Raw genomic sequence first — 57,671 nt, 5'->3', positions numbered from 1 at the left:
GATTATGGATATTGCCAAAACGATTCATAAAGATAAATCCTTTCATCCCATCAATCACTGTTTCATTAAATCCATGTTCCTTCTGGTCATCCAATTCCATCTGGAGTGCATCATAAACCGCATCCATCATCGGAATCGTGCGTATACCAGCTTCTGTCTTTGGAAGAGATACAGCAAATGAACATATCGGATGTTCTTTGAACTCTCTACTGTAATAAACCACGCTATGATTGATACTGATCGTCCTTTTTTCAAAATCAATGTCTTCCCATCGGATACCGATTGCTTCTCCTATTCGACAACCTGTTCCAAGCAGGAACTTAAAAAATGATGCCCAGTGGTAAAATGTAGGACTTTCATCAATATAGCGTATAAAGGCTCTCTGTTGTTCCACTGTCAAAGCGTGTCTCACACCATGATTTTTCCCCGGTTGCTTTTTAATCTGTGCCATTACTCCATCACTTGGATTAACACGAATGATGTTATCACGCACAGCAAGCTGAAATGTCGGGTGTAAAACAGTATGAATTGTTTCTAGCGTATTTATCTGCATTTCCTTCTCTTTCAACAAATGCTGATAGAACTGCAATACATCAGAATACTTCACAGCGGCAATTTTCTTCTTGCCAAATCCACCTCGTATAAAGCGATCATACATATATTTATAGTTCCGCATTGTTGTTTCCCTCAACTCTGCCTTTGTCGATATATATCTGTCAAAAACAAAATTGATTGTAGATGTTCCGGCTGCATACGCATCCAACCCATCAAGCTGATCTTTCATCAGTTTAACTTCTCTCTCCCGCAATTCCATGATGTCCTTAGAATAGATGCTCCGGCGCTTTCCTTCCGGATCAACATAAGTATATACATACTTACCATCGCAACTGCGTTGAGTTTCGCCTTTTCTTAATACTCTCCCTTTGTTATCCTTTCTTGATTTCGCCATCTCGTCTCCTCTCTCAAGGAAAGAGATTTTGTACTAGCTACTCAGCCGGTTTATCCATTGCATACTGCATATCAATCCCTCTTTGTAGCACCTGTGTTATGGTCATGTCATGTTTGGACGCATATCCTTTCAGTCTTGCAGCTTCTTCCTCCGTCAGTTTTAATCCGATAAGAGTTTTTTTAGGATTATCCGACTTCGGTCTACCTGTTCTAGCCACAATATACACCTCCATCCATTTCATAATCATTATACTTTCTGTTTAACCAAAAGTCAAGTGAATTTTGGTTAAACCAAAATCTTTTTCCTTGTCTGCAAAATTTATTTCACCCGAAATGACTCAAGATATTTGTCAAACACATCAAGGTCTACTAACACCATTCTGTCTATCTTCAGAATTGCTCCCGCATCTTTGGCAAGAGTCTGAAATTTATTCATACCCATGCTGTACATTTCTGCCCCTTCCTTATATCTGACCAGTCTTTTCTTATTTATTGTCTTTGGCTTCCTCTGCATTACTCAAATCCTCCTTAAATTTAACACGCATTTTATCTGCCAATGACAACCCACAATTCTCTTGCTGGCTCTCATAGGCAGATAAAAATGCAATACAGGTGACAGATCATTACTCTGCCCACATCGGTCTTGCACCGTCATTCAAATTGACCGGACTGCAAATTTCCTTACAATCCGGAAGTATCATTATCACGGATATGCTTCATCGCCCTGTGTTACTGCCACACATTTTGTCAGATCTTCTCGCTCCATACCTTTGCTTCAATGTAATGTTTCAACATTTCCTCACATTCACTCCTATCAAAGAGCAGGTACATCTTGGCGAATCTACCTAGTGGCTCCACATATCCTCACGTCCTGTATGCAAAAAATATTCAGTTGTCAAGGTACAGAGTGCATACGCAGCAATCAGCGAATGGAAAGGGACAATGCTAACCGCCTGTTATGCAACTTCAAAAGCCAATATCTTTGTGATCAGCTTTGTTTCTAATCTGCGACGCAGAGTTTCATCAATGCAGTAGTGTACCTGTCCACTTTCGTCATACAGCTTTCTTGTAGACAATTTGATTATGTATCCCTCATAGTGTTTTAACACTGTATTGATGGCACTTACATCGCCCTCTGATGCTGCCTTTATAATATGGAAAGGCAACAAATTTTCTTTGTTTCTGGTTTTAGATATCTTTTTCATCTGCTATTCCTTCCATAATCTTTCTCAAAATTTCCAGTGAGCGTGTTCTGTGTTCATGAATGGTACTGCGAACCAGATTCATTTCTCTTGCAATATCTGCATCGCTCATCTCCATGAAATAGGAAAGTAAAATAACATTCCTTTTTCTTTCCGTAAGTTCTTTTAATGCTTCCGCAATCAAAGTATTTTTTACTTCAATATCATAGCCATGCACTTCAAAATGATGATTTTCTGTTCCGTACTCATCCATAGTAAATAATTTGCTCAACTCCTTTTCTGACAGTTCAGAGAATGTGACTTCGTGTTTTCTGCGATAGTCCATGTGCTTGTAATAATTGACAGCTTCACCTTTTAATGCCATCTGGCACAAACGGTCAAACTGATGCCTGACAGTCATTTCATTCTTAGAAGAAGGTTGCCCCATACGAGTTCACCTCCTCCCGTTCCGAATGACAAGGCATTTGCCTTTTTTCCCTTCCGGTGTATCTCCCAAATGAAACCGGGGAGATGTTCGGGTGGATTGAAAAATTTTTATAGAAATTTTTCTGCATGCAAAAAACGTCCTCGCAGGCACACACCCACAGGACGCTGTTCATATCTGATATTAAATTTTCTCCACACTCTACGAGTGCGTATAATGCACTTTCAACTGTAGCATCTGCCGCATTACTTAAAATGCGACCTATTTACCTGCCCTTTCACGCACTAGACAGGACACTATTTTCCAAATACAAAAATATCCTTTCAACGGTTCAGAATACATAACTCTCCCAAACACATTCAAAGGATAAAAAGCATGTGAAAAAACCTTTGAACATTGCGTTTTTTTATATGCAATATCCAAAGTTTCTTATTTCATCAAAGTGTACTATATCCCTCTGTTTTAGTGCTTTATTAGTTCATTTCTTTTTCAAATTGTGAACTATACACTATATACGGAGGTGCATGATATGGCTAAATCTAAGAAAATTGATAAAGACATGGGTTTTCGCCTGAAGAAAGCCAGATTAGACCAAAAGCTGACTTATGATGAGTTATCCGAAAAATCCGGTGTCTCATCAAGATATATCAAAGAGATTGAAAATCATGGAAATGTTCCAAGTCTTGAAAAACTCGGACAACTCATTCGTGCTTTACATATCTCTGCTGATCCGTTTTTTTATCCGGCAGCTCCAACCGATAATCTGGATTATCAAAGGCTGCTGGTTTATCTTTCAGAATGTACGGACGATCAGATCACCACTATTCTTGCACTTGTGGAAGCCTATCTTCGTACATATAAAACCCATGAGACAGAATAGCAGAAAGATTTTGATATTAACTTGATTGTTTCTGAATTATTCTGGAGAAGAACAGGGTGGAAGTTCCATGATTGGACGCTCCACCCTGCTTACTTATTTCATTATTGTATTCAGTAACTCTTTCACCTTAACACTCTCTTTAACAATCCCCAATCCGGCAAGTATCTGTACTGCATCTACGATACCCTGATAATAGGCTCTCTGTTGCTCCTGAAAGTGCGCATGATCTACAATATCCATATAGTTTTCTAAAAAATTTCTCTGCTCTGCCGAAAGCTCAGATAAGAGTTTTTCATATTCCCGGTTTGCTTTTTTCAGCTCCTTATCTGCTTTCTTTGTTTCCTCTGTCTGTATGGAATACTCCCGTTCGTCTGCTTCACTGCGAAGCTCCTCAAAAACATCAGATAGCTTTTCAAATACTTCATTCATTTTTGTATCCACCTTTCTCTAAATAAGTATTGCATTTTACAGGCAGTATTATCAATCCTTAAATTTCTTACAACAATATTTTTTTCACACTTCATCTTTAGAAGTATATTATCAAGATTATTCCGTAAAATCAATCATGTGGCACTTCATCTTTAGAAAGTTGGTGATAATATGAAAATTTACTGGAATAAAGAAAGCAATTCCAAAAATCTGATAGGTCATAGAGTAAAGGAATTGCGAACCGAAAGGCAGCTATCGCAAAAAGCACTGGCAGAACAGCTCCAGCTTGCCGGATATGAATTTAGCGATTTGACCGTATTACGAATAGAACAAGGGACACGCTTTGTACCGGATTATGAAGTGGTTGCCCTTGCTGAATTTTTTCATGTATCTTGTGAATATCTTTTAGGTGTCAGAAATGAAAAATAAGCAGTGATCTGTATTTGTTCTTTACAGACCGCTGCTTAAATTTTTGTTGAAACGATAGCCTACACCCCATACCGTCTGTATGTAAACAGGCTTGCTCGGGTTATCCTCTATCTTTTCTCGTATGTTGCGTATATGGCTCATGACGATGTTGTAATCGCCGGAATAGGATTCCTTCCAGACAATATCATAAATCTGCTCCTTGCTGAACACTCTGCCTGGATTGTTGGCTAACAGATAAAGGATTTCAAACTCTGTAAATGTCAAATCTATTTCCTGTTTCTGTTTTCTTACCGAACGATTTATATCATCTATTTCCAATCCATTAAAACTCAAATTCGTTTTTGTATTTTCAATTACTTGAAATGCTCTTACTCCCATACTGACACAGGATATTATATGATTCAGAATTTCTTCCTCACTATCTTCAAATGTCAGAACTAGCATTTTCCCATACACATCACCTGCCTTATTACTTTTATCTACTGCTAAAGCTCTGGTCAATACAAAAGAATGATTTCCATATCCAGCCAAGCAGTACGTTATCTGCTGTTTGGTTTTTCTTATTTATCCTATATACTATAACGAAAATTATTTTTCCGGTTGTTCCAAACTGCTTCCTGATGTTTTCAGATTAAAAGCTTCTCTATCCTTAATTCTGTATTCTTGATATTAGATGTAAGTACTCTATTGTTTGGATTCACATAATAAGATTTTATATTAATCATTGTTTCCCTCCTATTTTGAAATATTTTGTTTTTTACAGTAAAACAAATCCTGCATTAACTTATTTCCTAAAATCATAAATTTTTTTTCTGAATATTATCCTTTTATGCCAATCCCCTGTCAGTCAGAATTGCCTATGCTTCCTCGTTATGAGTCCAAGCATTCTCTTTTTTACAATATTTATGAAATACTCTTCCTTTTATATTCCGTTGCCATAATCTGCATAATAGATTCCAAATTATTTTCTGTTGCTTGATAATTTGTATCACTATACTTTTGAAACGATTCACTTATCGACATTTCATTTACTATTTTTTTATCCTTTTCATTTCCTATTTCATTCGGATAACCCTCCAGCCAATAAAGTGTGCTTCCGTCCGGATATATTATCATTCCAGCGCTTTTTACCGGCGGCGATAAAGCTTGTATTTCTTTCTGAGATTCAGAACTGCAAAATTCTTCAATTTTACTCAGCACGCTCTTCTTCAAAGCTGGATCACTCTCCATTTTTGATAATGTTTCCGGGGAAATTATGACATGATTTGTACCTCTCATATCATATTCATCAAGCAACTGCTGACAACTTACTATGCTACCCACATTTAATGTTACATTATAGCTATTACCAATTTCTCTTGCTAATTCTCCACCTGTGATTTTTTCAAACACTTCCCTAAAGTCATTTCCTGTATTTCTTACCACATTAACATTTTCCTGCATTGTAATACTACTTAATATTCCAAGTGCCTGTATATCCATGATTTTTTCAACCTTTCTGCAATTCCTCTGTCAGTCTGAATTGCCTATGCACTTCTGCCTGTCATAGCAGAATATATACCAACTTCTTTTATGTATCGCATATAAGTATCCATTAAACCATTTTTCAGACAATCCTCTAATGTATTTTGCATTTCACTTAAAAAACTGCTCTTATCATAGATTTCTCCCTGCCTTGCATTGGCTTCCTGCACACGCTTTGCCATCGTCATTGCAACAATTCCTCCTGCCGGACTATCAATCTTTCCCTGCTGCTTTAAATGTGCCGACAATGCCAACATTTCTACATAAGAAGCATTTGATGGATCTACCTCATCAGGATCAATCTTGATTTCCTTTTCCGAACCATCTGTTCCTTTTACCTTTGCAACCATATGATTACCGCCAGCCTCTTCATCATAATAAATCCCTATAGATTCTCCTGTTTGGACATGAATGGTTGATAATATTGCACCGCCTCCCTGCAATTCAAAGGTCTTGTTACATGCCGCTATATTATCAACATTTACATTTTTTTCTATCTCCTCTGCAAAATTCTTTCCTGCTGTATTCCTTTCCATCCGTCTTGTTTCATATCCTACTGTATAACCTGTTGTGCCAATTCCACCAATAGCCATTTTAATATTCCTCCTGTCAAGCTATTTTCTATCTTCTACAATTCCTCTGTCAGTCAGAATTGCCTATGCTTTCTCGTTATGAGTCCAAACATTCTCTTTTTACATTATTTATAAATACTTTTCTTTTTATATTCCATTGCCATAACTCCTTGTACTTCTATTTTTTTAATCATCTCCTGCATATCGTTTTGCAATAAGGATTTTATATCGCTCGCATTCATTATCCTTACTTTTTCAGTATTCTTTGACCTCTCCGAAATCGCCTTCTCTCCACCTACATCTGGCTCTAATGTGGCAACTATCTCACCATTATCATCAAAAACCAGTGTACATTTTTTTACAGGCGGATTAAGTGTCCGCATCGTTAGTTTGAATTTATCGCTGCTATAATCTGCAAGCATATCATAAACTTTTTGTCTTAATGCTGTATCTGTATTCATTTTATATAGCACATCACTTGGAATATAACACTCAAAATAGCCATTTGCAGCTCCCACATCAATATGAAATTTATTATATATATCTTCTTTTACACAGTTTATCTGCTATTCTCTAAGAGTTCCGTAAAAATCCTTTTCTACATTTATATCACCTTCAATAGTATTCACATTTTGTTTTTGCACAATTGCTGTTATATTACTCAGCATTCCAAGTGCCTGTATATCCATACTTTTAAACCTCCTCGTTTAAAGCTTTTGACTTTCTATCACGCTCTTACTAAATGTACTTATTGTGTCCTCGTAGGCTGACACACCCATCGGCTGAAAAGCTGATATATTTGTTCTATCCTGTCCACTTTGCACACTCTCAATAAGAAAGCCTTGTAATCTCTGCTGACTAACCAACTGACTGTTTAAATAATTTGCCCATGCTAGTTCTTTTTGTGCTCTCGCCTTTTCCTGTGCCTCCTTTATTTGTTCTGCTATAATTTCTTCAAATTCTTCATGGCGTTTCTCCCACCATGATTCTTCATCATCTGATAAGTCATCCGAGTTACTGTCACTTTTTACGGGTATACCTTCACCATAGCATTCTTCCGGCGAAGCACCAATGACTTGAAAACCAATCATTTTCGATCCCATTATGCCATTTGTGGAATACATCTTTCTTACCATATTCATGACAGTATTTTCCCATTCTGGATCACTTTTCATCTTTTCAAATGCTTCATCTGTAATAATCAGTGAACCTCCAACACATGTGGAACGATACCATCCGCTCACAGGCATCTGAGACATTTCATTCATAACCCATTGCTTATATTCGTCCATTGTCATTTCCTCTTTGGTCTTATTGGAAATAGAACTATCATATGTAAAGCCACTATAATTTGGTGGCTGCGAAATAACCATATCCCCCGCCCATGCAGAGGTAGTTGATGTTGTGCTCTGTCTTTCCTCTGCCTTTTGTACTTCACTTGCAAAATTGCCTTCCCCTGTTGTTTTCATACTGCTGTTCATATAAGCGTAGGCAGTTGCGCCAATACCATTTACACCACTAATACTCATTTTCTGTTCTCCTTTCTTGTAACAATATTGTTACACTAAACTCATTTTTCTTTACCTTAATATCTAAATCTCCCATGTACTTCTCTACTTCTCTCTTTACATTGGATAATCCTATTCCATGTAAGGAAATATCTTTTTCTTTATCGGAAACTGGAAGATTTGTATTGCTATCAAACTTGATTTCCCCGTCAAAAGAATTTCTTACTTCTATCAGAAAAAATTTTCTTTTTTGTTTTCCAGACAGCGTAATATATCTTTCCCCCGTATTCATTTTTTCACAGGCTTCAAGTGCATTTTGCAACAAATTGTTGACGATAATTCCAATATCATACGCATCATATCTGTCTGATACCGGATAAGAGAACTCTGATTGAAATTGTACTCCCTGTTTGCTTGCTGCTTTCTGCTTATCATTTACAATCACATCCGTAACAGCATTGCCTGTCTGAATAGTTATCTCAAACACATTCATACTCTCATCCATTTTTGACAGATATTGTTGCATATCCTCATAATTGCCACTCTCCATAAGTCCCTTGATATTCGTCAAATGATTTCTCATTTCATGCTTCATCTGCCGTATTCCGTTATAAAACTGCTCTACTTCCTCCATTCGCTCCTGTATTGAATGAACCTGTTGTTCTTCAATAAAATGCTTTTTCTTTTCTTCCTGAAGTTTTTCCATCTCCTGATAGGACACTATTGTGATTAAAATTCCTGCATAGAATAAAATTGCAATTACTGGCACTATTCCCAGAAATATTGGATATTGTTCATAAAGTTGAAAAATCAAATCATCTTTCACCACTATCCAAAGCCGGACAATAATATTTCCAAATAAAATTGCTACTATCGGTGTCAAAATCAGATAGCACAATTCCCTTATTTGCAGTTCTATCTTTTGTTTTCCTAATCGATGTCCAACAACAAAAAGCATAATTAAAAACAAGAAGATTCTAAATGCGGCAATAAAAATGTAATTCAATGATGCATTACGAAAAATATCCTCTACTAATGTTTTTTCCTGCACCCAATATCTGCTTGTAAAGAAATCTATACTTTCCACAATCAGCATACTTAAATTTCTAATGCAGAAAAATATAATCCCCATAAAAAATGTAAAATTTCTATTCATGCCTAAATAGCCAGAAGATGCCGTCAATAAAATTATTACAATCATCAAACCTAACCACCCATAAGCAGGAACAAAGTTTCCAATAAGGGATATGGCTATATAACTTCCAAAAACTATTAGTATCTTTTTTAATTTACTTCCCTGTCGTTCTTTCTTTTCTGTCATAAATGGATAGAAAAAAGCTGTCAGACAGACTGCATATAAAAAAGTTTCAATTCCGCCTATTATATTTTGGAACAACACAAACTCTGTTTCACTCATCCGCTGTCCTCCTACTGCATATACCGGAGATATGCTTTTACAAAGTCCGGATATTTATATTTTGAAATCAGCAGCTTATCTCCATTGACAAGCGTTACTTCTGTCTTGTTGTACTCATCTATGCAGGCAAGATTGACTAAATATCCCTTATGAATACGGAAAAACTGTCCCTGCAATTCTTCTTCCAAATCTCCGAGCTTTGCATAATATTCCAGTTCTTCCTCATTCATATGAATTACAACTTTGTGGCTCTGGCTTTCCAGATAGTAAATATGATCTAACGGTATAGCCTTGCTCGTATTGGCATATTGGATAACCAGCGTTTTCTTCTGCTGCTCCGCTTCTGATATAATCTGTTCGGCTGCCCGCCGGAAAACTTGGGCAAATCTCTGTTCATCAATAGGCTTTAACAGGTATTGAAATGCTCCTACATCAAAAGCATCATAGACATATTTTTCATAGCCTGTAACAAATATAATAATTGGCTGCTTTGTAAGCTCCGTTGCCCTGATCTGTTTTGCCATGCTCATACCGTCCATACCGGACGCAACGCTTTTCATTTCAATATCCAGAAACAGCAAATCATGCTCCTTTTGATCTGACAGGTATTCATCAGTGGAAGCATACTCTGTGATTTCACATTCTATGTTCTGTTTCCTGACAAGTGATGAAAGATAGGTTCGTATGTTCTTTTCATCATCACATATTGCAATTCTTATCATGTTCCACCTCTTTTTTCTTTTCGATTATTATATCGGAAATTATATAAAAATTTCTGAAGCCGATAGCGCAAATGGACAGTTTAATAGCGCAAGTGGACAAAAAATAGCTAAAGTAATTCTATCAGCCCAAGATATGTGTTCCAATCAGATTGCCTAAGCAATCGGAACACCGACACACCCTTTTGGAGTGTCGAAAACACACATAGCAAGCACTGCCCATGTCATGACACATAGGCTGAAATTTACTTTTCATGCCGCAGGCATAACCCGTAAATTTCCATAGGGAAGTATCCCTAACCCTCTTATATTTTTTGAGCCACTTTTCACAGCAAAATCATTGACCTTCTTCTGCAATTTTGCTACAATTTTTCTTGGATAATTCTATCCAAAAATCGAATACACATTGAAACAAACTGTTGTAAAACATCGAACATTTTACAGCAGTTTTTTTGTACCCAAAAAAAGAAGGAGTTAGAGAAATGGCAAACAGAAAACGCACCAATCCTGTGCAATTTTATCTCGATGATGACGAACAGTATATCCTGGACGAGAAGTTCCGATTATCGGGAATGAAAAGCAAGTCCGCTTTCTTGCGAAAGCTCATTTTGTATGGCTATGTCTATGACGTAGATTACAGTTATTTAAGAAATTATAATACGGAGCTTGGACGTATCAGCTCAAATCTGAATCAGATTGCCAAGCGAATAAACAGCACCGGGAATATTTATCAGGAAGATATGGACGAAGTAAAGGAGTTGATGAATGAGGTATGGCGTACACAAAAATCCATGCTATCAAAGCAACCGTTGATAAAGCGATAGACTACATCTGCAACCCCGAAAAGACCGATGAAAAAATGTTCGTTTCCTCTTATGCCTGTTCTCCGGAAACCGCAGCTTATGACTTCAAATATACTCTCGACCACTGCCGGGAAAACAGTCCCAACAAAGCCTATCATCTGATACAGGCTTTTGCTCCGGGAGAGGTTGGTTTTGAAGAAGCACACCGCATTGGAAAGGAACTTGCAGATAAACTTTTAGAGGGGAAATATTCGTATATTGTAACCACCCATATTGATAAAGGACACGTTCATAATCACATCATTTTTTGCGCTGCTGACAACATCGAACATAACAAATATCACGACTGCAAACAGTCCTATTATCACATCCGGAAACTGAGTGATGAGCTGTGCAGGGAGCACAATCTTTCCGTCATCATTCCGGGTGATCAGCGTGGCAGAAAATACAAAGAATGGCAGTCTGATCAGAATGGTTCTGCATGGAAAACGCAGATCAGAAAGGACATCAATTTCTGTATCAAGTCGGCTTCCACTTATGAAGAATTTCTGCTTCTGATGAGAGCCAAAGGGTATGAAATCAAGGGGGAAACTTTTGAAGAAGGAGCTGCCAAATACATCTCATTCCGCCCTCTAGATAAAGAGCGTTTTGTGCGTGGCAGTGCGAAGTCTTTGGGTAAGGAATACACAAAGGAACGTATCAGGGAACGCATTGAAAGGAAACGGGAACGAAAGGCAGTGATTCCCAAAAGGGACTACTCTGCCCGCAGGCTCATTGACACCTCTGACGAAAAATTCAAAAGCAGTCCGGGACTGCAAAGGTGGGCTGCCATCGAGAATTTAAAGATTGCCGCACAGAGCTATAATGAGGTTGGTTCCCTTGCAGAACTGGAACACAAAATTGCAGTGAAAACCGAAGCCGGAAAGTCTGCAAAGCAGAGCGTGGTGGAACTGGAACACCGCATCAAAGACCTTGCGGAAATCATCAAATACGCACAGCAGTACAAAGACAACCGCTCCTATCATATCGGCTACAAAAAAGCCAAGAACCCTGACGCATATTTCCGCAGATACGAAAGCCAGATTATTCTTTATGGCGGCGCCAGACGTATGCTTGAACAGGCGGACATAAGCTTAAAGGGATTGAATGTCGATAAACTAAAAGCTGAGTATCAGAAACTGATGAAGCAGAAAAGCGAGCTGACTTCCACCTATAAAAATTGTGAAAAGGAAGTGCGTGAGCTGAAACGGAAACAGGAAAATCTCAATCAGTATCTCGGACGGACACAGCCCGATCCGGCACAGGAACAGCAGGAAAAAAGTAAAAATCAGACTTTATAATAATACAAGGCAGATATCCAACACAGGACATCTGCCTTGATATTATTCATCTGAATCATCAAGTCTTTGTTCAATATTAAATCGTTCACGCTCTATCTCTTTCTTCAATTCTTCTTCTGTTGGCATATATAACTTATATTTTGAAGCATATAAATGATCATTCTCATTTAATACGGAATACTTAACCATTGTTTCATTTTTCTCCGAGCAAAGAACAATTCCAATCGTAGGATTATCTCCTTCCGTTTTAATGTTTTCCTCAAAGTATTTTACATAAAAATCAATTTGACCGATGTCCTGATATGTGAGCTTATGTGTTTTCAAGTCAATCAAAACAAAACACTTTAGAATATAATTATAGAACACCAAGTCGATGTAGTAATGATCCCCATCTATAGTAATTCTTTTTTGTCTTGCTACAAAACAAAAGCCTTTTCCCAATTCAAGTAAAAAATTCTGCAAATTATCAATCAATCCCTGCTCCAGTTCATGCTCCAGGTATGTCTTATTTTCCTCTAAACCCAAAAACTCTAAAATATACGGATCTTTTAATAAATGCTTTGGTTCTGTATTAGGCTCCAGTGATTGGATTTCTCCCCTTACTTCTGCTTTTTTACCTTCGCTAGTGGCTAATATTCTCTCATAATAAAATGAATTTATCTGACGTTCTAACTGTCGTACACTCCATCCACATTCTACACATTCATTTTGATAATACTCTCTTTTTTCTTGTTCCTTTATACGCATAAGCAATCTGTAATGCGACCAACTCAATTCGGAACACACTGTGTTCCATTTTGGATAGACCTCATAAAACTGTCGCATATTACGCAAATTTCTTTCATCAAATCCTTGCCCAAATTCTTCACTTAACCTTACCGAAACATACTTTATCAGTTGTTTTCCATAAATAGAACCATCACCACTCATTGCTTCATGTAACTGTTTTCCTATCGTCCAATAAGCGGATACCATAGCAAAGTTAACCGTTGTAGCTACTTTCTCTCGTGCTTCTAATATTGCATTTCTTATATTTTCAAATTCTGGGAATTTATCTATATCATTTGTGATAATTTCGTTATTCTTTTTCATTGCTACCTCCCAAATAATACATTTCAAAAAACGGAACACACTGTGTTCCATTTTTAACATCGGAATATATGCATTAGAATTATACCCTACAAAACCATTTTTCTCAATCAATTTTATATGCCATATTTTTTGAGAAAATAAAAAAGCAGGCAGCCAGCAATACAGCCAACTGCCTATCTTTCCTACATATCTTCTGCCGCTTCCAGAGAAATTTCTGCAAATTCCTCATCGGTGATGCTCTGGAGCTTACCTAACACCTGCTCTCCAAGCTCCTCCATATCGCTGTCCTTTATGTGCGGCATTACCTGTCTGATCTGCCCAATCATATCCGTCCTGTCCTGTGTCTCAAACACACACATGAAATTGATTTCTTCTACTGTGAATTTACTCATCTTCTTACATCTCCCTCTGTGATTTTTTCTCGGTTTCCTTTTCCGGTGAAGTACGTTCCGCCTTATCCCTCTGCTCTATGACTGCCTTTTTCTCTGCCAACTTCTCTTTTATGGAAATTCTGCCTTTGATCTGCTCCTGTTCCTTTTTCTCCGCTCCATTGTTTAAGACATTATCAATCATGTTGTAATTTTGTTCTTCAAGCTCCTCCACCTTTGCAAGCGGCTTGTATTCTGCCAGCTTGTCAAGCAGCTCCTTCGCCCTTCTCGCAGTCTGAACCGCTTCGCTGTCATCAATCTCCACACCCTCTCCGAAAATGTCCGTTATACCCTCTCTGACGCCTTCAGAAATGACCGCATTGAGAAAGTCATTCAGATACCCGGTATTTCCGTTTCTGATGTCCTCAGTGATGTTAGCAACCTGTGCTTCCCTGTCCTCAACCGTATCCTGATACTGATAGGTATCATAATCGTAGGAAAACTGGTCTATCTGAGAAGCAAGGATAGCCGCCTGCCACTTCTCCAGTGAACCACGCACCTCAATGTCCGGTAACTTGTCAATCAGCTCCGCTATGACCTCGATTGCTTTCGGCTCGTCTGTTATGTCCGGTACATAATCCAAAACCTCCAGATCAATGACCTTGCCGGAGAGAATATCCATTTCCACGTCCTCATAACGCTCGGTTCCCTCGGTGTGTATGTTAATGCCGATACTCGGAATCCCATTCATGCGCTCCGGCGGTATGCTTTTCCACACAGCGATTGCTTCCTCCACGCTTGCGATATTCTCATGGAACTCTCCCAGACTGTGAAATTCGCCGCACTCTGCAACCGTTAAGGTAATGGTTTTCTCCGGTATGGCTTCCACAGCAGACGCTTTCTGCATTGCCTGTTTCTCTGCAAGATAGCTTTCCACTTCCGGAAGATAAGTTGCAAGTGTTCCGGTCTTGCCCTCTGTGATAGGATTGATGTCAACCTTTACCCCGCCAATCATAAGACCGTCCTCGTTAAAGACATTGAACAGATCATCTTCATGCTCCCTGCCCTTATACTCCACAACCACATCCAGATCGGAGCCTGCTTTCTCCAGACCTCTGCATCTGCTTCCGGACACCACCACATCCACAAGCTCAACATCTATCTCATACTCGTCAAGCTTGGATTGCAGATATGCCCATACCGTCTGCTCTATATCGTCCTGTGTCTGTCCGTTGATTCCGTTAAATAATTCCTCTGTCTTTGCCTTGAAATCAGCAACAACACTGTCTGCTTCCTCCCGGATACGCTCGCTTAACCGTTCACGCTCCACCGCTTCTGTTTTCTCCATAAGCTCCTCATAGTCCACCGGAATACGCTTATCCTGTTCCGACAGTCCAAAGTCCTCCAGAACGTCCTTTAACGCCGCATGAATGGAAATATCAGGATTATCATACACGCCACCGTCAACCAGCTTATAATCCGCATCAAAAACGGAATAATCATATCCCTCCGTACAGGTCTGTATGCTGACAAATTTATCTTTTATGGAAAATGCCATCTGCTCCGGCTCTTTTACCTCAAAATACGGATTATCCCACTCCGTAATCGGTACATTTTCCTCGATGTGCTTTTGGTTGGCAGTAGGCATTAACTTCTCCATCTTGCCCTGTTCATAGAGCGTATCGAACCGGCTCATATAAAGGGAAATATCATCAAGACCGCCCTGTTTCAACTGATGTTCAAAACGCCGCTTCACAAAGTCTTTCACTTCCTCCGGTGTCATATCCCGGTGTACTCTTACCTTGTCGATGCCGATACTGTCACTCAACGTCTGCAAATCGTCCATGAAGTGCTTACTTTCCTTTGCTTCACTGCTGTGGGTAAAATCAAGGGAAAGGACGTTTTCGTTATTCTTTACATGGATTACATCAAATTCAATGCCATGCACACTGACACCAAAGGTTGTCCTTGCCTTGTCATCGCTGTACTGTGCATCTTTGCCACGATAAGCCTGAAATGCTTCCATTGCTTCAGAAATGCTGTCAAAACGCTCCAGCTTGCTCCTTTCTGAGCTGTTCTCTGCCCATGTGCTTAAATCGGCAATGACATAGTAGGATACCTTGTCATTATCAATATCCATATGCTTCTGAAGCTGTCTTGCTTCCATGATGCGCTCAAGCTGTGTCCTTCCGTTTACCATGTAGAAACCAATGTTATTTTCCTTGTTGAAAGGCATATTCGCCATTTCCCGCTCTGCTTCATATAAAGCAGCCGCAGCTTCCTCATAGGTATCGTAATGCACTCCTGCTGGTGTGATGTCCTTGATCTGGCTTTGCAAATGCAAAAGCCTGAAATCCCCGTCTGCATACGGATCGTCAATGGCAAAGTAATTCTGTTCAAAGTCAAGCATACTGACCTCACGCCATTCGTTGTAATTGACGAGGAACACTTCATTTTCCCTGTCCGGTTCATCGTCTGCATGTTCCTGTGCTATCTCCGAAAGGATCTCCGTTGTTTCATCAATGACCAAAGTCTGTTCTTGTGTATGCTCTGCCATAAGCTCCTTTGTAAATTCCGGCACTTCCCTGTAACCAAAGGAATCCACATAATGGCTTGTATTCTCTCCGTTCTGATGAAGCACCACCACATCACTGACGGAAAGGGAATGTCCCCGAAAATCTGCCGGACGATCTATATTAAAGCGGGTGTAAATATCTTCAAGGTTTGTGCCCCCCTCTAACGGTGCGGTATAAAGCAGATCATAATTCTCCTTTGTAACCGCAATGCCCTTGCTTTCAAGATAGTCCATTCCCATAAAGTGAATGTCCCTTGCTTCCTCTGTATCTTTGAGCTGATATATGCCAAATCTGTCCTCACTGCCAAATAGAAGCTGTGCTTCCCTGTTTGCAGGGCTTTCCTCTAACTCCTGTTTCATACTCTGGTGTTCCAGATAGGCACTCCAATCGTCCTTTTCCACTCCGAAAATGCCCTCATGCTCCTTTAATTCTTCCAAATCTTCAATGAGCGTTTCGGAACCGTCCTCATGGAGCTGATACACAGCCACATCTTCCCCGAAAAGCTCTGTTGCCTTATCCTTTGTCAAAGGCAGCATTTCATTCCAGGAATAACCATACTCATGCATCTCAGAAAGACCTATCCTGCCATCCGGAAGTGCATCAATCTCCGCCTGTGCATCTATGACAGTAAGCGCTTCATTGACAGGCTGATTTTCTATCATGTATGCAAGTTTCTCCGCCAATTCTCTTGTCTTTTCCATGTCATCGAGCTTGTAATTGTAATTCACAATCAGATTTCTCTCATCATCCGTAAAGACCGTTGCCCCATGCTCCATGCGGTTGATAAGGTTCTCTGCCTGCTGTATGGCAGACAATTCCGTTGATGCACTCACGCCTATATCTGCATCGTATGCAAAATCAAAAAACTGCGGTGCGTGTTCATTCAGTCCGGCACTGGAACTAATCAAAGTCATTTCTGCCCCATGTTCTTTCAGATACAAATTATAATCTCCGTCCCACTCATTCTCGTTAAGCAGCGCCATATCATAAAGCAGCTTTTTAACTTCATCCGGGGACATATTTGTGATTTTGGAAATCTCCCATTCACTTCCCATCGAACCGGAGAATTTTACCACTACATCTCCGGCAGCAACAGGCTCCATTGCTCTATCATAGATTTCCTTTCGTTCTTTCATATCCACAAGTTCCTCTGTATCGGTATTGTAGCGGACATCAAGGTGGTATTCTCCAAATTCTTTTGTATCTTCGTTGGCAATCTCGGTAGTCCATGCCCCTTTACTCTCCAGATATGCTTGAATACTCAGCTTATTGTCCTCACTCATGGCTGAAAGAACGTCCATAAGCTCCTGTCTGTCCATGCCCACAACACTCACAAGGCTGTATTTTGCCAGATCATCATTCTGTATCAGAAGAATACTCTCCTTATTCTGTTCCTGCTCCACTTCCCTGTCCTTCTGTAACTCTGCTAACCTGTCCTCAATGCCTGTGATCAGCTCCGAAGCGGTCTTTCGTATGGTATCAAGGGAAGATTTCAGTTCTTTCATATCCCGGTCACTGCTCCATCCGGCGATATACCCAAAGGAATAGTCCGAGGTATCAATGCCGAAGTGCTGGCACACCGTATAGGCAACACTCTCCGCTTCCACTTCCTTTGTATTGCGGTCTTTGTCTAAGACCGCATCTATATCCTGATTTCGTTCCCGGTCATGGAGCTTTGCGTGTGCCACCTCATGGATAGCGGTCTTTACGGTCTGGCTCTGGCTCATGCCCTCCTGTATGGCAATCCGGTGGTCTGTGGTGTGGAAATATCCCTTTGCCTCCCCTTCTATATCTTCATAGGTAATGGGAACCGGGGAAACCTCCGTAAGTGCCTGCATGAAGTCCTCATAGTCCTCCACGCTTCCCGAAAGCTCATTTACCCCTATATCCGGCAGCTCCTTTCCGTCCGTCTGTGACACGTCAAAGACCGGAACCACACGAAAGGCGGGTATTTTAATCTCTACTTCCTCCGTAATGGGCATTCCGTTCTTGTCAAGCATAATCTCTCCCGTTACCGGATCAAGTTTCTCCTGTTCTTCCTTAAGCTTGTATGGTGCCGGGGCAAGAATACGGATACCCTTTTCCCCTTTCTTAACATGCCTGTCAAAATTTTTCTGCCAAGCCTTGAATCCGGCCACTAAGGTAGCGTCAGGCTTTTGCATTGCGATTAACATGGTGTTGTTAAAGCTGTAATTATGAAATTTTGACATGGTATTCAGATAAGTCTTGTACTTCTCGCTTTCAAAAAGCTCCTTGATACCCTGCTCCAGCTTCTCTGTTATTTCCTGTACTTTCTGTTTTTCTGTTTTAGCGTCTGCCATAGTATTTCCTCCATCTGCTTATTTTTTGCATGACAAAAGGCAGCCATTATTGACTGCCCTTGCACAATTACGATATTCACTTATATCTTTATTATTACTGCCCTGATTCGTTTTGATTTCTGCAATGTACTCCTGTCTCCTTTCTGCTCCTGTCGCTGTAAATGTATTTTACAAATAAAAAAGACAACCAAGATTTTGTTTCTTAATTGCCTGTTTCTATGCTATTAAATTTTTATTGAACCGATAGCCGACTCCCCAAACAGTCTGTATATAGGTTGGCTTGCTTGGGTTATCCTCTATCTTCTCCCGAATATTCCGGATATGGCTCATGACGATGTTGTAATCGCCGGAATAGGATTCCTTCCAGACAATATCATAAATCTGATCCTTGCTGAACACTATTCCCGGATGCTTTGCAAGAAGCTTGAAAATCTCAAATTCCGTATAAGTAAGCTCTATCTCCTGATTTTCCCGAATGATCACCCGTTGAACTTCATCAATCTTAAGACCTTTGAAATTCAATAGATGATTATTCAAACCTGACATCTGAATGATTTCCTCTCTGGTATTTATCAACGATAATATGTGGCTCATCATATCATCCTCATTATCTTCAAATGTCAGAACTAACATTTTCCCATACACATCACCTGCCTTATTACTTTTATATACTGCCTAAGTTCTGGAAAATTCAAAAGAATGATTCCCATATCCAGCCAAGCAGTATGTTATCTGCTGTTTGTTTTTTCTTATTCATTTTCCCTATATCCTATAACGGAAATTACTTTTTCGTTGCATACGATATATGCTACTTGCTTTCCCTCACTCTTTAATTCTGTGGCACATTCTTTTATGTTTTCAGTAAACCAAGATTGAGAACTACAAGTAACAACAATTTCTTCATTACCCAATTTTGTATTATTAGATATTTCTGATAAGCTATCTAAAAACATTTTTTCTAATTGTTCTAAACTTATCACATTAGCAGGTAAAAAAGAAAAAATATCTAATACTTTATATTTACCCATGTAAGCCACCTATCCCTCAGCTCCGCAAGCATTATTTAATGCTACAGTTTTTAAATACTGACATCTATTGATTTCTTCACAAAACCGCTTCCGCTATTTGCAAGTGTACTTTCAACAGACTCTCTTGTAATGCCACCCAATACCCCAAACGGAACTGGCTTTCCAATCTCCCACTTTGGATCAGCTTTTCTTGCGGCATCCAAGAACGCCTGCCGATATGCACGCTCATACTGCTGCATAGTATATCCTGCCGCCAATCGGTCATTTTTCTGTACCTTGTGATACATATTCGTATACACGTCTGAGCGTTTTGTCGTGTCTCCATTCAGTACGCCGTTTTCACGCAGAAATTCTTTCTTTGTTTGTTCAAACATCTCATCCTTGCTACTCTCAGGAATGGTAATGATACGTTTCCGGCTACCTTCATTTTCTTCTGTCACCAGAAGTCCCGCCAGTCCTGTCGTCGGGTCAATATAATCTCCGTCCTTGTCGTAACTTTTCATCAGATTTTTAATACCTTGAATGTTTCCATACATTGCCCCATTTGCATTTGACATCATCTGTTTTATTGCCGCCTTATATTGCTTGCTGTTCGTATCAATGCCCGCCGCCCTTAACTGTGCCTGTACAGAACTGCTGTTTAACTGCGACAACTGAAAGCTGCCTATAGCACTTGCACCTTTTGTGCTTTTTGTTCCAAACATACTGTGAAATAAAAAACTGTAATCTGTTATTTTCGACATAACCTCATCCTCCTTGAAAAATTTAATATGAAATCCGTTTCTATTGTTCATTACCTATTTCATGCCAACAAATTTTGCAACCTCCACATCGAAATAGTCGTCCATATTACTACTGAATCCGGCTGCCTTCCATGCCTGATCAAATGTTATATTTTCAATATTACTTAAAAAAATAAATGTGCTATCTTTTTCTGCATTATTCATTCTTCCGGTAATCTCTAATCGGTATTGATAGGTATAATCATCCGTTTTCCATGTACCATCACTCATTTCATAATGTTTAACCATAATAACCGGCTCAGTATTCTCAAATGCCTCTTTCGAATCCGTTTTTTCATAAGTCCTAACGACAGATGGTTCCTTTTGCGAACATCCACACAGACAAAACATAGTGCAGACTGTTATCATAATTGACAATACTATCTTTCTCTTTTTCATATACCACTCCTCCAAGCGAAATGTGTTCTTATTTCTCATATCGACCAGATTTCTTCTCTTGCAAATCCACCTTGCGCTTATCGACTATTTGTTGCACTAACTGACTATAAAATTACCACTACCCTAAACTCTTTCTCATCACAGTCAAATGCAATTCTGCCATCGTATTTTTCTAACACCGCTTCCGCATTCTTCAAACCAATGCCATGTTACATCAGCACATCCGGCAGACAGCTCTATTTCATTGTTGCAGGAACTGCCCTGCCCGTCCTCTGTGGCTTATTAGGGATAATTTTCTGCTATGCCTTGGCATCAAAGCTACTCTGCATATTATCCACATTTACCGTCTCTTCACTTGCCAGCGGAATCCCTCTCTTTGCATTCCCCCATGCTTCATTGTAGATCATGCACATTTCCGTCTGTCTGGATGCCTCCGCATTGGTGGTATACATCGTCCACCCATTATTGGAATAAGTCGCGACCATCTCCCCATTCTTATCGTAAAACTCTATGTAATCGCTGTTGCCTGACGGCAGTTTCTGATATTTCACTTTCCCTTCAAGCAGTGTTGCCACAAAATCTATTGGCTTCAGCACATTCTGTCTGTTCCTTGAAATAGCTTTCAGCCCGGAAGTAATAATCCCTTTTCTGTCTGGGGACACTTCCGATGTGTAGCTTTTCATCAGCCTATTAAATCCTTCGGATTTGTTTTGGAACTGCCCTTTTTCAAAATCCTCATAAGCTTGTTCCCTGATCTGCTTCCGGTATTCTTTATCACTGACACCGCTTTTCTTTTTAGAGAAAATATATTTGTCATTGAAGTCCGGCAGATGGATGCCGCCTATACTGCCTGTTCCAGAAAAGAACCTTTGTTGTAATGAACCATTGGACGAATTAACTTGCATTATACCACCCTCTCCTGTAAATTTCCTAGTCTATTCAATATTTGATACATCTGGCTATTGCCAAACATATAACTTTGCAAAACAAGCGGTCTCTCTGCCCGTCTGTTTTCTCGGTACAGCTTCATATAGGCATCCTTAGCCTGATAAAAGCTGTCCTCCAATTCTTCCATCTCCTCTGTTGGCATTTCAGGAATATTCCCCTGAATGACCTGCCCCTGGGCTGTTATTCTGGCACAGGATTTCTGCCATGCCACTTCCTGCTCAAATTGCATATCCAGCCACTCTATCTCATCTTCTTTTGTCAGCGGCGTCCCATCTACCTTATAATACTGTTCATTTTCATAGCGCTGTTCAATTTCAGAATACAGCCTTGCATAACTCAGCCCACAAGCATTCACAACATCCGAATAGCCATACTGCCCTTTTTCTTCCCTGATTTCCTTTAATATTCCAGCTCTCATATCGCTGAGTGATGCCGCCGACTGCACCACTGTATGCTTAATTTTATCCATTAAGATTTCCCTGTTTTTCGATAATTGGGAAACTTCTAAGGAATCCCTATGAAATACTTTCTGGTATTCACTTTGACTTCCCTGAGATTTCAAACATTCTCTATTAGGTTTAAAGCCATCCTGCAAATGTACAGGATAATTGGAAATACTAATTGACATACATTTTTCTCCTCGTATGATTGACCATTTACTAATCCTGCCATTTTAGACAGTCCACTGCAAAGTTGTTTTTATGTAACTGCCTGCTCGAGCAGGTAAGCGTACCACCCCTTGCCAGGGTAAACTTCTTTTCAGCAAGATTGCTGTTTCTCCCCTCCGTTGCTCCCCTGCAGATATCCGTCCGGCTTGTTGATAAGCGAAGTCAGGTCAATCGTCCTCCCAAAGCAGTCCACGCCTTCAGCTTTATTACTCTTTCAGTAATAATCATTGAAAACTTTTTCATTTTCCTTGATAACTTTATTGAAATTCTGCTTCACGGCAAATTTCTTCGGATTCCAATGGATTACTTGGTTTGATAATGATACACCATTCATTACACTATACCTCACTGCCTGTCGCGGTTTCCGTCATAACATTTGCGTCATAAGCATTGGAAGCCATCGCCATCTGCCTCTTACTGCTCCATGCCTTTGTCAGCCTGCTCCTCTCCAATTCCTGCTTTGCAATCTTTTCTTCCAACGCCTCCTGCTGAAATTCCTTCATCCGCGCCCGCTTTTCCAGATATTCTTCCAGCAGTTCCTTCTGCCTTGCCTTTTTCTGCCGTCCGGCATCAGTCCCCTTTGTGGAGGAATGCCCGGAATAACCGACATTTTCCTTCATTCCCTGCGTATAGCCGTAACATTTCTCATATGTGTCATCTATATGCATATATGATATTTGTGGAATATAGTTTCCAAAATTAACTGCCTTATTCTTCGCTAAAGCGTCTAATATTTTCTTCTCATATTCCGGATCAGTCTGCATTCTTTTATAAGCGGCATCCGTAATATCTATAATATCATTTCTATTCCGCTGCGATGGATGTGTATATAATGAATTCATCTTTTCATTAAAATACGCCTTGTATTCCTCTAAAGTCATATCTTCTGGGGAAACCTGACTTTTGTCTGTGACCTTTTCCGCAAATCCCGCTTGTTTTTCCTCCTTCCTCAAACCCATGTAACTCTTTGCTGTTTCATAATAACTGCCATAAACTGAACCTACATCCATTACTACATTCTCCTTCCTTTTTCATATTTTTTTATTTTATTTCCTTCTGCTGCAGCATTACTGTGACTTTAAACACATCGTTTTTTATTTTGATATCCATATCCCCAAGATAATGGTCTGCCACATTCTTTACATTTTTTAACCCTATTCCATGCTCCATCAAAATATCCGGCAGATCGCTCTGTTTCGTTGTCATCGGGACGATACCTCCATCTTCCCATATCACTTTCCCATCAAAGCTGTTTTCCACTTCAATCAGTAGGAAATGATTCTTTTTCTTTAAAGTCAGATTGATATATCGCTGTTCCTTGTTTGTAATTTATACTTTTAAAGGCTACCAAAAACTTCTCTTTAGCCTGCTCCATTATTGATACTGCGGTTTTCTGATATTTTGTATCAAACATTTGAGCCTTATCTTGTGTTTTTACTTCATTTTGAGGGCTATTTCTACGGAAATACCATGAACTGTCCGCGTTTTCAAATGCTTTATTGGTTTGTTGACAGGTAATATATCCTTCTAAATTTGCCAGACGCATTTTAAAGGCTTCGTCCAATCCGGCTAAATCTTCGTCAAGTGTCAATGACCTTTTCCCCGTAAGTTCGTAGGAAACTTCACGATCTCCATTTTCATGTTCTTTTACGATTTCATTATAACGGGTTTCATATCATTTCCCGCAGCATATTTCTTCCTGCATCAGAAATAGAAAGATTTGCCGACTGCTTCACCATCTTTGAGATTGCTTCCCTAACAGTTGCTTTTCCCCGTATATAATTTGTAGTCGTTCCGAAATAATCATAATTATGTCCGACTCCATTAATAGCCATTTCCTAATCCTCCATTGTCATCAATTTTTTATATTGCCGCCCCTGCCCCCTTGCAATAAGTCCGGGCAGTCCGCAAAAGCAAAGGTTTATGCGCCTTGCGGAATATGAACAATTTCTCCTTATGCCTTTATATCAAAACTTGCCCCTGTCGGCGCAGATGTACCAGAAACCGCAGCTAAGAGGTTCTGCGTAACACTTTTTACATCAGTGCCAGTAGCCGATATTGTAAACGTTTCATCTTCTGTCAGCTTCTCCAACTGCGCCTTTTTCTCTGCCCGTCTCTTAGCTGCCTTTTCTTCTGAGATTTTTCTTTCCTCACGCTTTTTCTGTAATCTTTCTTTTTGTTTCTTTTCCGCATTCAATATAGTTGAATTTTGTTTTGAACCACTGGTTCTTGTCATACCTCCGCAAGTAACAGAAGCATTCCCATCGGCATCTATTACAGTTGTAACACCATGTATCACTGCATTATCAGCTTTGGCTTGTGCAAACATTCTATTCTGTCCCGGTACTGCACCAGTTAAATTAAACTCTACTTTCTTGGCAAATTCCGGATCATTTGCCATTTTCTTTAGACATTCGCTAGAAAGATTTATTACCACTTTATTTTCATTTCCACTCATAAGACTGCTACCCGTATTAAAAGTAATCTCCGGGAACTTTTTACACAGTTTCTCATAATACTCCTGTACCCCGTCCTTGCTGTTTGCTGATGTGCCTGTCTTTACTTCTGTAGCCGCCTTACTATCCGATTTTTTTATTCTCTCCGTGTAATTTGTTGCATAACTACTATAATTATTAATCTCCATTGACATAGTAATCACCATTCCTTCCATTCAATTTATAGTTTCTACATAGTTTATCGAAACTTCCTGTCAATGATTTCACTCAAATGGTGTGAACAACGATTTTATGGGTGTGAAATCTTTCCATACATCATAATGGTAAGATTAAATCTCTTTTTATTGCCTGTATCGCTAAGCACAATATCAATATCGCCCATATACTTCTTTGCACATCTTTGGATATTGGAAATGCCAAGTCCATGTAACTTCGCGTCCTTCTTATGACTTACAGGCAATCGGGTTTCCACATCAAATACAACTTTTCCCGAATAGCTGTTTTCAATCTCTATAAAAAATAAATTGCCCTTTACAAAAGCATGCAAATAAATACTCTTTTCCCCCTCCACCTCACAGCACGCCTCTATGGCATTCTCCAGTGCGTTATCCAAAACAACACCTACATCATAAGCATCTATTTTCTGTTTTGACGGAAATATAAAATCAACATCAAATTGAATCTTCTTTTTCTGCGCTTCCTGACTTTTCTGATGAATGATAATATCCGTAATCGGATTGCCTGTCTGATAAATGAAATCCAGCCTGCTAACCGTTTCTTCCATTTTCCCGATGTAGCTTTTCAATTCTTCACTGTCTGTACCGATTATAGTTTTTACATACAATGAAATATTTGACAAATGGCTTCTCATGTCATGCCGAAGCCCTCTCATATCTGTATATATATCCTGTATTTCTTCAATCTCTTTCTGCATTTGCCGCACTTGATTTTCCAGTATGGCACGTTTCACGGCTTCCTCGTTATACTGTACCAATTTTTGAAACAATATGACACTTGCGATAATAGTAAAAAGCAACAATACGCAGATAACGGGTATCCAAAACTTTGTTGTCGGAACGCTATCATAAACAATTACAGTCATTCCATTTTCAACCGATATAATCATCATTTTTATTGTTATTGAAATACATAATGTGGCAATGCAGGGCAAAATTAAAAAAACATTCTCATGTGTCTGTAACAGATAATCTTTTCTTACAAACTTTTTGCTTATCAAAAGCAGATATACGGACAACAGAAAAGCATAAAACAATACACAAATAATCACTATAACTGCAAGTGAAATGTCTTCCCAACTATACAGTTTGTCTAATGTGTTTGACTCACTTTTTGCAAGTATAATATCAAAAGTCTTATTCCATAATCCAGTAAAGGCAATGCTAAATACACTGACAATATATTTTACCGTTTCTTTCCCTGCCACAAAGCTAAATGCAATAAATAACTGTTTTTGTATATCTTTCTTAAAGAATAAAAACTGCATAAACAACAGGATACAAATATTCAAGATTATTCCAGCAACTTCATTAACAGAAAATCTACTGTTCAACATTTCAAAAATGGCAATCTGAATAAAAAAACAGACTATGCTCCATACTACGAAAACTATTTTTTTCCTATATCTACCTTCCTGAAAACTCCATGTATAAATAACACTTAATATACTGTCAATAAAATACATAAAAACAGGAAACAACATTTCAAACATTGACAATTCCTCCGTCCTTTGCATATCTCATATAACGCTTTACAAAATCAGTATATTTCTTTTGGGCAAGTATCAGTTCATCCCCTCCTACAACTTGAATCGAGTCTGCACTATATGCACAAATTTTTTCCATGTTCACAAGATAACATCTATGACACCGATAAAAGGCATTCCCTAATTCTTTTTCCAGTTCTTCCATTTTTCCATAAGTGTCAAACCTACCATTTTTTGTATGATAAATCACTTTTTTATTGCTGCTTTCAATGTAATAAATATCTTTTAGATATATTTTCTGCTGTGTGCCAGAGTTTTTTATAACGATGTATTTTTTACTCTGTTCTTCTAAAGCAGACACTTCTTTCCATGCACGACGAAAAACCTTTGAAAATTTTTCCTCATCAATTGGTTTTACCAGATAATGAAAAGCATTTACATCAAAGGCTTCCTCCATATATTCCCGATAACCTGTAATGAAAATAAGAATACTTTTTACCCATCCCTTTCTTTCCTGCTCCTGTCTAAGTTTCCCCGCAAGCTCTAAGCCAGACATTTCTTCCATGGCAATATCCAGAAAAGAAATTGCAAAGTTTTCTCCTGTTTCCAGCATCTCTTTTCCTGATGAAAACTGACACACCTCTGCTTCCGACTCCTGATTCTTTATCAACTGAGCAATAGCCTCACAAATTGCCTTATCATCATCTACAACTGCAATCTTCACTTCAAATCAAACCTTTCTAATCTTTTTAGGCTACATAAACCATCATCTATTATATCGGCAAATAAAGGGTTCTCTCTGACTTTATGGTGTGAAATACTGATATTTAGGTGCGAAATACTATTGCATTTCATTACTGCACTACAGGGCAGTCTTTTCCCAACTGCCCTGTACCAAATTTCCTTACAAACATTCCTCTTTGCTCTTAGTATTAAGTTTCTCCGGCATCTTCTGATCGAATATTTTCTGCTTCATCTCGGCAAGTTTCTCCTTGACGGATACCCGCCCTCTGGAACCGTCTGCTAACATCCGCTCCTTGTCATGCTCTGCGATACGCTCCGACATCAGAAAACTTGCAACAGTCTTTAACGGTTCCTCTGCCACCGCCTGTATATCTTCCGCCCTGTCCGGCTCGCCCTCCTGTGCCTGTGCGCTCTGCTCTCCGTTTTCGTCGTCCGGCTCATCATCGCCCATATCCAACGCATTATCGCCTTTTTCGTCCATATTCAGAAGTGCATTTAACTCTGCAAGGCGCTCTAGCTTCTCCGCCAGTTCCTGCTCCTGTGCAAAAGGTTTTGTGACTTCCACCTTTGCGGTTTCAAGCTGATGTTCCACGTTGGAAAGCTTCTGCTCCACGTCTGCCATTTTTCCGGTCATTCCCTCTAACGCATTTGATAGTCTTTGCAGATTTCCAAGCGGATCGGCTCCGATTTCCACCTCATGGCTCAGACTTCCTTTTAAGCTGATCGTAAACTTTGAGAAGAACGAGTCAAAGGACACGCTCATCTTAAATCCCTGAAATTCTCCGATTGTGACCGCCATGTTTGGCTGTTTGGCACTCCGGCACATATCAATCAACGCCGCACCCGCTTCCTTTTTGTCCGTATAGGTACGGTTGCCTATCTTCATGGAAAAAGCGTCCTTATCCACAGGCTTATGCGCCGCATAGGTCTGAATGTCCGTCCGATACCCTTCAAGCCTTTCTTTTAAGGCTGTGATCTGCATCGGGTAATGCTTTGCGATATTGTCCTCCAGACGATAACGCTGGCTTGTGTGGTTCGCCTTTAAGAGCTTCAGCTTTGACACCTGTATGTCCAAGTCCATCTTCTCCTTGATGTAAGGGTTTCCGGTTGCAAGTGCCTTGACCTCTGCATAAGAAAGCGCCGCTTCGTCGATGTCCTCACAGGAACGTACCGGGGACTTGCTCGTCATGATCTGCCCGATAAACTTCTGCTTGTTCTCAATGAGCTGCCATGAATAGCTGTCGAAGGTACCTTCCGTCACATACCGGATAATCTTGACCTTATCATTCATGTTTCCCTGTCGTAAAATACGACCTTCCTGCTGTTCAATGTCAGACGGACGCCAGGGCACATCCAAATGGTGTAATGCAATCAGTCTGTCCTGTACGTTGGTTCCGGCTCCCATTTTGGCAGTAGAACCCAACAAAAAACGAACCTGTCCGCTTCTTACCTTTGCAAACAGCTCCGCTTTCCTTGTTTCCGTATTGGCATCATGGATAAATGCGATTTCTTCCAGTGGGACACCCTTCTCTATCAGTTTGCCCCGAATGTCCTCATAAACATTGAATGTACCATCTCCTTTCGGTGTCGATAAGTCACAGAAGATAAGCTGTGCCGACTTCTGTTCCTTTGTTTCCTCCCATATCTCAAATGCCTTGTCCACACAGGTGGTAGCTTTGGAATTATCCTCATCGGGAAGCATATCGTTGATCAAACGCTGGTCTAATGCAAGTTTTCTACCGTCATTGGTGATTTTGAGCATATTGTCAACGTGTGGCTCTACCTTCCTATCACGAACAGCCTCCGCACGATCCGCAAGGGACTGTACCATTTCTTTCTGGTATTCGCTCGGTTTCAACACCACATTTTCGTACTCTGCTTCCGGTACAGGCAGCTTTAGCATATCCGGTGTCTGAATATCCGCACTTTCCTTGAAAAGTGAAATCAGCTCCGGCAGATTGAAGAACTTGGCAAACCTTGTCTTTGCCCGGTATCCGGTTCCTTCCGGTGCAAGCTCTATAGCGGTCTGCGTTTCTCCGAAAGTAGCCGCCCAACTGTCGAAATTACCAAGACCAAGCTTCTGGAGCGTATTGTATTGCAAATAGCGCATATTCGTATAAAGCTCAGTCATACTGTTGGAAATCGGTGTACCTGTTGCAAAGGTAATACCCTTGCCACCTGTCAGCTCGTCCATGTACTGACACTTTGCAAACATATCCGAGGACTTCTGTGCTTCTGTCTGTGCAATGCCCGCCACGTTCCGCATCTTGGTGTATAAAAAAAGGTTCTTATAGTTGTGGCTCTCATCTACAAACAGCCTGTCAACACCAAGCTGTTCAAAGGTTACTACATTGTCCTTGCGGGAAGTATCGTTTAATCGGCTCAGCCTTGCGTTTAATGATTTTTTCGTCTTTTCCATCTGTTTAATGGTGTAACGCTCGCCCTTTTCCGCCTTGACCGCTTCGATTGCCATTTCTATTTCCGTTATCTGCCGCTCAATCATGGCAGCCTGTCTTTCCATTGAAAGCGGTATCTTTTCAAACTGCGTATGCCCGATAATGACCGCATCATAATCCCCGGTTGCAATACGGGAACAGAATTTCTTACGGTTGGCAGGCTCAAAATCTTTCTTTGTGGCAGCTAAAATATTTGCACCCGGATACAGGCGCAGGAAATCACTCGCCCACTGCTCTGTTAAATGGTTCGGTACGACAAATAAGCTCTTTTGGCAAAGCCCTAACCGCTTGCTCTCCATTGCTGCAGCAATCATTTCAAAGGTCTTACCTGCACCCACACAATGGGCAAGCAGGGTATTATCGCCGTAAAGCTGATGTGCCACCGCATTAAGCTGATGCGGTCTTAATGTAATGTCCGGTGTCATGCCCGGAAACTTTAGGTGGGAACCGTCATACTCTCTCGGTCTGGTGGAATTGAAAAGCTCGTTGTACTTGGCACACAAGGTCTGTCTGCGCTCCGGATCACGAAATACCCAGTCCTTAAAGGCTTCCCTGATAGCTTCCTGTTTCTGACTGGCAAACGTGGTTTCCTTTTTGTTAAGAACTCTCTTTTCCTTCCCATCTTCCTCTATCGTATCAAAGATACGGGTATCACGAAGGTTTAAGGAATCCTCCAGAATGCGGTAGGCATTTGCCCGGCTCGTTCCGTAGGTCATATTGACAAGGGAATTGCCACGATCCGCATTTTTGCCCTTTACGTTCCACTGTCCTGTCACATCGGAATACTGCACCCCTACAAGGTTACGGTCAAAAAGGTAATCTGGTGTTTCAAAGGTTTCCCGCATGAAATCCTCGATGTACTTAGGCTCAATCCATGTGGCACCGATACGCACCTCAATCTCGCTTGCATCAAGCTCCTTTGGCTGAACGCCCTCAAGGGCTGTAACATTGATTGCAAACTCCGGACGGTTCTCTGCAAATACCCTTGCGGTTGCCAGCTTCTCCCTGACATTGCCGCTTAAATACTCGTCTGCGGTTTCCCACTTTTCTGTGACCGGGTTCTGGAAGATCACTCCGGCAAGTTCCTTTGCCACTTCTTCCTCGCTTTTTCCCGTAAGCTCCGACATATAGGCTAGATCTACCCTTGCTTTTTCCCCTAATGACACCGCCAGTGCTTCACTTGCGGTATCCACGCTTGTGACAACCTCTGCTTTTTTAATGGTTCGCTTGGAAAACATATCAGCCTTGCCTTTGAAGTTGCCCTCATCGTCTAATTTCTCCAATGAACAAAGCAGACAATAACTTGAGTCCTGATTAAACGCTCTCTTATTGGTCTGTGAATTGATCAGACCGTATTTCTTGGAAAACGCATCATACAGCTCATTAAGCTCTGCCTGCTTGCTCTTAATCATATCTTCCGGGTACTCGTTTAATTGATAGTCAATCAGCTCCTGTGTGCAGTCACGAATCTGCACCATGCCTTTCATGCGCTGCTCCATCGTTTCTGATACGTCCACAGGCTTCATAATGGAATTTTCCCGGTAATACACCCTCTCGTCCACGATAGTATAACTGTAATTCTTCACGCCTGGATCGGCGGGGATTGCTTCTCTTGCCAGCTCATCGTCAAGCTCATCGAACTCTACCTCGTCAATGCTGCCCTCGATATGGGATATAGCCTTTTCAAGCTGCTTGGATAGAGGAATGGCTGTATCCGGTGTACAGGTGGCTTCCATGCCAAACTGCCCGCTGACCATTTCCATTTTTCCCATAATCATTTCCGGGTGGTCTGCAAAATACTGGTTCATGGCTATGCCATCTTCATTTTCACAAAGATGCACCCAATCCGGCTCGATGTCGATTACCCTGTCACGCTTCTTTAAGAAAAGAATGTCCGAAGTGACCTCCGTCCCCGCATTTTCCTTAAAGGCTGTGTTGGGAAGCCTGATTGCTCCAAGAAGCTCCGCTCTCTGCGCAAGGTACTTTCTGACTTCCGGGCTTTTCTTATCCATTGTTCCCTTTGAGGTGACAAATGCCACTACGCCGCCCGGTCTGACCTTATCTAAGGCTTTGGAAAAAAAATAATCGTGTATGAGAAAGTTATGCTTATCGTAGGCTCTGTCTGCTACCTTGTACTGACCGAATGGCACGTTTCCGATTGCAACATCAAAGAAATCGTTTGGATAATCTGTCTTTTCAAATCCTGTAATTTTCACATCGGCATTCGGGTATAGCTGCCTTGCAATTCTTCCGGTAATTCCGTCCAGCTCCACACCATAAAGCCTGCTCTCCTGCATATTTTCCGGCAACATACCGAAAAAGTTTCCAATACCCATTGCCGGCTCCAAGATGTTTCCTTTTGAAAAGCCCATTCGTTCCATCGCATCATAAATTGCTTTGATAATTACAGAGCTTGTATAGTGCGCATTTAAGGTACTTTCCCTTGCTGAATCGTATTCCTCGGCTGACAACAGGCTCTTTAATTCCTGATATTCACTTGCCCAATTCGCTTTGGTTTCATCAAAGGCATCGGCAAGACCGCCCCAGCCTACATATTTTGCTAAAATCTCCTGTTCTTCTGGTGTGGCAATACGGTTTTCGCTCTCAATCTTTTCAAGCGTTCTGATAGCTTCCACGTTCTGACGGAATTTTTCTTTTGCCGCAAAGCCTTTTCCGGCACTTTCCTCTGTTTCCGGAGCAATGTGGAAGTTGACTGCACCCGATTTGTCAATCTGTGGCTGTTCCTTTGGCGCTTCTGCTTCATTCTGCGGCTCTGGTTCGGCAATCACTTCACTTTCTTGCATTGGATTGGACAATTCTTCATTTTTCTGTTCATATTCACCCCATACTCTTTGGGAAACAGCAGAAAAATAAGGAGATTCTTCTTCCATAATGCTGAAGCGAATCTCCTCCATGTCCTCAAGGCTCTTTGCCCCGGCTATTTTATCATGGTACTTAAAATATAATGCTTCCCTGCCAAGAATACCCTCCAATCGTGCCAGTTCAGGCTCCGGCATACGTTCCCAAATATCATTCTTCTCCGTATGAATGGTAAAGCCTTCTCCGTCATCATGGTACTCAAGCGTATATTGCAGCTTATCATGTTCCCCACGAATATCACACTCAAAATCATAGACTGTTGTTCGTGTACCTCTGATATATTCCCGGTCTATCAATACAAGGTTTTGAACATCATCCGCAGTCAAAGGCTGTTCTTCTGTCTGCTCTATGGAAGGCTCTCCCTCATAACGTGACGCATACTGTCTGGCATCCTTTAACAGACCGTCCATCTCCAGAGCTTTTTCTGTTTCGCCACTGATTGTCTGCATCATTACATAGTCTGCCGCTTCTGCAAAAAGGAAATCATAGACCTCTTTTCCTTCTAAAGTACGCTCATCGTCAGTAATCGTGACCGCCTGTGTTTCCTCGTTCCAGCCAACCACATCTTTCCGGTCTAATGCTCCGCAGATTTTAACCACAGCCGACATTTCAGACAGCCTTTCATTTAACTGCTCTATGTCTGATTTTTCGGTTTCCGGTGCTTTTGCTTCTCCTTCAGAAATGGTTTCTATTTCTTCCCTCTCCGGTACAGGCTGTTTTTCCGGCTCCCTGTCCAATTCCTGATACCGCCTTGCCTGATTGGTAAAACCGTCAAGCACAGCCGGATGCGAGGTTACAATCAGATCTCTCGTATTCCATTCTGCACTCGGTACAATGCCCTTTGCCCATTCCTTGTTATTGACAGAAAAGCGTCCGTCATGGGATAAGTGTGTAATAGTGTTGGCAAGAACATATTCCACACGCTCCTTTCCATACTGCTCAATCACACCCTTTGCGGTATCTCTTGGAAGCGTGGCACCGTCAAAGTTCTCTGCAATCGCCTTCTCAATGGCTTCCTTACATTCTAGGCGAGTACCATGCTCTAACTTCTCCTGTTCTTTTTGCATGGCTTTCTCTGCCTGTTCCTGTTTATACTGTGCATAGGCTTCCTTTCCCTCCGGCGAAAGGTATTTATCTGCCTGCACAAGCTCCCGGATACGTTTCTCCACTACATTCCAGTTTAAAAGCACCTTTGTGTAAGGATTGCCATAGTTACCTTTCTCCAGACGGATACCTTTGGCATCGTGATCCTCGTGCCCACTGTCACTTCCCGGAAGTGCATGGGAACTTCCACCCGCACCATATTCATTTTTCAGAAAAGCAATGTTGTCTTTCTTGTCATGCCCTTCCATGAAATACTCATAGATACGGAACTTTCCATGTTCAAAGCCGCTTCCACCTGTCAGCCTGTAATCAATCTCGTCCTGTGTGATAAAATCCTCATTCCTTACCTCTACCGTATCAAGTGCCGGAAATTCTTTCTTTTCCACACCTAAATCCGCAAGCTGTTCTAATAAATAATTCGGTCTTTTCACATACCGCCATTTAATCTGCTTTTCTCCGCTGTCAAGCTGTGCTTTTGCCTTTTCAAGCTCATCCTGAATCAGTTCTCTGCCCTCAGTGGTGGATAAAAGCTCACATAGCCTTTCCATGCTTGCCGGGTAGTTAGAAAATTTAAGCTCCAGACTCTCCGGCATTTCCGATATACCATCACGGAAGAAATTGTTAATGTCCGTAGCAATTCTCTCACGCTCCACCGCATCCACAAGAAATACTTCATTGGTACTCATATAAGTACCCTTCTCCACCATAACACGGATATGGCTTTCCACTTCGCTCCAGCTCATCACTGCAAGGGTATTTTCCTTTGCCGATGTACCATAACTGATACGCATACCCATTTCATCAAACCACAGTGAAACAGGATTTCCGTCAAACTCAAAACCTTTTCCGGTGGTCTTATACTCGTTCTTTAAAAATTCTGCCATTTCTTCCGGTGTCTTACCCTGCTGATACTTGGCATAGATACGTTTTCTGCTGTTATCCCTACCGCCGCCACTGCGCAAGATACTGTCAATCTGCTCCTGTGGCAAAGAAAAAGCAGCGGGCATGGTATATTGAATACTTGCTTCCGCTGCTGCGATTGTGCCGACCTGTTCCTCAAAGCTCGGAAACAGGCTTAACTGCTGATAGGTTCCCTCCGGCTGTTCGATATTTAACTGTATATCAGTTCCGTCATCACGATCTCCTCTGCTGAGTGTACGATGCTGTTCATCTTCGCTACCCAGAGCATCTGATTTTCTGCTTTCATCTGCTCCGTTATCCCCTCTCTCTCCTTCATCTGTCCGGTCAGAAGCTCCATTCTCTCCTCTGCCTGCTCCTGTATCATTAACAGGTGTTCCTTCAGCTTCCCGTTCAGAAGAAGTCCCGTATATACTCCGTTCTTGTGTTCCTGTAAAAACTTCTTCCTCATCAGTCCGTACTTCGTCAGTACCTCCTTCGGCTGTTCGTCCATTACTACCATCGGTATCTGATAATCCCCGTTCTTCTCGTATGTCAGATTCATCATATTTGCTCCTTTCCCCGGCTTCTCCGGTCTGTGTGATAGATTCTCCGTCTTGGCTTTCGCTTTCACGCTTTAAAGCATTGTAGCGTGTTTCTGAGGTATTTGCAAGTCCTTTTTGAACAGAATTTTCCGCTGTGTGGTTTTTTGCATTCTCCCTCTCATACACACCGATTGCTTTGCCTATCTCCATCAGGATAGGCTTTGATAAATCGGACACGTTGCTACCAAGCTGTGACAGCGTTTCCACTGTGTTAAACTCATGGATATAAGGGAAATTTATTTCTTCGGCAAGCTCACTCTCCTCCATGCCACACCGCTTTAAAACGGTATAGGCAATACTGTCAGCAAGGGTTTCCCGTATCCTTACTTCTATATTCAGCTCGTCCAGTTCCTCTAAAAAGCTCCCTTCCTTTAAGTATTCCATATCCGAAGCAAGCTCCTTATAACAGTCCTCTGCAATACGTCCGGCGATCTCCCGGATACGTCCCACAAACCCGGCTTCCATGTCGGTATCCCCATAAGTCTTTTCCAAACGGGAAAGCACCGCTTCCATGTGTTCCTCACGCATCTCCCAAAGGTTAGGGAATTGTCCGATTCTTCTTGCCTTGTGAACGTCTGATATGTCAAAGACATATTTCAAACCGGAAAAACTGTCCTCATCAATCAGCGCAATGCCCTTTGCACCTTTGTTTACCCAACAGTGCATCTTTTCATTCCATATCTCTATGGAAGCACAGGCGGTTGCATCCGGTCTTTGGGCATAGATTAAAAGCTGTTCCTTGAACGGATATTTGTACAGTCCGGAAGCAGTATTTAAGTACCGCCTCCAGCTTTCTTCATTCCGCACGACTTCTTTTGCTGTTTCCTCTGCCAGTGCGGAAATCAATTTATATTTTCTCATGATAAACCTCCGTAAAAAAGGCTGTAAGGCACTTTAAGCACCCTACAGCCTGTGACCAGTTACTTATCGGCATCAAGCGTAAAAACCATGCTCCTCAATGCCTTTTTCCAGAATACAGTTGATCAGTTCCTCCAACTCCACGTTGTTAATCTCGCTGACAACGATCAGCTTGGCAAGGGTATCCTTCGGAACAGATACCGCATAACGCTCCTCATCTGCACGAAGCTCATGCACACAGATACCAAGTCCGTCTGCAATCTTGCACATAACACCAAGTTCAGGCTCCTTAACTCCTGCCATAATGTCAAGGATTGTTCTCTCCGGCACACCGGAAATTCTGGAAAGCTCCGCAATCCCGATTTCTTCCTCTTTCATCACATTTAATAATTTGTCTCCTGTTGTAAACATATCCCTTTCCTCCCTACTCTGCTTTTCTTCCAAATGAAAATGTATCTTCTTTTTCCTTTTTCGGGGCAAATCTGCCTTTGACTTCCAAAAGCCTTTTTTCCATAATGGAGAACATGGCTTCCACCTGCTCCTGTGTGTACTCATAATTGGTGCGGTTGGAAAGGTTCTCAAGCCTACCGATTGCATCAATGACTTTGTTCACACGATACTCCCCAAGACGGACAAACTTGTCCGCCTTGCTCTCATTGTCCTGTACTTTCTTTGTTTCTTCTGCTCCCATTGTTACGTCCTCCTTTTATTTTTTCTTTCCTGTAAATTTCTTATTGGGAAACTCCATGACAAACTTAAACTGCACTCCGGACTTTTCTTCTCCGTCCTTTGTGTAGTGGTATTCTTCCGTACCGCTCGGAATGATATAGGCATCGTATTTCTTGCCCGCCTTGCTTGTAAGCCCCTTTAACAGCGTCTTTTTCCCGGTAAGCAGGCTTTCCACCTGTTCATCTGACAGGGCAACACCCATGATCCGGCTTACATTCATGCCACACTTATTCTTACAGAAAGCTCCGTATTTTCCCTTTACCACCTCTCCGCCGCAGTTTGAGCATTTACCAAGCACCTTCTGCTCCTGTGCGAACATTTTTTTCTGCTCGTCACTGACTTCGTGGTAGGTGTGGATTAAGTCAGATACCATTGTTTCAATATCTGCCATAAAGTCCTCACGCTCCATCTCTCCCTTTGCAACAAGGGTAAGGGCATTTTCCCAGTCAGCGGTAAGTTTCGGGGACTTCACCACATCGGGAAGCACCGTAATCAGCTTTATTCCGTTCTCTGTGGGGATCATCTGCTTTTTCTCACGCTTCACAAAACCGTCCTTGACTAACTTCTCGATAATGTCTGCTCTGGTGGCAGGTGTGCCAAGTCCTTTGCGCTCTACATCATCTCCCATGTCCTCACTTCCGGCTCGCTCCATTGCGGACAAAAGGGAATCTTCCGTAAAGTGCTTCGGCGGTGTGGTGTAATGTTCGCTAATCTTCGTCTGTACCCCGTTAAAGGTCTGCCCCTTTGAAAGCTCCGGCAGTTTCTTATCCTCCTGCTCCTTATCTTCCATGGTCTTAAAGGAACGTTTAAAGGTATCTTCAAAATCTTTCCACCCGTTTTTTAAGACCGACTTGCCGGAAGTGGCAAAGGTGTAACCACCACAGGTAAGCTCTGCTTTAACCGTTTCATAAAGATGTTTCTCCCCCGTAGCACACAGCAGTCTGTTGGCCACAAGGGATAAAATCTTTCGCTCCGTTTCCGGCAGTGCTGCAAGGTCAGCTTTGGCAATCTCCATTGTAGGAATAATCGCATGGTGGTCTGTAACCTTTTTGCTGTTTAACACACGCTTAATATCCGGATTAAACATCATATTTTCCTCAAACAGAATGGAACTGAAAATCGCTTTGATTACGTTTCCGGCAGTCTGCTCCATATCGTCAGACAGATACTGGCTGTCCGTTCTCGGATAGGTACACAGCTTTTTTTCATAAAGGCTCTGGGTGTACTCTAAGGTCTGTTTTGCAGTAAACCCGAATAAACGGTTTGCATCCCTCTGGAGCGTGGTAAGGTCATAGAGCTTCGGTGATGCCACCGTCTTTTCTTCCTTTACCACAGACGTAACAAGAGCCTGTCCATTCCGACAAGCTCCTGCAATCTGTTCCGCTTCTGTTTTGCTGTCAATCCTCTCTGTTGCTGCATCCACGCCGCCGCAGAGGATGTGAGCCATGAAATACTGCTCTTTCTTGAAATTCATAATCTTGCTCTCACGTTCCACAAGCATTGCAAGGGTAGGTGTCTGTACTCTGCCCACCTTTAACACCTTGCCGCCATATAAAACGGTAAAAAGCCTTGTACCGTTGATACCCACAAGCCAGTCCGCTTCCTGTCTGCAAAGTGCAGAATGGTATAAATGCTCGTAGTCACTTCCCGGCTTTAAATTCTCAAATCCTTCTCTTATGGCACTCTCCTCCATGGAAGAAATCCATAAGCGTTTCATCGGTTTGCTGCATCCCGCCTGTTCATACACCAGACGGAAGATAAGCTCTCCTTCCCGTCCGGCATCGGTGGCACACACTACCTCATCCACTCTGCTGTCATGCAAAAGACCATAAAGCACATCGTACTGCTCTTTGGTATCCTCCTTAATCTCATACTGCCAATGTTCCGGATTAACGGGAAGGCTCTCAAAAGTCCATTTCTTCCACTGATCTCCATAGCTTTCCGGTTCTGCAAGCTCTATTAAATGTCCCACGCACCAGCTTACAAGATAGCCGCCGCCCTCAAAATATCCGTCCTGTCTGTCTAAGGCTCCCAATACATCTGCTATGCTTTTCGCCACACTCGGCTTTTCTGCGATTACTAACTGCATTTATTCGTCCTCCTCATCGTCTTTCTCAAAAAAATCGTCCTCTGTGTCCTCGGTTTCGTCCTCATCTTCCAAGACTTCTTCTTCCTCGTCCTCCTCATCATCTTCATCAATAAACTGCTCTTTCTTTTTCTTTACCACCTTGAAATAGTAGCCTGCGCCGATGCCAATAACTGCAATGATGCCAAGTACAATATAGGTTCCCCTCGGATTATCGGTCTGTGCGGGCTGTTCTTCTTCCGGCTCCTCTGTGCCTTCTTCCATACTTTCCTCGCCATCCTCCGGCAATTCTTCTGTTCCCTCAGTATCCGTTTCTGTGTTGTTGTTCGGCAGTGCGCCGTCACTTACCGGAATTGCAGACTCCAGTGCAGCGGAATTTTTCGGAAGCGTTTCGCTGTTTTCCGTTGTTGTATTTAATAAATCATTTTCGCTGATCTCTGTCAGGAAGTAGACCATTTCCTCATCCCCGTCCCTGTCGATAATCAGATAAAACACCTTATCACTTGCAGTCTGAATGGTGTAAAACTCTTTCCCTTTCTCCGACTGTTCTGCATTATTTTCTGCCTGCTCCGAAGCATCTGCTTCCTGCATGGCAGCTTTTTTCTGTTCTGCAAGACTGGTTTCCGATGTGGTATTGCCCTCACTGTCCGTTTTCGTATGCTCTGTTACCTGTCCGGTTGCTGAGGAAGGCTTGGTTGCTTCTGCACTGACCGGGAGCTGTTCTGCAGGATTGCTTTCGTTACTGTCCTCCGCTTCCGGATCGGTGTAATACGGATTGGCTGTCTTATAGACCTCTGACATATTTCCGGCATTATCCATTGCGGAAATGGTAAAATACTGATACCCTGCATCAAACTGTTGCAGACGGATATTCAAAACGCCATTCGTCAGCTCGGTAAATTCATAACCATTCACATAGACTGCCTTGATACCGGAATCCGTATCGTGTGCTTGTACGCTTAACAGACCATCGCTAACCGCCGCATTTAAGGTTGGCTTGGTAAAATCAAAGCACTTGATGTAACGGTTCTTCTCGTAGGTATTGCCCTTCTGGTCTGTCACAAGCACATAGACGGTGCAGTTTTCCGAAATCTCCACATACATATCCTCTGTGATGTCTGTCCAGCTTCCATTCTGTGCGACTTTCGCCTGTACGCTTTTTACGGTAAAGTTGCCTGACTTTGCCACATCTTCAACTAAGACAGGTACCTTTGTGGTATCATTGTGCCACCCTGTCGGTGTATTGATTGTGATTTTCACGTTGGTATTCACATACTCACAAAGACTGTAATCCTCTTTGCAGACCTCACATTCCTTATCCACCGAGTACTGTGAGCATTTTTCCTTACAGGCACATTCCGGTGTGGGAATGTCATTGCCGGACACCGTAGAGCTTTCCTGTTCACTTTCGCTTTCTTCCTCATTTCCCGTAGACGGTGTTTCCGTTTCACTCTCATTTTCCTCTGCATCCGTATCCTGTGCCTGTACCGATACGGTATTGCCGCTGTTTGCCATAAATGCCCCAATCGGCATACAGAACAATACTGCCGATAAGATAAGGGACATGATCACCTTAACTGATAACTTTTTCTTCATTTCCTGTTCTCTCCTTTTCTTTTTGTGCTAATAACTGCAAAATCTCGTCCTCGCTGAATTTGATAAGTAATTGCAGCTTCTCGGACGAGATTTTATGCTTTTCGATAATATCCAGTTTTTCAGCTCTTTCCGCCATACGTTTTTCTTCTTCCAGGTTCTTTAACTTTGCCTGCATGGTGGCAAGCTGTTCTTTTGTCTTTGTGATTTCCTTTTCTATTCTCTGGCTTTTTGTCATAGTATCTCACTTCCTCTAATTCAATCTTCCAAAACTGTAAAAATGGCTCTGCCAGTACGGAGTGTTAATGGAAGCATATTTGATTGGATCGCCACAGTGTATCATTACCCCGTTGCCGCAGTAGATGCCTACATGACTGACTGCACCTGCTGAATTATAGGTGCCTGTGAAAAAGATAATGTCTCCCGCTTTCGCTTCGCTTGCCGATACGGGAGTACACTGGTCATAAATGCCCTGTGCGGTTGTTCGTGGCAGATTGTGTACGCCGCTGTTGGTAAATACCCAGCACACAAAACCGGAACAGTCAAAACTTGTGGACGGAGACGAACCGCCCCATACATACGGATAGCCTAAATACTTGGCTGCTTCCTCCATAAGTGCCTGTACGGTTGCATCATCATAGGAATCCGGTGGTATGGCATTTCCCGGCGCACCGCCGCCACCTCCCGGACTTTCACCATAAAGCGTTCCCTCGCCTACATCAAAATAAAATAATGGATTATAATACTCTCCGTTATATAAGCACTCGATATGCAAATGGCTTCCGGTACTGCTTCCGGTGTTTCCCGTAGTTCCGATTACCGTCCCTTTGGTTATGCTCTGACCTGCACTGACACTCAGGCTGTCCATGTGGGCATATTTTGTGGTGTAACCGTCTTTTTCGATGACCACATAATTCCCGTAATAGCTGTCATAAGCTGCTGTCGTGACTGTACCGTCATGGGCTGCATAAACGGTTGTGCCTGTAGGCACTGCTATATCCACGCCCCGGTGCAGTTCCTCATTTCCGGTGTTCGGGTTCTTGCGGTATCCATAATAGCTTGAAATATAGTTATACCAGTACAGATCAAGCGGAGAAGCAAACTGCTGTAAAAGCCCGCCTGTTTCTGCATACATGGCATAAATCTCTGTCTGTTCTGCATCCATCTTTCCGGCAACAATGGTTTCCAATGGTTTGACCGTAAGCACTACCCTTAATATGCTGACTTCGTATTCCTCCTCTTCCTCGTATTCGTATTCTTCCTCTGTCTCCTCTCCTGTTACCGGATCAGTAACAGTGCGTGTACCTGTCTTGGTTACTGTCCTTGTCCTTGTTTCCGTATCCGGTGTAAGAGTCAGCGTATACATCTCATCAAAAAGAGCCTGTACCTCGCTTTCCACCTCACTTGCAGTAAACTCCGTATGGACAGCCGATAAATACCCGATCAGCGTAAACGGATTGTGCCCGATTTCCCCCAGATTATAGGAATACTCATCATATCCCGGATAATCGGTTTCGATGTTGTCAATCTCATTCTGAAGGTCAAGCTCCAGTCTGGTAAACTGCAAGTCTGTCGCATCAATCTCTGCCGGTTCGCTCAAATAGCTTGCCGCAAGCACCGTAGACTGCGTATCTGCAAACATCGCCCCACAGGACGATACCGAGGTCATAATCATAATAAGAAGCACCGCCATGATACCAACCGTTATGAGAACACCCGCATTTTTGCTTGCAATCTCCTGTAACTTCTTTGCTATGGCGGTTGCAGTATTGGCAGTCTTTGACACTGCTTCCTGTGCCGCTTTTGTGGCAGCTCCCTTCTGTCTTGCTTTCATATACTCCCGTTTGATGCGCTGTTTCTGTAAACGCTTCTGCAATGCTTTTTTCTGCATCTGCGGGTTTTCCTCTAAAAACTTCTGGTACTGGAAGTTGACCTCTTTCTGAAACTGCTTTTTTTCCAGCTTCGCTATCTTCGCCCGCTGTCTTGCTTCCTTTCCCTTATAGTGCCTTTTTACAAAGTCAAACAGTTCCTCAGCCTTCTGCTCCGTTTTATGGGCACCTTCCACAGCAGAGTTTTCTTTTTCGTTCTCGGCAATTTTGCCATGCACGAAATTTCTGCTTTCAGTCTGCATTCGCCGCATGGTGGTCTTAGAAAGGCTCTCCTGCTTAAAAGGCTTCTCCTTATCCAGCGGAACAACCACATATTTCCCCTTGCCCGTTTCCTCGTCAAAGACTCTCTGCAAGGTATATTCCCGCTTCTTGGGAAGTTTTCCTCTAGCCTTTTTGACCTTCTCTGCGGCTTTCTGCGCCTGTTTCTGTTTCTTTTTTAATTTCTCGCTTCCGGTAAACTCCGAAGCACGATCCTCCGAAAAGACCTTTCCGGCATCTTCCGTAAAAACGGTATCTTTGGCTTTCTCCCTGTGTTTATGCTCTCGCTGCACACGCTTTTTGTGGTATTTGCCCTTTTCCTGTGACTGCCTGTAAGTGTCCCTGCGGTGGTAATCCTCTTTTTCTTCCTGCCTTTTCCCGTTTTCCTCCGTCTGACCGGAATTATCCTGTCCGGAAAACGTGTTCCCGGCTTTGGTAAATGCCGCCTTTTCCTCCTGTCCCTTATCGGCACCGGACTTCTGGACATTTTGCCCAAAAGTTTCCCCATACTCCTTTTTCGCATGGCTTTTCGATGCGCCGGGCTTTTGTGAAGCTCCTGTTTTCTCCTGAAAGACAGCGGAAGCTCTCGGCTGAAAATCTAAGCCGCCGCTTTTTTGAAAGTATGGATTGCCTTCCTTTTGAAATTCTTTCACAGCCTTTTTATGGGAAGCGGTACTTTTTCCTGTCTTTTTATCTGCCATTAACTCGCCTCATCTTTCTTAACTGCTTCCTCCGGTTTGGTGTTCATAATCGCATAGGTCTTGGTGTTTGTCGGATACTTGTCAACAAACGGGATAACCACGTTGTCAAACAGGATCAGACCGCTCCCCGGCTCAGAATTGGTTACATGGGCAAGCTGCTTTTCGGAAAGTCCTAACTTATCTGCAAGGATTGCCTGATCCTTTGCGTTCTGGTTTAACAGATACACAAAGTCACTGTTACCCAGGATACCCTCGATTTCCTCTGAACGTAAGAAGTCACCCACGTTCTGGGTAAGCCCTGTCGGGATACCTCCCCACTTTCTGAAACGCTTCCAGATTTCCACAGAGTAAATGGCAGTCTGCTTTTCCTTTAACAGAAGGTGGAACTCATCACAGTAATAACGGGTGGCAATCTTACGCTCCCTGTTCTGTGATACCCTGTTCCATACTGCGTCCTGTACGATCAGCATACCAAGCTCTTTTAACTGTTTTCCCAAGTCCCTGATGTCAAAACAGATGATACGGTTCTGTGAGTCCACGTTGGTACGGTGGTTAAAATAATTCTGCGAACCGCTTACATACAGCACAAGGCTGTTGGCAATTCTGACTGCCTTTGCCTTTGCTTCCTTTGCAAGCTCTTTTTCCACGTTTTTCGGCTCATATTTTAATAGTGCATTGTATAAGTCCTCAAGGATAGGCATATTCTCCGGTACAGGGTTTTCAAAATAGGTATCGTAAATATGACGGATACATTCGTCAATGATACCCTTCTCATCATTCTCCAGACCGTCCTTTCCTCCAGCAATCAGATCACACAGGGTAATGAGAAAGTCACTCTTTAATTTCAGAGCTTCCTTATCCCCTTTATGGGATAACTGAATATCCATCGGGTTTAAATAGTCTTTGGAATCAGTGGCAAGTCTTATGACCTGTCCCTTTAGTGCCTGTACCAACGGGAAATACTCTCCCTCCGGATCACAGATGATAATGTCATCTCTTGTCATAAGGAAACATGATAAAATCTCCCTCTTTGCACTGAATGACTTACCGGAACCCGGCGTTCCGAGTATCACGCCATTTGGTGTACGGAGCCTTTTGCGGTCTGCCATAATCATGTTGTTTGAAAGGGCATTTAATCCGTAATAAATTGCCGGAGCAGGCATGAACAGCTCCTGTGTGCAGAACGGAACTAAAATAGCAGTGCTTTTCGTTGTCAGCACTCTCTCAATTCCGGTATCATTGCACCCAATCGGTGCGGATGCCATAAGTCCCTGTTCCTGTAAATACTGCAAGCATCGTAAGTTGCAGTTTGCCTGCTGGATAATGCCGGACACTCTCTGCGTGATGTTCTCAAGCTCCCTTTTTGTCTTTCCGTAACAGGTAATCAGGAAGGTCATTTTGACAATCTTCTGGTTGCTCGTGTTCAGATCGTCTAAAAGTTCTAAGGTGTCCTTTTCATAAGTGATGATGTCCGTAGGTAGAATGTCCATATCGTAGCCACTGCGGACAGCCTTTTTCTGCTCCTCAATCTTCATTTTCTGAATGTTCGTCAAAGCTCCCTTTAACATCTTGATTGCCTTTACCGGGTCCATCGTCTGCATGTGCATGGTAATGGTAAGGTTATCATCAATGTCAAGGAGCTTCTTTAACAGCTCGTCATTAAATCTCGGTGCGATAATATCCAGATAGTGAACACTTCCGTACATACTGCCGGACTTAAATCTGCTCGGATAGCGGAAATCAAACCCCGGCGGTGCAATATAGTCTTTTACACTCTTGCCGGACTCTGACAGTTCCTTAAATGAAAAACGGAAAGGCTCCATCGTTCCCTGATTAAAATACTCATGCAGGATACGAAGTCTTTCCTTTCCGTCAAGTGACCGGGTATTCGTGCCGATGTTATTTAAGTTTCGGATAACATCTTTCTCGATATTATTCAGTTTGTTCCTTGCTTCCTTGTATCCGGTGCTTTCCACACCAAAAATGAGATACTTTGACTTGATGATACCGTTGTTTCCCTTTGCCGACTGATGCTTCAACATCTTTGTGTATTCCTCACGAATATCGTCAAAATCATCATCCTGCAAAGGTATGTCAAACTGCTCCGCAAGTGCCTGTTCATTGACCTGCCTGTTGAATAGGAACAGTTCAAACTTAATGGACGGATCAAAGTAATTGATGAGCTTACTGTACTCCTCTAAAATATCTCCCTGGTCTTCTACTTCCAGAAGGTCATAGTTGATGTCGTAAAACTCCACCATCTTCGTGTAAAAATTATGTGTTACCTGACAGATACCATCACGAAACATCTTTTTGAAGGTAATGGTTTTCTGTGCAGTATCCGGCTTTGCCTGTTCCTTCCCGTTTCCGGCAAGGATACGTCTAAGCTCCACTAACCGCTTCTTTTCCGAAAAAGTAAGTCCGGCTCTGCTTGCCGCCTTCTTATTTTCCGGCATTCTGCGGTTTTCGGCTTGCGCCTTTTGCTTTTTCTTCAAGGTAGCGCACCTCCTTCTTTATTTTTTCTCTTTCCTCCAACTGCTCGTAGAGGTTTTCCGATTTATAAGGACGTATCCCCGGTGTAAGCATCTTCTGCCGTATCATAAAGTACAGAAGTTTTTCTGCCGGAAACCCGTCCCTTTCGTACATTGCCAAAAAGAAAAATGGCAGCATCACTCCCACCATGATAAGGGCTGCCGCCTGTGTTCCTAAAACTCCCTTTGTAAGAAAATACAAGGGAACTCCGGTAATGGCAGCTCCGCTAAAACAGATGATCTGTCTTTTGGTAAGATTTAATGCTACTTTTGTTTTGATGCCACTCAGGTCTTTTGGCACTGGTACTGATATTGCCATAGTCTGCTCCTTTCGTGTGCATACCCATATATGGGCAACGCCCACCATGAATTAGTGAGCGTTAAAAATTGATTTTGATAAGGAACCTGTCTTGAATAAGCTGAAGCATAAGATTACGGTATAGGCTGCCACAGACCATAAGGCGCTGTGAAGGTTACTTGCCACTGCCACGCTTGCCACAAGCACAGCATAAATCGCCACACATACCATAATGAAAAATCCCTGAAATGCTAAAGCGATAAGTCCCTTTAGATAGTTGGTTCCGACTGTTCCCCATTCCCTGTTGGTTACGGTTGCCGCCGGAATTGGTGCTACTGATACATAAAGGTATATTTCAATCATACGTCCGTATAAAATGACGGTGATAAGGACGGACATGATTTTCATACACAGGCTGATGATCATGGTTTCCATGCCAAGTCCTATCAGCTCCCCAATCCCCATACTGTCAATCTGGCTGTTGAACATGGAAGTAAGCGTAGCCTGCACATCCAGACTCGTTGAGCCGGATATGGAAGCTGCCGCCTGTGTCACTACATGACTTCCCACGTCAAAGACCGCCATGACAATATCAAAGGTCTTAGAAAGTAAGCTGACAGCGATACAAGCCTTGAATAAAAAACGGAAGAACAGGCTCGTATCAAAGTCGTGCATATTGTTTTTGTCGATAACCATTGTGATCAGCTCATAGACCAGTACAAAGCTGATAATCATTCCCGCTATGGGGACGATGACATTTTCCGATAACGTCTGCACCATGCTGAAAATACCGGAGTTCCATGAGCTGGGTGTCTTGCTGACCTCCCCTGCAATCGTGCCTACCTTGTCATTCACATCGGTGAACATGGTTTCAAGGTTGGACAGCACCCACCCTTTCAGCATATCCTTTATGAAATCAGTGATCTTGTCAATGATTCCACCCATGAAGAACTATCTCTTATGAGAACAGTGTGGATAGCTGTGGAATCACCGTCTGCGCCACAATGATAATGCCCCCGCCAGACATAAGCTGCTTGATACCCTGTGACTTTGCTGATGTGTGATAAAGAAGTAGTAGAAGTGTAAAAAATTTTGCCGTTCCTATCCGGCGTTTGCGCATTGCGCCGGATAGGTCGGGCGGTCATTCGGGCAGGTCTACCTTGCCAACGAAAGAGTAATAAATATCAATGTCCTGTCTGCGTGTGCCGTTCTCGTCATAGCTGCACTCATGCACAACGATTTTCTCCACAAACTCACGCAAAAGGGTAGGGGTAAGTTCTTCAAAGCTGGTGTACTTGCGGACAACATTCATAAACTTTTCTGCGTTTACCGTGGCTTCCTGCGCTTTGGAAAGCTCTGCCCGGATAGCGGCGGCTCTCTCTTTCAGTTCTTTCTGCTCGGCTTCATAGTCTGCCGACAGCTCCGTGAAACGCTCGTCTGAAATGCGCCCGGTCACGCTGTCCTCATACAGCCGCTTGAAGATAGCGGATAACTCGCTGATACGCTTCTCGGCGGCTTCCAGCTCCTTTTTCCTTGCGGCGTTCCTGCGCTTGCCCCCGTCCTCGTTCTGCTCGATCAGCAGCTTCATAAACCGGGCTTCGTGCTTCGCTGCATAGCTGGTGACTTTCCGCAGATTGTCGGTCACTCCGGCGGTCAACAGGTCGGTGCGGATAAAGTGCGCCGTACAGTCACGGGTACGCTTCTTGTAGCTCCCGCAGATATAACAATCCTGCTTGCGGGTGGCGTTCTGGTAACGCTGCTGGTAAAGGACGCTGCCGCAGTCGGCACAAAAGAGTATGCCGGAGAATAAGCCCACTTCATCATAGCGGTTCGGGCGTTTGCGCTGCTTGCGTAACTCCTGCACACGCTCCCACATCTGGGTGTCAATGATAGGCTCATGGTGGTTCTCGAAAATCGCCTGTTTCTCAATGGGGTTCTCTACGCTGTGCTTGGTCTTGTAGGACGGCTTCTCCGTCTTGAAGTTTACCAGACAGCCCGTGTACTCCCTGTTTTCAAGGATATGTACCACGGTATTGGTCGCCCACTTGCACTCATAGCCGGGGTGGTAGCGGCGGGTGCTTCCCGTCCGACGGTATTCCAGCGTTCCCGGCGTGGGGATCTCCTGCTCTGTGAGCATACGGGCTATCTTGGTCGGCCCGTTCCCGGCAAGGCACAAGCTGTAAATCTGCCGCACAACAGGGGCGGCTTCCCCGTCAATGATAAAATTTTCGTCCTCGTCCATAAAGTAGCCGTATACGGGTTTGCTCGTGACGGGCTTCCCGCTCATACCCTTAGACCGTTTTACTGCTTTGATTTTCTTGCTCGTATCTCTCACCAGCCATTCGTTAAAAATGTTCCGCAGAGGGGCAAAATCATTGTCGCCCTGTGCGCTGTCCACTCCGTCATTGATAGCGATAAAGCGGACGCCTTTCTGTGGGAAAATCATTTCCGTATACATTCCCACTTGCAGATAGTTTCGCCCTAACCGTGACATATCCTTGACGATAACGGTGCCGACTTTTCCGGCTTCAATGTCCGCAAGCATGGCTTGAAAACCGGGTCTTTGGAAGTTCGCCCCAGAATAACCGTCATCTGTGTACCATTGCAGATTGGAAAAGCCGTTCTGCTTCGCATAGGTTTCAAGAATACGCTTCTGGTTTGAAATAGAATTGCTCTCACCTTGCAGCTCGTCCTCGTGGGATAATCTCGGATAAAGGGCGGTAATAAGGTTTCGGGTGGTCTGTCTTAACATAGTGTCCTCCATTTCCGACAGCCAGCCCCACTATTCCGTATGACTATCATACCACACGCCGGGGCTGGCTGTACAGTCCTTTCTGCTTCTTTACGTCCCGTCAAATTGCCGATTTTTGTGTAGCAGCTTCCGCTTCCAGCACTTTCAGCATTTTATCGGCGGCGGTGGCGGTGGTGTCCTGCTTGAAATAGCCGGAAACGACAAGGACAGAATTACCTATGCGGATTTCCGTCACGCAATCCGGGCGGCGGGTGCTGCGGTCATTCTTTGGGGTGTTGGTCATAGGCGGCTCTCCTTTCTGTTCATCAGCTTTTTCAGTTGTCCCATTTTCTCCTGCGCCGTGGCTTTTCGGAAGTTGCTCCCGGTAAAGCGGACAGGAGAACACATTTCAATCAGACGGTCATAAATGCGGGCGTGGGCGGTGTCCTCCGGGTGCTGCAAGTCCTCCAGCGTGAGATTAGTCGTGACGATCAGCGGCCTGCCGCTGCGGTAACGGCTGTCAATCACGTTGTAGACCTGCTCTAAGCCGTATTCCGTTCCCCGTTCCATTCCAAAATCGTCAAGGATAAGCAGCGGGAAGCTGCAAAGTCGGGAGATATATTCATTCCTGCCCTCAAAGCTGGCGGCAAGGTCACCCAATATCAATGCAAAGTTTGTCATGCACACGGGGATTTCACGCTCCATAAGGGCATTTGCGATACAGCCCGCAAAATAGCTCTTGCCTGTGCCAACGCCGCCCCATAGCAGATAGCCAATGTTGCGCTCTTTCATGGTTTCCCAGTTCTCCACATAGAAATGGGCGTGTTCCATTTGCGGGCACTTGCCGTTGTCGTTCTCAAACGTCCAGCCCTGCATAGCCGGGTCTGTAAAGCCCCGCCGCTTCAACCGCTCGACAGTTTCAAGGTGACTGCGCTGTTTCTCTGCGGCTTCCCGTTCCTCACGCTCTGCCCGCTGGCAGTCACATTCTGCCGGGTGGCGGTCACGCCCCAGCCATGCGGCGGTTTCTTTGGGGAAATAGCCCTCTTTGGGCTTGTGGCACTTCCCGCAGTATAAAAGCCCGTCCTCGCCGGTGTAGTCCTCCGGCTCCGGCGTGGTGTCGGTCATATTCAAAATCATTTCATCAAATCCATTCGTCATAAGCTCTCGCCCTCCTTACAGGTATAATCGGGTATGCCCTTTTTCGGGGCTTTCTTGGCTGCGTCCTCCTGCGCCCACTTGAAAATCGTGGCTGCATGGCTCTTGTATTTCCTCCCGCTGGAAGCGATATGGCAGGATAGGCGGTCAATGTAATACTCCCACTTGCCGGGAAGCTCTGTTTTCAGCCCGTCAAGCTCCGTATCGGAAAGAATGACATTGTGGTATCTGCCATAGGCGGCGGGGGCGGGGTGTCCCGTTTCTAACTCTCTCTCTTTTTCTATTTCTATATCTATCTCTTTCTCTATCTCTATCTCTGGTGGACAAATGTCCGCTCGATATGGTGGACATTTGTCCGCCCCTGTCTGCGGCAGGGCTTTTTGTTCCTGCAAAGCCAGCCGCGCCCTGCGCTTGCGCTCCCCCTCGGTAGAGGACTGGCCGATTAAAAGCTCAATGTTGCTCATGTAGAGTGCGCCGCTTGGCAAAGGCTCCACAAGCCCCAGCTTCATAAAGATTTTCAAAGCTCTCTCTACGGTACCTACCTGCTGGCGGGTAATGGTCGCAATCATCTGGGCGGTGTAGGGGATATTCTCGTCAAGCTGCAATTTCCCGCCGTTTTTCAGCGATTTCAAGTACAGCTTCAAGAGAATGTTGGAATAGATAACGCCGTCCTGCATACTTTCCAGCAGAACGATTGCATCATCGTCAAAATAGCTCTCTTTCAGCTTGAGGTAGTAATATTTGCGGTTATCTGCCATAGGCTGCGTCCTCCTTTTTCCAGCGTTTGGAATAATAGCGAGGGCATAGTATGATAACCGCCCGGAAGCTCTGTTTGCAGTCACGGGTGCAGCCCCGGCATAGGTCGTTGTAAGTGATACGGTTGCGGTGGTTGAGGAAGAAAGACCATTCCAGCCGCCGCTTCTTGCTCATTCTCGGCAATGGTAAGCTCCTTTCTGCCGTTCCTATCGGTGTAGCGGGATAGGGGGCATTTTCTGTATGTTCTCGGTATCATTTTCGGGCTTTTTCTGCCCTGTAAGCCCCGTTTGGAAGTCGGGGAGTATTGCGGTAAGGGTTCATATCATACCTGTATTTTTGTAGGGTTTCGGTATCATTTCGGGGCGGTCTTTAACGCTCCTGTTCACGCTTTTTCTGCTGGCTCGGTGCGCCCCTTAAAATCTGGTCGATATTGCGTCTGACTGTCTGAAGCTCCTGCGCCCGCTGGCGTTTCTCCCGGTAGTCGTTATATCCGGCGTTCTTCTGGACGGTAAGCTGCTCAATCTCCCTTTGCAGGGCTTTGCTGGCTGGCAGCTTGGTTATTCCATGCTCCCGGAAATAACGGGCGGCTGTGTCCGCTATGATAAAATCGCTTTCGTGCTGTTCCCGGTAGGCTCTCCGGGCTTTCTCCGATTTCTGCGCTTTCAGACCGTCACGGGCGGGCTTCGTGCCGATATAGCCCAAAAGGTTGCGCTGCAATTCCTTTTTCTCCCGGATAGCGGCTTCCAGCCCTTTCAGTCCGGCAAGGCTCTCCTGCGTGGCGGTGTTGGCTGCGGAAATGGCAGCGTCCAGCTCGTCCGGGGAAGAAAAGCCATACTGCTGGTAGAGCATGAGGGTAGCCGACATCTGTTTGAGGTTGTGCATGGTCGCCCACTTCTCATAGCCCCGTCCTTTCCCCTCGGCTCGCTTGGCGGCTATGTCTACCATGCGCTGTACAGCGTCATTGTTCGGGGCGTTTTTCGCTTCTTTTTTCGTCCGTAAGCGGTCTTTGATACTGCCGGGGTATTCCGCTATGGCTGCGGGTTTTTCGGCGGCTCTGGCGGCGTTCTGCTCCAAAACGGAGAGGACAGCAGCCCGGTCAAAATCGTCCCCCAGCTTCCGGGCGGTAATTGGCTTCGTCCTGTCCGGCGTGAGGTAACTTAGCCGCCCCCGGCTCTCCTTGACGGTCACACCATGCCGGAGAAGCAGGGCGGCAAACTCATCAAAGCCGGAAGCAGCGGCAAGGGCTTCCCGGATAGTCCGGCGCAGCTTCGCCTTATCCGTTTCAAACTTGGTCTGCCGGGGCGCGATACCGTCCGCAGCAATAGGGGCGTTGGCTCTGTCAAGGGCAGCCTGTCCTTTCTTCTGCGCCCAATACTCACGCTCGGTAATGCGTTCTTTGCTGCCGTTCAAAAGGTCTATCTGGTAAAGCCCCTCGCTGTGGCACATCTCCATGACTTCGGCTTTCAGATAGTTCATAGCTGCGTCCGTACAGCGGTGCTTGCAGCCTGCTTTCCTGTCCGCTGGCCTGTCCATGTGGGGCAGCATGGGAACCTCCGCAATCCGCAGACTGTTAATGACGATATGCACATGGATATTTTCGGTGTGGCTGTGTCCGTCCGGGTGGGTGCAGACAAGGGCCTGGTGTCCGGGGAAATGCTCGGCGCAGAACTTCTCGCCCAGCTCCTGCGCCCGATCAACGGTCAAGCCGTTGTCCGGGCCGTCCCGTGGGTCAAAGCTGATGATGTAGTGGTGGCTCTTTACGTCCTCCCGTTTCTGGTTCTTGCCGTAGCGGAGATTGGAGCGCATACAGGCAACGGCAAAATCCTCCCCGCCACAATTCAGAGAGGATATGCGGTAGTCTACCCTCGGTATGAGCCGCCCGTCTGCGTCAAGGGTGGGCTTCATGGTAAACTCGTCATGCTCGAATGTGAGGTATTTTTCAGCGTCCCCGTAGTTGGCATTTTTAGAGCTGATATGTTTGAGTATCGCCAACGGCTTCACCTACTTTCTGCAAGACTTCAAACTTCAAGGCGGCAAGGTCGGCGGCGGCTCCCCGCACTTCCTTTTCCAGCCCCCGGTAGGGGCTTCCGTATTCGTTCAGGCTCCGGGCAATCTGGTTTAAGTTGCCGCCGATTTTCCCGTACTCTGCCGTGAGCTTGGAGAGGGCGGCAAGCAGCCCGTCATTGACCGGGGAAACGGTGACAATGGGGCGTATGGTCGCTTTCCGTATGGCTTGCCGGATAAACTCGGACTGGCTGATTTCATAAGCCGCCAGCCGCCCGGTGAAGTCGGCGTATTCTTCATCGGTCATGCGGGTCTTTACCACATGACGGCGGTGGGGCGTATTGTATTTCTTTCGCATGGTCTGTGACCTCCTTTCTCGCCCGACAGGGCGCATAGCAGGGTTTGGGGAAGGCACTCCCCAACAAGATTCCCGCAGGGGCAAAAATAAGCGGAGAGCGAATTTTGGCACCTCGGTAGAATCTTGCTCTCCGTAACTGCAAACCCCGGCGCATATGGGGGCTTCTCATTTTCCGCTAATATAACGCTCGAAAAGGGCTTTGCTGCCCGCTGTAGGCGGTCTTTTTTCCTTTCCGCTAAAGATACATTTCAAAGACCGTCATCTACCCGCTGGACGGGGATTTTCTCAAATTTCCTTTTGCTCCTGTAATCCGGGCAACAGCTTTTTGGCAACTGGCGGGGTAGAGAATTTTTCTTTTCACTCACTACTGCAACCGGCAAGGGGCAAAATGGCCGGAAATAGAATAGAAAAAAGCAGTAAATCTTTTTCAAGACTTACTGCTTTCGATGGCCGCCGGTGGGCGGCAAGTATTCAGTTTTTATGGCTCGTCCGGCGGGTAGTCAAATTGGAATTTGAGCAGACAGGCAATCAACCGTTCTTTCACATAGTCCTCAACTTCGGCATTGACTTGCCCGTTCATTTTGGAAAAGTATCGGATATATCCGGCATAGTGGGAAAGAACTGCGTCCACGGCTTCCGGGTCGCCTTCATGGGCTTTGACAATGGTTTCATAGGGAAGTAGCCTACTCATGGCGGCTCACCTCCATTTCCTCCCGTAACCGCTGCAAGGCAAGTTGGATATGCCGCCCCGCTGTGCTGCGTGTTTGACCAAAGTACGCACCGATCACGCGCTGCGGCTGGTGCAGGAAATAGTAGCGGAAGATTTCTTCCTGCGCTTGTTCCGGCAAAGTCGAGAGTGCAGCGGCAAGGGTGACGTTGCAGAGCAGGACGGTCTGGCCGCAGACGATAAAGGGGTGTTCTTCGTCCGGCTCCGGCTCGGCAAACTGGACAAACTTCTCATTTGTCAGATAGCCAAGGGAAATTTCCCGTTCCCATTTCTGCCGCAGCCGTATGATTTTCCCGATGGCGGCATACCGAATAACGGCTTTACAAAAGGCGTTGTGCTTGCACCGGATATACTCTTGATAGGCTTCAATCTCGGTCATGGAAATTCCCCCTCTCTGAATAATAGTACGGGGCGGGCAGCACTCCTTGCTGTCCACCCCTTGATTGCCTGCCAGCAAAGGCGGGCGGGGCTGTCAACGGCGGCGCGTATGCGCCGTTCATCTTAACCGTTGACTGGCTCGACTGGCTTTGCTATTTCGTTATGTTCATTCAGTTGTTGACAAAAGAAATGTAGATACCGAAACTGTCTGGAACATAGCTGATGCTTATCCACTTTTCTTCATTTGACAAAAGTGTTCCGATAGAAACATAGTTTTCTCCCTCGATTTCCTCTGACACATTTTCAATTACGGAAAAGCCTTCTTGGTTCAAAATCTCCATGTACTCGTTATAGTCGTTTTCGCTAACGCCGGTAAGGTTGATACTGCAATTCCCATGTTCTGTATCAAGTGTAGCCCATGCAACCGTACCAGGCGGAACAGGAAGCCCCTCCGTGTACTCATTCGCAGGCCAAACGCCCTCTTCCAATTTTGTAACACTGTTAGATTGTGTATTGCTCTCATTGCTGGTTGGTGCAGATGAGATATTTTGATTAGAACACGCAGCCAAAAAAATCATAAGCATGATTGCGAATACAGAAATATACTTCTTCATTGGTTACCTCCTGTTTTTGTGTATGGTTCTAATAATTAACAAAACAGCAATAGCCGTTGCTACAAACCCAATAGTCAAAAGGATTTGTGAAACATCAAAGGCAAATGCGCCCTCAATCTGTATATTTGTTGTCGCGTCTGCCTGTCCGATTGCTCCTTCTGGTACTTTTCCTGATTGTGCAACAGCATATACCGAAAAGGCAGCAACCGCGATAACAAGCGCAACAAGAGTAGAAATGATACCGTTCCTTTTTTTCAATGTGGTGTTATCAATGCCAAACTGTTCTGCGGTGCTGTCTGCAAATTCTTTTGGTGTGCCCAAACGTTGGATAACCTGTTGCTCTGTTTCTCCATGCTCCATAGCAGACGCAAAAACTTCATTCAAGTCACGCACAACCTCTTTTTTCATTTTGCGTGGTAAAGATAGTTCCTTTTCAACCTGTTTGATATATTGTTCTTTCATTTGGACACCCTCGCTTGTTGATAACTTTCTATAAAGCCGTTTACGCAGTTTTCATAGCTTGACCAAAATAAGATTAGTTCATCAAGTACATTCCTGCCTTTATCAGTTAAAGAATAATACTTTTTTGAGCCGCCATTTGCCGCAGCCGGAGCCAATCGGCATTTGATTAGTTCTGCTTCCTGTAAACGATACAGAATAGGGTAAATGGTTCCCTCTTTCGCATATCCCAAAACAGACGCACTATTGTTCAATTCGGTTATAATTTCATATCCATAAGTTTCCTTGCGTCCGATTAGGCATAAGAGTATCATTTCCAGAGAGCCTTTTTTGAATTGCTGGACATATTTGTTATTCATATCGTCGCCTCTCTTTAGTTTCGCTACTTAGGCTTGCTAAGTAGCAACTATATTATATCTCTTTCGAGGTATCAGAGTCAATAGTCTTAACGAAAAAGTTACAAGATGCGTGCGTAAGGCAATATCGGAATAATGGGTTGCTGTCTATCAAATTCTTGTGTGTTACTTTATGGCACATGAGCATTTGCTCCGGGATTGTCGTTACCGTAACCTTCCAGAAGGTTGATCACACCCCATACACCTACACCTGCTCCGATTGCTGTTACTACGGTCTTTAATCCTGTTACTGCTGTTGTAAAAAATGACATTTTATTTACCTCTTTCTTTCCTTAAATTTGATTTGTGATTGAAAGAGTTTTTCGTGTCAAATGCCCTGTCCTGTGATAAAATAAGGACAGGGCATTCCTTTAGGATTACCCTGACGGGCATTCGATACCTTCAAGTTTGCCGACTGCGGTATCGGGTGCTTTTTCTATCCTAAAGTACATTCAAAACTCCGTTTCCACTTTTGGACATTTTGTCCAGAAGTTGTGTTACGATATGCCAGCTCAATTCCGCTATCGCTCCATTTCGCTGTGGCTGAACGCCATATACAGATAATTGCAGTTCTGCGTGTCTGCAAGTAAACTTGCACACTTGTCCTGCATTATCTGTGCATATCGTTTTTTTTCCATATTCAGTTTTATGCTGCGATTTCCCCGACATCTTCCACCTCATCAACGGTGTCGTTGTTCCTGATCTTTGCATGGTACAGGTTCTTTACATATTTTTCGATGTCTAAGGCATTCTTCTCGTCATAGTCAGAAAGCAAGTGGTACTGCTTATGCTTTGTTATATCAAACTTATTGGAGAAGAATGGTCTTACTCCCCTAAGCTGCATGATGCACTTGCCACCATCCATGACTGCAATCTCGTCCTGACTCATAAGCTCTTTTCCGGTCTTTTGGTAATTCAGACCGTAGGACTGGCTCGTACCCCTCGTGTCCGAGGTATTATAAAGGTCAATGGTTTCTTTACCCAAAACTTCTGCCAGCTCTTTGAGCGTGGTCTTTTCCTTCCCACCGAGGAATAGTGTGGTATCACAGTTGCCTTCTATGGTATCAGCGTTGTCCTTATAAATCGCTTTAAGCTGTGACTTTGACTGCAAAATAATAGAAGCTGAAATTTCCCGGCTACGGATCGTAGCTATCAGCTTCTCAAACTTTGGTATCTGCCCAATGTTCGCAAACTCGTCTAATAAGCAGCGCACATGAATCGGCAGCCTTCCGTTATACACATCATCTGCCCTGTCACAGAGCAGGTTAAAGAGCTGTGTATACATGATTGACACGATGAAATTGAATGTATCGTCTGTGTCGGAGATAATGACAAACAAAGCTGTCTTTTCGTCCCCTAACATATCAAGCTCCAGTTCATCATAGCTTGTCAGATCACGAAGCTCCTTAATGTCAAATGGTGCTAATCTTGCACCACAGCTAATCAAGATACTCTTAGCTGTCTTTCCCGCAGCCAGCTTGTACTTTTTGTACTGCTTTACTGCGAAATGGTCTGGTTCTCTCTCCTCAAGCTCATCGAACATCAAATCGACAGGATTCTTAAACTCCTCATCGTCCTCCCTGGCTTCACTGGCATTGATCATGTCAAGCAGGGTGGTAAAATTCTGTTCTTCCTCCACGCACTCATACCAGATATATCCGATAAGGGCTGTGTAGTAGAGCTTTTCGGCTTTCACCCAGAAATCTTCACCGGATTGCTGTCCCTCTCCTTTGGTGTTTAAGATAATTGTGTTTACGAGTTTCAAAATATCCTTTTCACTCCGGATATAAGCGAAAGGATTATAGTGCATTGATTTTTTAAAGTTAATGGTGTTCAGAACTTTGACTTTGTACCCGTTCTTTAACAGCATTTTGCCACACTCCACAAGCACCGTTCCTTTCGGATCAGT

The 57,671-nt window shown here is 43.5% G+C and carries 59 protein-coding genes and 1 pseudogene (2 of these 60 cut by a window edge); 4 read left to right on the top strand and 56 right to left on the bottom strand.

The window, feature by feature from the left end:
- The 5 genes from DWY37_RS05785 to DWY37_RS05765 all read right to left on the bottom strand — a co-directional run.
- Positions 1-949, bottom strand: partial view of a tyrosine-type recombinase/integrase gene (locus tag DWY37_RS05785; RefSeq protein ID WP_118540998.1) — the 5' portion only. Its footprint begins 293 nt before the window's first position; the window shows 949 of its 1,242 coding nt (coding positions 1-949); it begins with the start codon at positions 947-949; its stop codon lies beyond the left edge, outside the window.
- A 37-nt stretch (positions 950-986) separates the two neighbouring features.
- Complete coding sequence (locus tag DWY37_RS05780) at positions 987-1,166, bottom strand: hypothetical protein (RefSeq protein ID WP_227700698.1); 180 nt, start codon at positions 1,164-1,166, stop codon at positions 987-989.
- A gap of 101 nt (positions 1,167-1,267) precedes the next feature.
- Positions 1,268-1,462, bottom strand: a complete 195-nt coding sequence (locus DWY37_RS05775) for a DUF6462 family protein (protein ID WP_055264249.1) — start codon at positions 1,460-1,462, stop codon at positions 1,268-1,270.
- 442 nt (positions 1,463-1,904) lie between these two features.
- Positions 1,905-2,153 carry a helix-turn-helix domain-containing protein gene (locus DWY37_RS05770; protein WP_118540996.1) on the bottom strand — a complete coding sequence of 83 codons (249 nt, stop codon included), beginning with the start codon at positions 2,151-2,153 and terminating at the stop codon, positions 1,905-1,907.
- Positions 2,137-2,577 carry a sigma-70 family RNA polymerase sigma factor gene (locus DWY37_RS05765; RefSeq protein ID WP_118540994.1) on the bottom strand — a complete coding sequence of 147 codons (441 nt, stop codon included), beginning with the start codon at positions 2,575-2,577 and terminating at the stop codon, positions 2,137-2,139. Before DWY37_RS05765 ends, DWY37_RS05770 begins: the two co-directional genes overlap by 17 nt.
- Positions 2,578-3,103: 526 nt before the next feature.
- On the opposite strand from DWY37_RS05765, the gene DWY37_RS05760 reads away from it, so the two are divergent.
- Positions 3,104-3,454, top strand: a complete 351-nt coding sequence (locus DWY37_RS05760) for a helix-turn-helix domain-containing protein (RefSeq protein ID WP_171029199.1) — start codon at positions 3,104-3,106, stop codon at positions 3,452-3,454.
- Positions 3,455-3,547: 93 nt separating this feature from the next.
- Here DWY37_RS05760 and DWY37_RS05755 read toward each other — a convergent pair whose 3' ends face one another.
- The gene (locus tag DWY37_RS05755) at positions 3,548-3,883 is read right to left on the bottom strand and encodes a hypothetical protein (RefSeq protein ID WP_118540992.1); all 336 of its coding nucleotides are present in this window, start codon (positions 3,881-3,883) and stop codon (positions 3,548-3,550) included.
- Positions 3,884-4,054: 171 nt separating this feature from the next.
- Here DWY37_RS05755 and DWY37_RS05750 point away from each other — a divergent pair, with 171 nt between their 5' ends.
- Positions 4,055-4,312: a helix-turn-helix domain-containing protein gene (locus DWY37_RS05750; protein WP_118540990.1), complete on the top strand. Its 258-nt coding sequence runs from the start codon at positions 4,055-4,057 to the stop codon at positions 4,310-4,312.
- A gap of 21 nt (positions 4,313-4,333) precedes the next feature.
- On the opposite strand, the gene DWY37_RS05745 is transcribed toward DWY37_RS05750, so the two are convergent.
- The 8 genes from DWY37_RS05745 to DWY37_RS05715 form a co-directional block, all read right to left on the bottom strand.
- Positions 4,334-4,843 (bottom strand): winged helix-turn-helix domain-containing protein, encoded by a 510-nt coding sequence (locus DWY37_RS05745; protein ID WP_330417550.1) that lies wholly within the window; start codon positions 4,841-4,843, stop codon positions 4,334-4,336.
- Between the two features lie 372 nt (positions 4,844-5,215).
- Positions 5,216-5,794: a DUF6033 family protein gene (locus DWY37_RS05740; protein ID WP_055264386.1), complete on the bottom strand. Its 579-nt coding sequence runs from the start codon at positions 5,792-5,794 to the stop codon at positions 5,216-5,218.
- Positions 5,795-5,838: 44 nt separating this feature from the next.
- Complete coding sequence (locus tag DWY37_RS05735) at positions 5,839-6,429, bottom strand: hypothetical protein (protein ID WP_118540984.1); 591 nt, start codon at positions 6,427-6,429, stop codon at positions 5,839-5,841.
- A 104-nt stretch (positions 6,430-6,533) separates the two neighbouring features.
- On the bottom strand, positions 6,534-6,869 hold the full coding sequence (locus DWY37_RS05730; RefSeq protein WP_147403581.1) for a hypothetical protein: 336 nt from the start codon (positions 6,867-6,869) through the stop codon (positions 6,534-6,536).
- 105 nt (positions 6,870-6,974) lie between these two features.
- Positions 6,975-7,097: a hypothetical protein gene (locus DWY37_RS16270; protein WP_255667663.1), complete on the bottom strand. Its 123-nt coding sequence runs from the start codon at positions 7,095-7,097 to the stop codon at positions 6,975-6,977.
- A gap of 18 nt (positions 7,098-7,115) precedes the next feature.
- Positions 7,116-7,937: a hypothetical protein gene (locus DWY37_RS05725; RefSeq protein ID WP_055264380.1), complete on the bottom strand. Its 822-nt coding sequence runs from the start codon at positions 7,935-7,937 to the stop codon at positions 7,116-7,118.
- Positions 7,927-9,333 (bottom strand): sensor histidine kinase, encoded by a 1,407-nt coding sequence (locus DWY37_RS05720; protein WP_006859239.1) that lies wholly within the window; start codon positions 9,331-9,333, stop codon positions 7,927-7,929. Before DWY37_RS05720 ends, DWY37_RS05725 begins: the two co-directional genes overlap by 11 nt.
- 11 nt (positions 9,334-9,344) lie before the next feature.
- Positions 9,345-10,055 carry a LytR/AlgR family response regulator transcription factor gene (locus tag DWY37_RS05715; protein WP_055264237.1) on the bottom strand — a complete coding sequence of 237 codons (711 nt, stop codon included), beginning with the start codon at positions 10,053-10,055 and terminating at the stop codon, positions 9,345-9,347.
- A 479-nt stretch (positions 10,056-10,534) separates the two neighbouring features.
- On the opposite strand from DWY37_RS05715, the gene DWY37_RS05710 reads away from it, so the two are divergent.
- A complete protein-coding gene (locus DWY37_RS05710; RefSeq protein ID WP_006859242.1) occupies positions 10,535-10,876 on the top strand; it encodes a MobC family plasmid mobilization relaxosome protein in 342 nt (113 codons plus the stop codon).
- Entirely contained in the window at positions 10,825-12,195 is a 1,371-nt protein-coding gene (locus DWY37_RS05705) for a relaxase/mobilization nuclease domain-containing protein (protein ID WP_044999558.1), read from the top strand. Before DWY37_RS05710 ends, DWY37_RS05705 begins: the two co-directional genes overlap by 52 nt.
- A 42-nt stretch (positions 12,196-12,237) precedes the next feature.
- On the opposite strand, the gene DWY37_RS05700 is transcribed toward DWY37_RS05705, so the two are convergent.
- From DWY37_RS05700 to DWY37_RS05480, 42 genes and pseudogenes are all read right to left on the bottom strand, one after another.
- Positions 12,238-13,287, bottom strand: a complete 1,050-nt coding sequence (locus DWY37_RS05700) for a PDDEXK nuclease domain-containing protein (protein ID WP_044999559.1) — start codon at positions 13,285-13,287, stop codon at positions 12,238-12,240.
- A gap of 182 nt (positions 13,288-13,469) precedes the next feature.
- Positions 13,470-13,679, bottom strand: coding sequence for a transposon-transfer assisting family protein (locus tag DWY37_RS05695; RefSeq protein ID WP_006859244.1), 210 nt, complete (start codon positions 13,677-13,679; stop codon positions 13,470-13,472).
- Between the two features lie 4 nt (positions 13,680-13,683).
- Positions 13,684-18,552: a YodL domain-containing protein gene (locus tag DWY37_RS16090; protein WP_243092078.1), complete on the bottom strand. Its 4,869-nt coding sequence runs from the start codon at positions 18,550-18,552 to the stop codon at positions 13,684-13,686.
- Positions 18,553-18,768: 216 nt separating this feature from the next.
- Entirely contained in the window at positions 18,769-19,185 is a 417-nt protein-coding gene (locus DWY37_RS05680) for a winged helix-turn-helix domain-containing protein (protein ID WP_118540980.1), read from the bottom strand.
- A gap of 116 nt (positions 19,186-19,301) precedes the next feature.
- Complete coding sequence (locus DWY37_RS05675; protein WP_006859250.1) at positions 19,302-19,580, bottom strand: hypothetical protein; 279 nt, start codon at positions 19,578-19,580, stop codon at positions 19,302-19,304.
- Positions 19,581-19,630: 50 nt separating this feature from the next.
- Positions 19,631-20,323 carry a DUF3879 family protein gene (locus DWY37_RS05670; protein WP_118540976.1) on the bottom strand — a complete coding sequence of 231 codons (693 nt, stop codon included), beginning with the start codon at positions 20,321-20,323 and terminating at the stop codon, positions 19,631-19,633.
- Between the two features lie 54 nt (positions 20,324-20,377).
- A complete protein-coding gene (locus tag DWY37_RS05665; protein WP_055288221.1) occupies positions 20,378-20,761 on the bottom strand; it encodes a hypothetical protein in 384 nt (127 codons plus the stop codon).
- Between the two features lie 104 nt (positions 20,762-20,865).
- Entirely contained in the window at positions 20,866-20,958 is a 93-nt protein-coding gene (locus DWY37_RS16470) for a hypothetical protein (RefSeq protein WP_158575648.1), read from the bottom strand.
- Positions 20,959-21,060: 102 nt separating this feature from the next.
- Entirely contained in the window at positions 21,061-21,666 is a 606-nt protein-coding gene (locus tag DWY37_RS05655; protein WP_055288220.1) for a hypothetical protein, read from the bottom strand.
- Positions 21,666-22,178, bottom strand: a complete 513-nt coding sequence (locus DWY37_RS05650) for a hypothetical protein (protein WP_243006574.1) — start codon at positions 22,176-22,178, stop codon at positions 21,666-21,668. The genes DWY37_RS05655 and DWY37_RS05650 overlap by 1 nt, the downstream gene beginning before the upstream one ends.
- Before the next feature lie 537 nt (positions 22,179-22,715).
- Complete coding sequence (locus DWY37_RS05640; RefSeq protein WP_118540974.1) at positions 22,716-23,387, bottom strand: hypothetical protein; 672 nt, start codon at positions 23,385-23,387, stop codon at positions 22,716-22,718.
- A 31-nt stretch (positions 23,388-23,418) separates the two neighbouring features.
- Positions 23,419-23,637 carry a GHKL domain-containing protein gene (locus tag DWY37_RS05635; protein ID WP_330417546.1) on the bottom strand — a complete coding sequence of 73 codons (219 nt, stop codon included), beginning with the start codon at positions 23,635-23,637 and terminating at the stop codon, positions 23,419-23,421.
- Between the two features lies 1 nt (position 23,638).
- Positions 23,639-23,968, bottom strand: a complete 330-nt coding sequence (locus DWY37_RS16085; RefSeq protein ID WP_243092077.1) for a hypothetical protein — start codon at positions 23,966-23,968, stop codon at positions 23,639-23,641.
- A gap of 79 nt (positions 23,969-24,047) precedes the next feature.
- Positions 24,048-24,212 (bottom strand): hypothetical protein, encoded by a 165-nt coding sequence (locus DWY37_RS16080; RefSeq protein ID WP_242854982.1) that lies wholly within the window; start codon positions 24,210-24,212, stop codon positions 24,048-24,050.
- 119 nt (positions 24,213-24,331) lie between these two features.
- On the bottom strand, positions 24,332-25,027 hold the full coding sequence (locus tag DWY37_RS05625) for a DUF6033 family protein (RefSeq protein WP_118541062.1): 696 nt from the start codon (positions 25,025-25,027) through the stop codon (positions 24,332-24,334).
- Positions 25,028-25,122: 95 nt separating this feature from the next.
- Positions 25,123-26,361 carry a sensor histidine kinase gene (locus DWY37_RS05620; RefSeq protein WP_243092076.1) on the bottom strand — a complete coding sequence of 413 codons (1,239 nt, stop codon included), beginning with the start codon at positions 26,359-26,361 and terminating at the stop codon, positions 25,123-25,125.
- 193 nt (positions 26,362-26,554) lie between these two features.
- Positions 26,555-27,280: a LytR/AlgR family response regulator transcription factor gene (locus tag DWY37_RS05615; RefSeq protein WP_118540972.1), complete on the bottom strand. Its 726-nt coding sequence runs from the start codon at positions 27,278-27,280 to the stop codon at positions 26,555-26,557.
- A gap of 180 nt (positions 27,281-27,460) precedes the next feature.
- Entirely contained in the window at positions 27,461-36,103 is an 8,643-nt protein-coding gene (locus DWY37_RS05610; RefSeq protein ID WP_118544426.1) for a DUF3849 domain-containing protein, read from the bottom strand.
- Between the two features lie 72 nt (positions 36,104-36,175).
- Positions 36,176-36,511 (bottom strand): helix-turn-helix domain-containing protein, encoded by a 336-nt coding sequence (locus DWY37_RS05605; RefSeq protein ID WP_118540970.1) that lies wholly within the window; start codon positions 36,509-36,511, stop codon positions 36,176-36,178.
- A 13-nt stretch (positions 36,512-36,524) separates the two neighbouring features.
- Complete coding sequence (locus DWY37_RS05600) at positions 36,525-36,791, bottom strand: hypothetical protein (RefSeq protein ID WP_055171206.1); 267 nt, start codon at positions 36,789-36,791, stop codon at positions 36,525-36,527.
- A gap of 15 nt (positions 36,792-36,806) precedes the next feature.
- Positions 36,807-38,918 (bottom strand): type IA DNA topoisomerase, encoded by a 2,112-nt coding sequence (locus tag DWY37_RS05595; RefSeq protein ID WP_117946820.1) that lies wholly within the window; start codon positions 38,916-38,918, stop codon positions 36,807-36,809.
- Entirely contained in the window at positions 38,919-40,511 is a 1,593-nt protein-coding gene (locus DWY37_RS05590) for a CD1107 family mobile element protein (protein WP_118540968.1), read from the bottom strand.
- Positions 40,489-40,746 (bottom strand): DUF4315 family protein, encoded by a 258-nt coding sequence (locus DWY37_RS05585; RefSeq protein WP_118540966.1) that lies wholly within the window; start codon positions 40,744-40,746, stop codon positions 40,489-40,491. Before DWY37_RS05585 ends, DWY37_RS05590 begins: the two co-directional genes overlap by 23 nt.
- A gap of 15 nt (positions 40,747-40,761) precedes the next feature.
- The gene (locus DWY37_RS05580) at positions 40,762-43,356 is read right to left on the bottom strand and encodes a CD1108 family mobile element protein (RefSeq protein ID WP_118540964.1); all 2,595 of its coding nucleotides are present in this window, start codon (positions 43,354-43,356) and stop codon (positions 40,762-40,764) included.
- The gene (locus DWY37_RS05575; protein ID WP_118540962.1) at positions 43,356-45,851 is read right to left on the bottom strand and encodes a VirB4-like conjugal transfer ATPase, CD1110 family; all 2,496 of its coding nucleotides are present in this window, start codon (positions 45,849-45,851) and stop codon (positions 43,356-43,358) included. Before DWY37_RS05575 ends, DWY37_RS05580 begins: the two co-directional genes overlap by 1 nt.
- Positions 45,799-46,206: a PrgI family protein gene (locus tag DWY37_RS05570; protein ID WP_118544427.1), complete on the bottom strand. Its 408-nt coding sequence runs from the start codon at positions 46,204-46,206 to the stop codon at positions 45,799-45,801. Before DWY37_RS05570 ends, DWY37_RS05575 begins: the two co-directional genes overlap by 53 nt.
- Before the next feature lie 51 nt (positions 46,207-46,257).
- A complete protein-coding gene (locus DWY37_RS05565; protein WP_118540960.1) occupies positions 46,258-47,130 on the bottom strand; it encodes a VirB6/TrbL-like conjugal transfer protein, CD1112 family in 873 nt (290 codons plus the stop codon).
- A 13-nt stretch (positions 47,131-47,143) separates the two neighbouring features.
- Positions 47,144-47,305, bottom strand: coding sequence for a Maff2 family mobile element protein (locus DWY37_RS16465; protein ID WP_118540958.1), 162 nt, complete (start codon positions 47,303-47,305; stop codon positions 47,144-47,146).
- Positions 47,306-47,326: 21 nt separating this feature from the next.
- Positions 47,327-48,937: a recombinase family protein gene (locus DWY37_RS05555; protein WP_002605633.1), complete on the bottom strand. Its 1,611-nt coding sequence runs from the start codon at positions 48,935-48,937 to the stop codon at positions 47,327-47,329.
- 100 nt (positions 48,938-49,037) lie between these two features.
- Positions 49,038-49,220, bottom strand: a complete 183-nt coding sequence (locus DWY37_RS05550; protein ID WP_002605634.1) for a transposon-encoded TnpW family protein — start codon at positions 49,218-49,220, stop codon at positions 49,038-49,040.
- Positions 49,217-50,074: an ATP-binding protein gene (locus tag DWY37_RS05545; RefSeq protein ID WP_002605635.1), complete on the bottom strand. Its 858-nt coding sequence runs from the start codon at positions 50,072-50,074 to the stop codon at positions 49,217-49,219. Before DWY37_RS05545 ends, DWY37_RS05550 begins: the two co-directional genes overlap by 4 nt.
- Positions 50,071-50,829: a phage replisome organizer N-terminal domain-containing protein gene (locus DWY37_RS05540; RefSeq protein WP_002605636.1), complete on the bottom strand. Its 759-nt coding sequence runs from the start codon at positions 50,827-50,829 to the stop codon at positions 50,071-50,073. The genes DWY37_RS05545 and DWY37_RS05540 overlap by 4 nt, the downstream gene beginning before the upstream one ends.
- The gene (locus tag DWY37_RS05535; protein ID WP_006058351.1) at positions 50,819-51,010 is read right to left on the bottom strand and encodes a hypothetical protein; all 192 of its coding nucleotides are present in this window, start codon (positions 51,008-51,010) and stop codon (positions 50,819-50,821) included. Before DWY37_RS05535 ends, DWY37_RS05540 begins: the two co-directional genes overlap by 11 nt.
- 186 nt (positions 51,011-51,196) lie before the next feature.
- Positions 51,197-52,819, bottom strand: a complete 1,623-nt coding sequence (locus DWY37_RS05525) for a relaxase/mobilization nuclease domain-containing protein (protein ID WP_002602093.1) — start codon at positions 52,817-52,819, stop codon at positions 51,197-51,199.
- Entirely contained in the window at positions 52,791-53,189 is a 399-nt protein-coding gene (locus DWY37_RS05520; RefSeq protein ID WP_002602094.1) for a plasmid mobilization protein, read from the bottom strand. The genes DWY37_RS05525 and DWY37_RS05520 overlap by 29 nt, the downstream gene beginning before the upstream one ends.
- Positions 53,190-53,667: 478 nt before the next feature.
- Positions 53,668-53,880 (bottom strand): helix-turn-helix domain-containing protein, encoded by a 213-nt coding sequence (locus tag DWY37_RS05515; protein ID WP_117946832.1) that lies wholly within the window; start codon positions 53,878-53,880, stop codon positions 53,668-53,670.
- Positions 53,873-54,295, bottom strand: a complete 423-nt coding sequence (locus DWY37_RS05510; RefSeq protein ID WP_118540956.1) for a sigma-70 family RNA polymerase sigma factor — start codon at positions 54,293-54,295, stop codon at positions 53,873-53,875. The genes DWY37_RS05515 and DWY37_RS05510 overlap by 8 nt, the downstream gene beginning before the upstream one ends.
- A gap of 169 nt (positions 54,296-54,464) precedes the next feature.
- Entirely contained in the window at positions 54,465-54,908 is a 444-nt protein-coding gene (locus tag DWY37_RS05505; protein ID WP_117946834.1) for a DUF6591 domain-containing protein, read from the bottom strand.
- Between the two features lie 3 nt (positions 54,909-54,911).
- Positions 54,912-55,370 carry a DUF1700 domain-containing protein gene (locus tag DWY37_RS05500; RefSeq protein ID WP_117946835.1) on the bottom strand — a complete coding sequence of 153 codons (459 nt, stop codon included), beginning with the start codon at positions 55,368-55,370 and terminating at the stop codon, positions 54,912-54,914.
- A complete protein-coding gene (locus DWY37_RS05495) occupies positions 55,367-55,726 on the bottom strand; it encodes a PadR family transcriptional regulator (RefSeq protein ID WP_015534245.1) in 360 nt (119 codons plus the stop codon). Before DWY37_RS05495 ends, DWY37_RS05500 begins: the two co-directional genes overlap by 4 nt.
- Positions 55,727-55,905: 179 nt before the next feature.
- A pseudogene (locus tag DWY37_RS05490) lies at positions 55,906-56,034 on the bottom strand (Maff2 family mobile element protein); the annotation flags it as partial.
- Positions 56,035-56,408: 374 nt separating this feature from the next.
- A protein-coding gene (locus tag DWY37_RS05480; RefSeq protein WP_178836662.1) for a VirD4-like conjugal transfer protein, CD1115 family crosses the window boundary here: on the bottom strand, positions 56,409-57,671 show its 3' portion. 579 nt of this gene lie beyond the right edge of the window; the window shows 1,263 of its 1,842 coding nt (coding positions 580-1,842); its start codon lies beyond the right edge, outside the window; its stop codon occupies positions 56,409-56,411.

The organism is Roseburia sp. AF25-13LB (assembly GCF_003478915.1).
GTDB lineage: Bacteria > Bacillota > Clostridia > Lachnospirales > Lachnospiraceae > Roseburia_C > Roseburia_C amylophila.
This window is presented reverse-complemented; position numbering and strand designations above follow the sequence as displayed.

Coding starts and splice junctions, on each gene's coding strand:
- DWY37_RS05760 (WP_171029199.1), top strand. CDS start 3,104: ATGGCTAAATCTAAGAAAATTGATAAAGACATGGGTTTTCGCCTGAAG.
- DWY37_RS05750 (WP_118540990.1), top strand. CDS start 4,055: ATGAAAATTTACTGGAATAAAGAAAGCAATTCCAAAAATCTGATAGGT.
- DWY37_RS05515 (WP_117946832.1), bottom strand. CDS start 53,880: ATGAGTAGGCTACTTCCCTATGAAACCATTGTCAAAGCCCATGAAGGC.
- DWY37_RS05680 (WP_118540980.1), bottom strand. CDS start 19,185: ATGTTAGTTCTGACATTTGAAGATAATGAGGATGATATGATGAGCCAC.
- DWY37_RS05590 (WP_118540968.1), bottom strand. CDS start 40,511: ATGAAGAAAAAGTTATCAGTTAAGGTGATCATGTCCCTTATCTTATCG.
- DWY37_RS05650 (WP_243006574.1), bottom strand. CDS start 22,178: ATGGATAAAATTAAGCATACAGTGGTGCAGTCGGCGGCATCACTCAGC.
- DWY37_RS05625 (WP_118541062.1), bottom strand. CDS start 25,027: ATGTCAATGGAGATTAATAATTATAGTAGTTATGCAACAAATTACACG.
- DWY37_RS05655 (WP_055288220.1), bottom strand. CDS start 21,666: ATGCAAGTTAATTCGTCCAATGGTTCATTACAACAAAGGTTCTTTTCT.
- DWY37_RS05695 (WP_006859244.1), bottom strand. CDS start 13,679: ATGAGTAAATTCACAGTAGAAGAAATCAATTTCATGTGTGTGTTTGAG.
- DWY37_RS05555 (WP_002605633.1), bottom strand. CDS start 48,937: ATGTTAAGACAGACCACCCGAAACCTTATTACCGCCCTTTATCCGAGA.
- DWY37_RS05585 (WP_118540966.1), bottom strand. CDS start 40,746: ATGACAAAAAGCCAGAGAATAGAAAAGGAAATCACAAAGACAAAAGAA.
- DWY37_RS05775 (WP_055264249.1), bottom strand. CDS start 1,462: ATGCAGAGGAAGCCAAAGACAATAAATAAGAAAAGACTGGTCAGATAT.
- DWY37_RS05510 (WP_118540956.1), bottom strand. CDS start 54,295: ATGACCGAGATTGAAGCCTATCAAGAGTATATCCGGTGCAAGCACAAC.
- DWY37_RS05600 (WP_055171206.1), bottom strand. CDS start 36,791: ATGGGAGCAGAAGAAACAAAGAAAGTACAGGACAATGAGAGCAAGGCG.
- DWY37_RS05565 (WP_118540960.1), bottom strand. CDS start 47,130: ATGGGTGGAATCATTGACAAGATCACTGATTTCATAAAGGATATGCTG.
- DWY37_RS05495 (WP_015534245.1), bottom strand. CDS start 55,726: ATGAATAACAAATATGTCCAGCAATTCAAAAAAGGCTCTCTGGAAATG.
- DWY37_RS05545 (WP_002605635.1), bottom strand. CDS start 50,074: ATGACGAATGGATTTGATGAAATGATTTTGAATATGACCGACACCACG.
- DWY37_RS05705 (WP_044999558.1), top strand. CDS start 10,825: ATGGCGTACACAAAAATCCATGCTATCAAAGCAACCGTTGATAAAGCG.
- DWY37_RS05770 (WP_118540996.1), bottom strand. CDS start 2,153: ATGAAAAAGATATCTAAAACCAGAAACAAAGAAAATTTGTTGCCTTTC.
- DWY37_RS05540 (WP_002605636.1), bottom strand. CDS start 50,829: ATGGCAGATAACCGCAAATATTACTACCTCAAGCTGAAAGAGAGCTAT.
- DWY37_RS05725 (WP_055264380.1), bottom strand. CDS start 7,937: ATGAGTATTAGTGGTGTAAATGGTATTGGCGCAACTGCCTACGCTTAT.
- DWY37_RS16090 (WP_243092078.1), bottom strand. CDS start 18,552: ATGGCAGACGCTAAAACAGAAAAACAGAAAGTACAGGAAATAACAGAG.
- DWY37_RS05755 (WP_118540992.1), bottom strand. CDS start 3,883: ATGAATGAAGTATTTGAAAAGCTATCTGATGTTTTTGAGGAGCTTCGC.
- DWY37_RS05715 (WP_055264237.1), bottom strand. CDS start 10,055: ATGATAAGAATTGCAATATGTGATGATGAAAAGAACATACGAACCTAT.
- DWY37_RS05580 (WP_118540964.1), bottom strand. CDS start 43,356: ATGGCAGATAAAAAGACAGGAAAAAGTACCGCTTCCCATAAAAAGGCT.
- DWY37_RS05665 (WP_055288221.1), bottom strand. CDS start 20,761: ATGAAAAAGAGAAAGATAGTATTGTCAATTATGATAACAGTCTGCACT.
- DWY37_RS05505 (WP_117946834.1), bottom strand. CDS start 54,908: ATGAAGAAGTATATTTCTGTATTCGCAATCATGCTTATGATTTTTTTG.
- DWY37_RS16080 (WP_242854982.1), bottom strand. CDS start 24,212: ATGGCTATTAATGGAGTCGGACATAATTATGATTATTTCGGAACGACT.
- DWY37_RS16465 (WP_118540958.1), bottom strand. CDS start 47,305: ATGCGCAAACGCCGGATAGGAACGGCAAAATTTTTTACACTTCTACTA.
- DWY37_RS05605 (WP_118540970.1), bottom strand. CDS start 36,511: ATGTTTACAACAGGAGACAAATTATTAAATGTGATGAAAGAGGAAGAA.
- DWY37_RS05735 (WP_118540984.1), bottom strand. CDS start 6,429: ATGGCTATTGGTGGAATTGGCACAACAGGTTATACAGTAGGATATGAA.
- DWY37_RS05740 (WP_055264386.1), bottom strand. CDS start 5,794: ATGGATATACAGGCACTTGGAATATTAAGTAGTATTACAATGCAGGAA.
- DWY37_RS05730 (WP_147403581.1), bottom strand. CDS start 6,869: ATGAATACAGATACAGCATTAAGACAAAAAGTTTATGATATGCTTGCA.
- DWY37_RS05610 (WP_118544426.1), bottom strand. CDS start 36,103: ATGAGAAAATATAAATTGATTTCCGCACTGGCAGAGGAAACAGCAAAA.
- DWY37_RS05570 (WP_118544427.1), bottom strand. CDS start 46,206: ATGGCAATATCAGTACCAGTGCCAAAAGACCTGAGTGGCATCAAAACA.
- DWY37_RS05640 (WP_118540974.1), bottom strand. CDS start 23,387: ATGGATGTAGGTTCAGTTTATGGCAGTTATTATGAAACAGCAAAGAGT.
- DWY37_RS05550 (WP_002605634.1), bottom strand. CDS start 49,220: ATGACCAACACCCCAAAGAATGACCGCAGCACCCGCCGCCCGGATTGC.
- DWY37_RS05500 (WP_117946835.1), bottom strand. CDS start 55,370: ATGAAAGAACAATATATCAAACAGGTTGAAAAGGAACTATCTTTACCA.
- DWY37_RS05710 (WP_006859242.1), top strand. CDS start 10,535: ATGGCAAACAGAAAACGCACCAATCCTGTGCAATTTTATCTCGATGAT.
- DWY37_RS05700 (WP_044999559.1), bottom strand. CDS start 13,287: ATGAAAAAGAATAACGAAATTATCACAAATGATATAGATAAATTCCCA.
- DWY37_RS05765 (WP_118540994.1), bottom strand. CDS start 2,577: ATGGGGCAACCTTCTTCTAAGAATGAAATGACTGTCAGGCATCAGTTT.
- DWY37_RS05670 (WP_118540976.1), bottom strand. CDS start 20,323: ATGTCGAAAATAACAGATTACAGTTTTTTATTTCACAGTATGTTTGGA.
- DWY37_RS05675 (WP_006859250.1), bottom strand. CDS start 19,580: ATGGGTAAATATAAAGTATTAGATATTTTTTCTTTTTTACCTGCTAAT.
- DWY37_RS05595 (WP_117946820.1), bottom strand. CDS start 38,918: ATGCAGTTAGTAATCGCAGAAAAGCCGAGTGTGGCGAAAAGCATAGCA.
- DWY37_RS05720 (WP_006859239.1), bottom strand. CDS start 9,333: ATGAGTGAAACAGAGTTTGTGTTGTTCCAAAATATAATAGGCGGAATT.
- DWY37_RS16270 (WP_255667663.1), bottom strand. CDS start 7,097: ATGGATATACAGGCACTTGGAATGCTGAGTAATATAACAGCAATTGTG.
- DWY37_RS05520 (WP_002602094.1), bottom strand. CDS start 53,189: ATGCGAAAGAAATACAATACGCCCCACCGCCGTCATGTGGTAAAGACC.